This is a genomic window from Bradyrhizobium sp. McL0616 (assembly GCF_049993385.1).
Taxonomy (GTDB): Bacteria; Pseudomonadota; Alphaproteobacteria; order Rhizobiales; family Xanthobacteraceae; genus Bradyrhizobium.
In genome coordinates, this window is sequence record NZ_CP188255.1 from 6,667,481 (window position 1) to 6,725,151 (window position 57,671).

The 57,671-nt window shown below is 61.0% G+C and carries 43 protein-coding genes and 6 pseudogenes (2 of these 49 running past the window's edge); 30 read left to right on the plus strand and 19 right to left on the minus strand.

Annotated elements, in window-relative coordinates:
* From ACPPVR_RS32040 to ACPPVR_RS32105, 14 genes and pseudogenes are all read left to right on the plus strand, one after another.
* Window positions 1-600: the 3' portion of a hypothetical protein gene (locus tag ACPPVR_RS32040; protein WP_426610528.1), read on the plus strand. 138 nt of this gene lie to the left of the window's left edge; 600 of the gene's 738 nt are visible here — the last part of the coding sequence; the start codon falls outside the window, past its left edge; its stop codon occupies window positions 598-600.
* 13 nt (window positions 601-613) lie between these two features.
* On the plus strand, window positions 614-889 hold the full coding sequence (locus tag ACPPVR_RS32045) for a hypothetical protein (protein ID WP_426610529.1): 276 nt from the start codon (window positions 614-616) through the stop codon (window positions 887-889).
* A 9-nt stretch (window positions 890-898) separates the two neighbouring features.
* Window positions 899-2,107, plus strand: coding sequence for a hypothetical protein (locus ACPPVR_RS32050; RefSeq protein WP_426610530.1), 1,209 nt, complete (start codon window positions 899-901; stop codon window positions 2,105-2,107).
* The gene (locus tag ACPPVR_RS32055) at window positions 2,104-2,646 is read left to right on the plus strand and encodes a phage baseplate assembly protein V (protein WP_426610531.1); all 543 of its coding nucleotides are present in this window, start codon (window positions 2,104-2,106) and stop codon (window positions 2,644-2,646) included. The genes ACPPVR_RS32050 and ACPPVR_RS32055 overlap by 4 nt, the downstream gene beginning before the upstream one ends.
* A 2-nt stretch (window positions 2,647-2,648) precedes the next feature.
* Window positions 2,649-2,975 carry a hypothetical protein gene (locus ACPPVR_RS32060; RefSeq protein WP_426610532.1) on the plus strand — a complete coding sequence of 109 codons (327 nt, stop codon included), beginning with the start codon at window positions 2,649-2,651 and terminating at the stop codon, window positions 2,973-2,975.
* A gap of 3 nt (window positions 2,976-2,978) precedes the next feature.
* The gene (locus ACPPVR_RS32065; RefSeq protein WP_426610533.1) at window positions 2,979-3,356 is read left to right on the plus strand and encodes a GPW/gp25 family protein; all 378 of its coding nucleotides are present in this window, start codon (window positions 2,979-2,981) and stop codon (window positions 3,354-3,356) included.
* Between the two features lies 1 nt (window position 3,357).
* Window positions 3,358-5,817, plus strand: coding sequence for a hypothetical protein (locus ACPPVR_RS32070; RefSeq protein ID WP_426610534.1), 2,460 nt, complete (start codon window positions 3,358-3,360; stop codon window positions 5,815-5,817).
* Entirely contained in the window at window positions 5,814-8,354 is a 2,541-nt protein-coding gene (locus ACPPVR_RS32075; RefSeq protein WP_426610535.1) for a hypothetical protein, read from the plus strand. Before ACPPVR_RS32070 ends, ACPPVR_RS32075 begins: the two co-directional genes overlap by 4 nt.
* Window positions 8,351-10,867 carry a hypothetical protein gene (locus ACPPVR_RS32080; protein WP_426610536.1) on the plus strand — a complete coding sequence of 839 codons (2,517 nt, stop codon included), beginning with the start codon at window positions 8,351-8,353 and terminating at the stop codon, window positions 10,865-10,867. The genes ACPPVR_RS32075 and ACPPVR_RS32080 overlap by 4 nt, the downstream gene beginning before the upstream one ends.
* Window positions 10,868-10,887: 20 nt before the next feature.
* Window positions 10,888-14,082 (plus strand): DUF6519 domain-containing protein, encoded by a 3,195-nt coding sequence (locus tag ACPPVR_RS32085; RefSeq protein ID WP_426610537.1) that lies wholly within the window; start codon window positions 10,888-10,890, stop codon window positions 14,080-14,082.
* A gap of 6 nt (window positions 14,083-14,088) precedes the next feature.
* Complete coding sequence (locus tag ACPPVR_RS32090) at window positions 14,089-15,303, plus strand: DUF4255 domain-containing protein (RefSeq protein ID WP_426610538.1); 1,215 nt, start codon at window positions 14,089-14,091, stop codon at window positions 15,301-15,303.
* A 16-nt stretch (window positions 15,304-15,319) separates the two neighbouring features.
* Window positions 15,320-17,266 (plus strand): ATP-binding protein, encoded by a 1,947-nt coding sequence (locus ACPPVR_RS32095; protein WP_426610539.1) that lies wholly within the window; start codon window positions 15,320-15,322, stop codon window positions 17,264-17,266.
* Entirely contained in the window at window positions 17,257-20,223 is a 2,967-nt protein-coding gene (locus ACPPVR_RS32100) for a methyltransferase domain-containing protein (RefSeq protein ID WP_426610540.1), read from the plus strand. The genes ACPPVR_RS32095 and ACPPVR_RS32100 overlap by 10 nt, the downstream gene beginning before the upstream one ends.
* A gap of 559 nt (window positions 20,224-20,782) precedes the next feature.
* Window positions 20,783-21,280 (plus strand): annotated as a pseudogene (locus ACPPVR_RS32105) (IS110 family transposase); the annotation flags it as partial.
* On the opposite strand, the gene ACPPVR_RS32110 reads toward ACPPVR_RS32105, so the two are convergent.
* The 3 genes and pseudogenes from ACPPVR_RS32110 to ACPPVR_RS32120 all read right to left on the minus strand — a co-directional run.
* On the minus strand, window positions 21,185-21,703 hold the full coding sequence (locus ACPPVR_RS32110; RefSeq protein ID WP_426616340.1) for a hypothetical protein: 519 nt from the start codon (window positions 21,701-21,703) through the stop codon (window positions 21,185-21,187). The pseudogene ACPPVR_RS32105 and the gene ACPPVR_RS32110 sit on opposite strands and share 96 nt — an antisense overlap.
* A 422-nt stretch (window positions 21,704-22,125) precedes the next feature.
* Window positions 22,126-24,723 carry a DUF4157 domain-containing protein gene (locus ACPPVR_RS32115; RefSeq protein WP_426610541.1) on the minus strand — a complete coding sequence of 866 codons (2,598 nt, stop codon included), beginning with the start codon at window positions 24,721-24,723 and terminating at the stop codon, window positions 22,126-22,128.
* A gap of 175 nt (window positions 24,724-24,898) precedes the next feature.
* Window positions 24,899-25,548 (minus strand): annotated as a pseudogene (locus ACPPVR_RS32120) (IS3 family transposase); the annotation flags it as partial.
* Between ACPPVR_RS32120 and ACPPVR_RS32125 the strand changes: the two are divergent.
* On the plus strand, window positions 25,534-25,836 hold the full coding sequence (locus ACPPVR_RS32125; protein WP_426610542.1) for a hypothetical protein: 303 nt from the start codon (window positions 25,534-25,536) through the stop codon (window positions 25,834-25,836). The pseudogene ACPPVR_RS32120 and the gene ACPPVR_RS32125 sit on opposite strands and share 15 nt — an antisense overlap.
* 1,119 nt (window positions 25,837-26,955) lie before the next feature.
* Here ACPPVR_RS32125 and ACPPVR_RS32130 read toward each other — a convergent pair.
* Window positions 26,956-27,738 carry a sulfite exporter TauE/SafE family protein gene (locus ACPPVR_RS32130; RefSeq protein ID WP_426610543.1) on the minus strand — a complete coding sequence of 261 codons (783 nt, stop codon included), beginning with the start codon at window positions 27,736-27,738 and terminating at the stop codon, window positions 26,956-26,958.
* Between the two features lie 500 nt (window positions 27,739-28,238).
* On the opposite strand from ACPPVR_RS32130, the pseudogene ACPPVR_RS32135 reads away from it, so the two are divergent.
* Window positions 28,239-29,384 (plus strand): annotated as a pseudogene (locus ACPPVR_RS32135) (IS30 family transposase).
* A gap of 150 nt (window positions 29,385-29,534) precedes the next feature.
* Here ACPPVR_RS32135 and ACPPVR_RS32140 read toward each other — a convergent pair.
* Complete coding sequence (locus tag ACPPVR_RS32140) at window positions 29,535-29,804, minus strand: hypothetical protein (protein ID WP_426610544.1); 270 nt, start codon at window positions 29,802-29,804, stop codon at window positions 29,535-29,537.
* Window positions 29,805-30,022: 218 nt separating this feature from the next.
* Window positions 30,023-30,403 carry a hypothetical protein gene (locus ACPPVR_RS32145; RefSeq protein ID WP_426610545.1) on the minus strand — a complete coding sequence of 127 codons (381 nt, stop codon included), beginning with the start codon at window positions 30,401-30,403 and terminating at the stop codon, window positions 30,023-30,025.
* Window positions 30,404-30,780: 377 nt separating this feature from the next.
* On the opposite strand from ACPPVR_RS32145, the gene ACPPVR_RS32150 reads away from it, so the two are divergent.
* The 3 genes and pseudogenes from ACPPVR_RS32150 to ACPPVR_RS32160 all read left to right on the plus strand — a co-directional run.
* Window positions 30,781-31,200, plus strand: a complete 420-nt coding sequence (locus tag ACPPVR_RS32150) for a hypothetical protein (protein ID WP_426610546.1) — start codon at window positions 30,781-30,783, stop codon at window positions 31,198-31,200.
* 20 nt (window positions 31,201-31,220) lie between these two features.
* Window positions 31,221-32,180 (plus strand): invasion associated locus B family protein, encoded by a 960-nt coding sequence (locus ACPPVR_RS32155; RefSeq protein WP_426610547.1) that lies wholly within the window; start codon window positions 31,221-31,223, stop codon window positions 32,178-32,180.
* A gap of 108 nt (window positions 32,181-32,288) precedes the next feature.
* A pseudogene (locus ACPPVR_RS32160) lies at window positions 32,289-32,657 on the plus strand (IS110 family transposase); the annotation flags it as partial.
* Window positions 32,658-33,006: 349 nt separating this feature from the next.
* On the opposite strand, the gene ACPPVR_RS32165 reads toward ACPPVR_RS32160, so the two are convergent.
* From ACPPVR_RS32165 to ACPPVR_RS32180, 4 genes are all read right to left on the minus strand, one after another.
* Complete coding sequence (locus ACPPVR_RS32165) at window positions 33,007-34,071, minus strand: SDR family oxidoreductase (protein WP_426616226.1); 1,065 nt, start codon at window positions 34,069-34,071, stop codon at window positions 33,007-33,009.
* Between the two features lie 295 nt (window positions 34,072-34,366).
* Entirely contained in the window at window positions 34,367-34,897 is a 531-nt protein-coding gene (locus tag ACPPVR_RS32170) for a DUF2380 domain-containing protein (protein ID WP_426610548.1), read from the minus strand.
* A gap of 211 nt (window positions 34,898-35,108) precedes the next feature.
* The gene (locus ACPPVR_RS32175) at window positions 35,109-36,014 is read right to left on the minus strand and encodes an ABC transporter substrate-binding protein (protein WP_426610549.1); all 906 of its coding nucleotides are present in this window, start codon (window positions 36,012-36,014) and stop codon (window positions 35,109-35,111) included.
* A gap of 441 nt (window positions 36,015-36,455) precedes the next feature.
* Window positions 36,456-36,635, minus strand: a complete 180-nt coding sequence (locus tag ACPPVR_RS32180; RefSeq protein WP_426610550.1) for a hypothetical protein — start codon at window positions 36,633-36,635, stop codon at window positions 36,456-36,458.
* Window positions 36,636-37,076: 441 nt separating this feature from the next.
* On the opposite strand from ACPPVR_RS32180, the gene ACPPVR_RS32185 reads away from it, so the two are divergent.
* Complete coding sequence (locus ACPPVR_RS32185) at window positions 37,077-37,757, plus strand: Crp/Fnr family transcriptional regulator (RefSeq protein WP_426610551.1); 681 nt, start codon at window positions 37,077-37,079, stop codon at window positions 37,755-37,757.
* Window positions 37,758-38,962: 1,205 nt separating this feature from the next.
* Here ACPPVR_RS32185 and ACPPVR_RS32190 read toward each other — a convergent pair.
* Together ACPPVR_RS32190 and ACPPVR_RS32195 are read right to left on the minus strand one after the other, a co-directional pair.
* Entirely contained in the window at window positions 38,963-39,427 is a 465-nt protein-coding gene (locus ACPPVR_RS32190) for a cupin domain-containing protein (protein ID WP_426610552.1), read from the minus strand.
* Window positions 39,428-39,803: 376 nt separating this feature from the next.
* Window positions 39,804-40,190, minus strand: a complete 387-nt coding sequence (locus ACPPVR_RS32195; protein WP_426610553.1) for an EF-hand domain-containing protein — start codon at window positions 40,188-40,190, stop codon at window positions 39,804-39,806.
* A gap of 386 nt (window positions 40,191-40,576) precedes the next feature.
* On the opposite strand from ACPPVR_RS32195, the gene ACPPVR_RS32200 reads away from it, so the two are divergent.
* Window positions 40,577-41,743 carry a serine hydrolase gene (locus tag ACPPVR_RS32200; protein ID WP_426610554.1) on the plus strand — a complete coding sequence of 389 codons (1,167 nt, stop codon included), beginning with the start codon at window positions 40,577-40,579 and terminating at the stop codon, window positions 41,741-41,743.
* Window positions 41,744-42,130: 387 nt separating this feature from the next.
* Here ACPPVR_RS32200 and bfr read toward each other — a convergent pair.
* Window positions 42,131-42,612, minus strand: a pseudogene (gene bfr / locus ACPPVR_RS32205) (bacterioferritin).
* A 194-nt stretch (window positions 42,613-42,806) separates the two neighbouring features.
* Between bfr and ACPPVR_RS32210 the strand changes: the two are divergent.
* From ACPPVR_RS32210 to ACPPVR_RS32220, 3 genes are all read left to right on the plus strand, one after another.
* Complete coding sequence (locus ACPPVR_RS32210) at window positions 42,807-43,175, plus strand: VOC family protein (RefSeq protein WP_426610555.1); 369 nt, start codon at window positions 42,807-42,809, stop codon at window positions 43,173-43,175.
* 82 nt (window positions 43,176-43,257) lie between these two features.
* Window positions 43,258-44,010, plus strand: a complete 753-nt coding sequence (locus ACPPVR_RS32215; RefSeq protein ID WP_426610556.1) for a cupin domain-containing protein — start codon at window positions 43,258-43,260, stop codon at window positions 44,008-44,010.
* A 112-nt stretch (window positions 44,011-44,122) separates the two neighbouring features.
* The gene (locus ACPPVR_RS32220; protein WP_426610557.1) at window positions 44,123-45,043 is read left to right on the plus strand and encodes a complex I NDUFA9 subunit family protein; all 921 of its coding nucleotides are present in this window, start codon (window positions 44,123-44,125) and stop codon (window positions 45,041-45,043) included.
* 888 nt (window positions 45,044-45,931) lie between these two features.
* Here ACPPVR_RS32220 and ACPPVR_RS32225 read toward each other — a convergent pair.
* Window positions 45,932-46,495: a hemerythrin domain-containing protein gene (locus ACPPVR_RS32225; protein WP_426610558.1), complete on the minus strand. Its 564-nt coding sequence runs from the start codon at window positions 46,493-46,495 to the stop codon at window positions 45,932-45,934.
* Between the two features lie 2,490 nt (window positions 46,496-48,985).
* On the opposite strand from ACPPVR_RS32225, the gene ACPPVR_RS32230 reads away from it, so the two are divergent.
* A complete protein-coding gene (locus ACPPVR_RS32230) occupies window positions 48,986-49,198 on the plus strand; it encodes a hypothetical protein (protein ID WP_426610559.1) in 213 nt (70 codons plus the stop codon).
* Window positions 49,199-49,241: 43 nt separating this feature from the next.
* Here ACPPVR_RS32230 and ACPPVR_RS32235 read toward each other — a convergent pair whose 3' ends face one another.
* On the minus strand, window positions 49,242-49,634 hold the full coding sequence (locus tag ACPPVR_RS32235; RefSeq protein ID WP_426610560.1) for a hypothetical protein: 393 nt from the start codon (window positions 49,632-49,634) through the stop codon (window positions 49,242-49,244).
* A gap of 115 nt (window positions 49,635-49,749) precedes the next feature.
* Window positions 49,750-49,959, minus strand: a complete 210-nt coding sequence (locus ACPPVR_RS32240) for a hypothetical protein (RefSeq protein WP_027535505.1) — start codon at window positions 49,957-49,959, stop codon at window positions 49,750-49,752.
* A gap of 182 nt (window positions 49,960-50,141) precedes the next feature.
* Between ACPPVR_RS32240 and ACPPVR_RS32245 the strand changes: the two genes are divergently transcribed.
* Window positions 50,142-50,564 (plus strand): hypothetical protein, encoded by a 423-nt coding sequence (locus ACPPVR_RS32245; protein WP_426610561.1) that lies wholly within the window; start codon window positions 50,142-50,144, stop codon window positions 50,562-50,564.
* A 71-nt stretch (window positions 50,565-50,635) separates the two neighbouring features.
* Here the strand turns inward: ACPPVR_RS32245 and ACPPVR_RS32250 are convergent, their stop codons facing one another.
* Window positions 50,636-51,538, minus strand: coding sequence for a LysR family transcriptional regulator (locus ACPPVR_RS32250; protein ID WP_426610562.1), 903 nt, complete (start codon window positions 51,536-51,538; stop codon window positions 50,636-50,638).
* 130 nt (window positions 51,539-51,668) lie between these two features.
* On the opposite strand from ACPPVR_RS32250, the gene ACPPVR_RS32255 reads away from it, so the two are divergent.
* The 3 genes from ACPPVR_RS32255 to ACPPVR_RS32265 all read left to right on the plus strand — a co-directional run bounded on the left by ACPPVR_RS32255 (window position 51,669) and on the right by ACPPVR_RS32265 (window position 54,164).
* Window positions 51,669-52,166 (plus strand): SgcJ/EcaC family oxidoreductase, encoded by a 498-nt coding sequence (locus ACPPVR_RS32255; RefSeq protein ID WP_426610563.1) that lies wholly within the window; start codon window positions 51,669-51,671, stop codon window positions 52,164-52,166.
* Between the two features lie 320 nt (window positions 52,167-52,486).
* The gene (locus tag ACPPVR_RS32260) at window positions 52,487-52,855 is read left to right on the plus strand and encodes a response regulator (protein WP_426610564.1); all 369 of its coding nucleotides are present in this window, start codon (window positions 52,487-52,489) and stop codon (window positions 52,853-52,855) included.
* Window positions 52,856-53,744: 889 nt separating this feature from the next.
* Window positions 53,745-54,164 carry a GFA family protein gene (locus tag ACPPVR_RS32265; RefSeq protein WP_426610565.1) on the plus strand — a complete coding sequence of 140 codons (420 nt, stop codon included), beginning with the start codon at window positions 53,745-53,747 and terminating at the stop codon, window positions 54,162-54,164.
* Window positions 54,165-54,390: 226 nt separating this feature from the next.
* Here ACPPVR_RS32265 and ACPPVR_RS32270 read toward each other — a convergent pair whose 3' ends face one another.
* Window positions 54,391-55,683 (minus strand): vanadium-dependent haloperoxidase, encoded by a 1,293-nt coding sequence (locus ACPPVR_RS32270; protein ID WP_426610566.1) that lies wholly within the window; start codon window positions 55,681-55,683, stop codon window positions 54,391-54,393.
* A gap of 180 nt (window positions 55,684-55,863) precedes the next feature.
* Between ACPPVR_RS32270 and ACPPVR_RS32275 the strand changes: the two genes are divergently transcribed.
* On the plus strand, window positions 55,864-57,390 hold the full coding sequence (locus ACPPVR_RS32275; protein WP_426610567.1) for a winged helix-turn-helix domain-containing tetratricopeptide repeat protein: 1,527 nt from the start codon (window positions 55,864-55,866) through the stop codon (window positions 57,388-57,390).
* Between the two features lie 151 nt (window positions 57,391-57,541).
* Here ACPPVR_RS32275 and ACPPVR_RS32280 read toward each other — a convergent pair.
* A pseudogene (locus ACPPVR_RS32280) lies at window positions 57,542-57,671 on the minus strand (IS1182 family transposase); it runs 1,309 nt beyond the window's last position.

Below are 57,671 nucleotides of genomic sequence, written 5' to 3' on the forward strand. Positions count from 1 at the left end.
ACGGGCGCCACTGGCACAGATCCGCGGATGAACTTCAGCCCGCTCGCTACATCCGGCGTGCCGAGCGAAAGGTTCTCCTTCACTTTAATTCTGGATTCCGACGAACAGCTTGCCGATGTCAGCCTGAACCCGATCCCCGCCAGCCAGGCGAAACTTTTCGGCGTCTACCCTCAGCTATCGGCGCTCGAGATGCTGCAGTTCCCAGTTACGAGCGCCGTGTCCGTCCTGGTCGGCCAAGGCTCTGCTGCTGCCGATGCGGCCGGGCTGGGGCAATCGGCCCCCCAGTGCATGACGGTGCCGGTCTCGGAGGTGCCGGTAGTACTGTTCGTCTGGGGCCTGCAGAGGATCGTGCCCGTGCGAGTGACAGGCCTCACGGTGAAGGAGACCCTCTACGACGTCCTGCTCAATCCGACCCACGCCGAGGTCGAAATCAGCCTGACCGTCCTGACCCCTGACGAACTCGCCGCCGTCATTGGTCCGATGAAGAAGATCGCCAGCATGGCCTATAGCTACAACCAGGGGCTCAGGCAGGCGCGAGCGGCCGAAAACCTCGCACAGCCCGCGGCCAGCATCCTTGGAATGCTGCCGATATCGCTCTAGGGAGCGTCCGCCGATGTTTTTCCCAGGAAGTCGCTACATCGCCACGCCGCAGTACATCCTAACGCTTAAGGATGGGTCGGTCGTCCCCGTGGTGAAGGCGCCGACGCCAGGCGCGCCGGTCGTACTTGGCTACTACCGCCGCCAGACCGGCGACCGGCTCGACCAGATTGCGGGCCGGTTCTTGGGCAACGCCACCCAGTTCTGGCGGATCTGCGATGCCGACTGCGCCATGGTCCCCGACGCCCTCGCCGCGCGCCCCCTGGTCGGCGTGCCGCTGAATGCAACATGAGGTGGTTAGATGGCCAGCTGCTATCGTCTCATGCTGGGCAACAAACCGGCGGACGCGACGCTGATGCAGCTGCTCGCTTTGACCGAGGTTGAGGAGAGCATGGACATGCCCTCCGCGATCCAACTCACCGTGCCGCTCTCACGCAGCAGCAGCGGCGACCTGACCTACGCCTCCGATCCGAGGTTCAGCCCGCTGGCGCCGGTCTCGGTCGTCGCCTCGACCAAGGGAAGCGGGGCGCAGGGCGTGACGACGGGCGCGACCGGCGCCGCTGCCTCTGCAACCGGCGGCTCGGCCCCGGCCGCCGACGAATGCATCTTCGACGGCTACATCCTCTCGCAGAAGCTCCACCTCGAGACCGGCATCACCAACTCCACGATCACTGTTTGGGGCCAGGATGTCAGCTGGCTGATGAACCTCAAGGAGACGGTTCGCGAGTGGGTCAATGTAACCGAGGCCCAGGTAGCGGCGCAGATCTTCGACCACTACGGCGTCACGCCCTCCGATCAGAACATGGACGAAAACTGGCCAACCTACACTGAAGACAACCATAGTCTGATGCAGCATGGGTCGGACATTGCCTTCCTCAGGATGTTGGCGCGACGAAGCGGCAAACTCGTGCGTATCGCTTGTGCAGACAGGCCGGGCATCAGGACCGGTTACTTCGCCGCGCCCAATCTCAAAGGCAATGCTGTTGTCAATCTTGCCATGAACGACGATACCAACTGGACGGTCAACGCGCTGGATCTCGACTGGGACGCCACGCGTCCCACCGCCGTCATGGCGCGCTCCGCACTTTTCAGCGATAAAGATCCGAACGTTGCGAACGGCGATACCAGCGCCTCCGGGCTGGCGGCGCTCTCAACCCAGTCGCTTTCCGCCTTCACCGGCAAAGACATGACCGTGAGGCTGGCGACCGCCGTCGACAGTGTCGGCGCCCTCACTCAGCGCGCGCGAGGTGTACTGCGCGAGGCCGGTTGGTTCGCCAGATGCGAGGGTGAGGCAGACCTGGAGCGGCTCGGCGTCGTGCTGCGCGCCGGCATGCTGGTCAACCTCGTCGGTGTCGGCGCCCTACACTCCGGCAAGTGGATCGTCTGGACCGTCCGCCATCGGCTGACGCAGGAGAAACACACGATGCGCTTCACCCTGTTACGCAACGCGGTCGGAGCACTGCCGTTGGGCGCCGCCAGCGGAGCCTCGAGCCTGGCGGGGGTCGCATGAGCGATACCAGAATCTTATCAACCGCTGGTCCCCAGGAAGGGGCGTTGGTCGACGTGCTGGAGCGGCTGCGCAACCGTTTCTTCGGCAAGTACCGCGGCATCGTCGACCGGGTCGACCCCAGTACGATGCGGATCAAGGCCAAGGTCCCGGCGGTACTGGGTGACCAGGTCTCGGGTTGGGCGAGGGCGTGCACGCCTTACGCCGGCAACGGCTTCGGCTTCGCCTTTCTGCCAGACGCAGGCTCCGGGGTCTGGATCGAGTTCGAGGGCGGCGACGCCTCTCTCCCGATTTGGTCGGGCTGCTACTGGCACGACGGCGAGGCACCGCCCGACGCCACCGCTACGGTGATGGCGCTCGTCACCAAGGCCAAGCAAAAGATCCTATTCGACGTCGACCAGGGCTCGATCACGATCGAGGACCAGAACGGCAACACGATCACGATCGACGATAGTGGCGTCACCTTGAGCCGCGGCGGCCAGAGCGTCGCGGTCAGTGACGGCAGCGTGAGCGTAAATGACGGCGCGCTGAAGGTGACCTGAGCATGGGCGATTTCCTGACCACCGCGAGCGTGATGATGTGTCCGCACGGCGGCCAGGTGCAGCCCGTGTCGGCCAACACTCGGGTGTCGGCGGATGGCGCGCCGATGTTGCGAAATTCGGACACTTTTGTGATCGCCGGGTGTCCGTTCAACGTCGCCGGCACGCCACACCCGTGCGTCACAGTCCAATGGGTCACCACCGCTCTGAGGAGCACCGTCGGCGACCCGACCCTGACGACCGACAGCCTCGGCCTCTGTCAAGCCGCCGACCAGGCCGTGCAGGGCCCGGTGCAGATCGCCTCCACTCAGACCTCCGTTAGCGGAGAGTAGCCCATGCCGCGCACCGACTACGCCTTCCCGTTCCGGATTGACCAGGCCTCACGCCAGGGCGCCCAGTCGCCCTACGCCAAGCATGTCGACGAGATGATTCGCCAGATCCTGCTGACGACGCCCGGCGAGCGGGCCGATCTGCCGGAGTTCGGCTGCGGGCTTCGACAGCTGCTGTTCGCCCCCAATTCAGACGCGCTGGAAACCACCACCCAGGTGATGATCCAGCACAGCCTGACTCAGTGGCTCGGCAATCAGATCACCTTACAGCAGGTCAGTGTCACCCCGGGCGCCGACGGCGACTATTCGCAGGTGCAAGTCGAGGTCGCCTATCTGCTGACGGAGACTCAGGGCTCGCAGGTCACCCAGATCACGGTGGCCTGAGATGGTCCGCGACCGCAGAGCCCAGCTGATTCAGTCGACCACGACGAACGGCATCGATTTCGTGGCGATTGGCAACACGGCGCAGACGATACTGCAGGTGCATTTCCTGAACGCCGTGCCCGTGCAAGGTTCGCTGACCGGGCGGATCACGATCACTGGCGGAGAAACCATCCCGACCGTGAACGTGCTGCCGATCACGCCGGCCGACTGGGGCTGGGACGACGGCCATGCGGTGCTGACCCTCCGTGTCGTCACGCCCGGTGACTTCTCGCAGTATCTGTTGACCATCCCAAGCTTGGCGCTGGACAGTTTCTTCACCGCTGTCTCGTTTTCGTTCAAGGCCGGCTGCCCGTCAGACCTCGATTGCAAGCCCCAGCCGCCGGACTGCCCCCCGCCCGCCGGAGATGCTCCGCCGATCGATTACTTGGCCAAGGACTTCCTCAGCTTCCGTCAGGCGCTGCTCGACTTTTCGACCCTGCGTTATCCGTCCTGGAAGGAACGGTCTGAGGCCGACTTCGGGGTCATGTTCTTGGAGGCGCTGAGCGCAATCGCCGACGACTTCAGCTACCTGCAGGATCGCGTCGCCGGCGAAGCCAGCCTGATCACGGCGACGCAGCGCCGCTCGGTCCGCCGTCACGCCAAGCTGGTGGACTACGACCCCAGCCCAGCGCTGGGCGCGACCACGATGCTGCAGTTTGACGTCGCGCCTGCGGTCGCACAGATTCCGCACGGCGTCGTTGTGGTCGCCCCCACTGCGGACGGAACGCCGATTACCTTTGAGACCGGCTTTGGCCTGCGTGACACATCTGCCCCGCCGCCAGCCAGCTCGCTCTGGAACCGGCAGCAGAACATCGGCGCCTATTGGTTCGACGACTCCGTCCAGTGCCTCGAAGCCGGCGCGACCTCGATGTTCGTACAGGGCCGCGGCTATGGCTTTGTCGCGGGCCAGGCGCTGCTGATCGAGACGAAAGGCCCTGATCCTACCGATCCGCCGGTCCGGCAGATCGTGCATCTCATCGAGGACGGCACCGAACTCTGCGATCCGCTGTTCCCGCAGGCGTCCATTGGCGGCGGCCCTCCGTTCATGACCTGCCCGACCTCCCCGCCTGAGGCACTGGAGCCGACTGCGGTGACCCGGCTCGACTGGAAGCCGACGGACGAACTGACTACGGCGCGCGACCTCGCGGTCACGACGGTGATCGGCAATCTTGCCCAGGCGACGCAAGGGCGGACCGTGATCGAGACCTTCATGATCGAAGATCCCTCGGCGCTGCCGGCGAAAGCGCCCTACGCATTCGAGCGCACCGGCGCGCGAACGCTGACCGCGCCCGGCGTCTGCGGCGATGCGCCGCCGATACGGCTCTATACCCTCGCAAACGCCCCGCTGACCTGGTTCGCCCAGCCGGCGCTCGATCCCTCCGGCCTGCCGGTCGCCGAAATCCTGATTTCGCAGGCCTCGCCCTCGGGCGGCCCCCCGATCTCCTGGAATTGGGTTAGGAGCCTGCTCAGCGCAGGGCCGTTCGACGAAGGCTTCACCGTCGAGCCCGCGCTTTATCGTCCGATCGCCCGCAATTCCGACCAAAGTCTGCAGTTCGACTACGACAGCGACGCGGGCGACACGGTCCGCTTCGGCGACAGCGTCTTCGGCTCCAACCCAGATTCCGGCGCGGTCTTCACATCCACCTATCGGTTCGGGGCAGGCGCGCTCGGCAACGTCGCCGCGGGCGCGATCTCGCAGATCGACCCCTCAACGCCGTCAGCGTCCGACTATCTCGCAGTGATGAACCCTTTCGCCGCAAGGGAGGGGGCGGATGCTCAGAGCCTGAAGTCGGTGCAACGGCTCGCGCCCCAGGCGTTCCGGGCGGTGAAGCGCCGCGCGGTGCTCGCGCAGGACTACGCGGATGCCGCCGAGACCCTGCCCTGGGTGAAGAGCGCGGGGGCGACATTCCGCTGGACCGGCAGCTGGCTCACCACCTTCACCGCCGCTGAGCCGAAGGCGACCGAGCAGATCCCGATTGCCGAGCGCAGCGAGCTGATCGAGCTCCTCAACCGCTACCGAATGGCAGGGACCGAGAGCTACGCGCCGGACCCGCAGTACGTTTCGATCGACCTGATGATCGAGATTTGTGCCGAGCCGACCGCATACGCCGCCAGCGTCGAGCAAGCGGTGCTCGCCCTGCTCTCCTCCGCCGGCCCGAGGCCGGCTGGGGCCTTCTTCGCCACGAACCGGTTCGTCTTCGGCCAGCCGCTCGAGCGCAGCCAGCTGGAGGCGACGGTCCAGTCGGCGCCTGGCGTCGCGGGCGTCACCTGCATCCAGTATCGTCGCCGTGACCTTTTCACCGGTTTTGTGGAGATGGGCGACACCGTTCCGGTTGGCGTCAGCCGGATCCTGCGCTGCGACAACAACCCCAACCGGCCTGGCGCGGGCGCGCTGGCTGTGGTCGTGCGAGGCGGACGATGACCTGCCTCGCCCACCAGGACTCAGGCCCTTGCCCCTGCAGCCAGCCGCAGTTCCCGACCGTGGTCTGCAACCCACCCGATCTGCCTGCAATCGACTACCGCGTCGGCGATTATCTATTGTTCCGCGACAAGCTATTGCGGCCGTCGCCGGGCGAGATCCAGCTCACCGCCTGGCAGCCGGGCGCCCAGGGCGACCTCGCGGTGCAGATGATCGAGTGGTGGGCCTACCTCGCCGACATTCTCAGCTTCTACAACGAGCGGATCGCCAATGAGGCCTACCTCGGCACGGCGATCCTGCCCGAGAGCGTGAACCATCTGGTCCAGCTGCTGGGCTATCGTCCGCGGCCAGCGCTGGGGTCGAAGGTGACCTTGGCGGGCCTGTTGGCGTCGGGTGCGCGGGCTCCGGTCGCTCTGCCCAAGGGCATGCAATTGCAGAGCAAACCCGCTCCGGGCGCAGCGCCGCAGGTTTTCGAGCTGGATGCAGCGACCCAGCTACAATCGCCAGACATCATCTCTGCCAAAGTCGTTCCAAAGAACCACTTCCTGCTAACCAACCCCGGCGCGCCAGCGGCCGCCAACTCGCTCTGGCTCGATCGCAAGGTCGGGGGCATCAAGGTCGGAGACAGCCTTCTTTTGATCAACGCCAACGCGGTGAGCGCCTCGCCGAGTATCGCCGATTACGCCTGGATCAGTGTCACGGCGCTGCAGTCTACGACCAGCCCGCTCGGCGATCCGGTGACAGCGCTGAATTTCACGCCAATCGCCTCGACCCTTGTCGCGAACGCAAAGGCTTCCGACTACGTCCTGTTGCGCAGCGGCCAATCCTCGCCGCTATGGGGCTTCCCGACCACGACCGCCAGCCTGACGGTCAGAACCCTGGCCATCAGCCGCCGCGCCCCGCCGATCACAACCACCACCGTCCACCTCGCCGGACTTGCGCGAATCCTGACGCCGGGCGGTCTCTTCCTGCTCGACGCGACCGCGGGAAGCGGCCTCGCGCCAGTGCCCAGCCTAGTGCAGACCTATTCCGAGCAGTTCTGGTACGCCAACTGCGGCGCGAGCGCTGACGCTAGCGCGCTGCCGACGAGCAACACGCCGCCGCCGATCGGCATCCCGATCTCGACGCTGACTACCGACGCCGTCCCCCCCGCCTGGGAGGACAACGGGCCGAGCATCACCGTCCGCTACGCCTTCGCCCGCGTCGGCGGCCTGACCCCGGTGCTGCAGCACGCAGACGTCGCCTATCCGGGCGGCGGAACGACGCTTGCGCCCGCGATTGCCGATCAGAGCTTCCCGGACGCCGAAACCACAGTGTTGGTCGAGGACGGCGGCGGCGATGCATCCCTCGCCTTCATCACACCGACCGCTGACGGCGCCGCGCTGACATTGTCGCCGGCGCAGCCGACGCTGGCCCTGACCTCTCCTATCGATCTGATGTTCGACCTCCTGGCGTTTTCGCGCGGCCAGACCGTGCCGGCGGAGGTGCTGGGCAGCGGCAATCCGGTCGTGACCGCCCAGGATTTCACGCTGAAGAACGCGCCAGTGACCTATTTCGCTGACCCGGCATCGATTTCCGGCGACGGCTTCAGCTCCACGGTCCAGGTCTCCGTCAACAACGTGCTTTGGCGCGAGGTGCAAAGCTTCTACGGCCAGTCTCGCAACGCCCAGGTGTTCGTGCTTCACGAGGACGACAGCGGCAAGACGCACGCGACCTTCGGCGACGGCCTCAACGGCGCGCAGCTGCCGACCGGGACAAACAACATCGTGGCGACCTATCGCTATGGGGCGGGCGCAGCGGCGCCAGCGGGCGAGACCCTGACCGTGATCCAGAGCCCACAGCCAGGCCTGATGGCGTTGCGCAATCCGCTGCAGCCGACCGGTGGCGCTGACGCCGACGATCCGGCGCGGCTCAAGACCCTCGCGCCGCGGTCGATGCTGACCTTCGGCCGCGCGGTTTCCAAGGACGATTATGTCGCGATCGCGCTCACCGCTGGTGCCGACCAGGCTTCGGCGGCCTATGCGTTCGATCCGATCTCGCAACGGCCGAAGGTGACGCTCTGGGTCGCTGGCGACGCGAACGCCGGCGCCGGCGCCAAGCAGGCCGTACTTGCGGCCGCGATCCCGGGCCAGGGCCTGGATGTCGAAATCGCGACGCCGGTCGAGATGACGCTATCGCTGACGTTCCTCTGCGATTCCACGCTGGACGCGCCGGCAATCAAGACCGCGCTGACGGCCGCGCTCACCGACCCGGACACCGGCCTCTTCGGTGCGCGGGCGATCGGTATCGGTCAGGTGGTCTACGACAGCCAGATCTTGGCCGCTTGCCTCAATGTCGCCGGCGTGCAGGCGGTGCACGATCTGAGCTTCGCGAACGATGCGATCCTGGTCAGCATAGGGCGCCGGCCGCTGCGCCGCCTTCGCTTCCCGATCCCACGACCCGCGAACACGTGTAGCGGTCGCAGCTACAATCCGGGCGCGGGCAAGTTCTTCACAGTCAGCTCGTTGTCGCTCAATCCAGCCGTCACGGGGGTCGCATGAGCAACGCGGCCCACGACCATTACGACGTCTACTACGCCGACAAGCTCTGGACGCTGCTGCCTGCGGTCTATCGCGCCGAGGACACGACCGAGTTCGGCGCCAAGGGGCCGCTGCGCGAGCTGGCCGACCGCATCGGCGGAACCGCCGCCGAGCTTCGCCGCGGCATGGACCGGCTCTGGGAAGACCAGTCGATTGAGACCTGCGATGACTGGGTGATCCCCTATATCGCCGAGCTGGTCGACACGCGCCTGATCCTGGGCCTGGACGCGCGCGGCCAGCGGCTCGATGTCGCCAACACGATCGACTACCGCCGCCGCAAGGGCACGCTGAGCGTGCTGGAGCAGATCGCCTCGGACATCAGCGGCTGGGACGCCAAGGCGATCGAGTTCTTCCGTCGCCTGGCTCGCACCCGTCACGGGCTCGACCCGGCGATCGGCCCGGCCGCGACGGCGACATCCGACCTCGGCCAGCTTCAACGCGCCGAGGGCCTGATCGGTCCAGTGACCCGCACCCCGATCGGCGGCTTCGCCGACCTTCGCAACGTCGACGGCGCGCGCCAGAGTCGCACCGCGTTCGACGAGTTCTTCCACACCGCCGACACCCGCGCCGGCCAGGGGCTCTATGGTTGGCAGAACATCCCGCATCTCGGCGTCTTCGTCTGGCGGCTGCTCAGCCTCGCAGTTGGTCCTGTGACCCCGGTCGCGGTGCAGAACTGCCCCAACTGGTGGTGCTTCGATCCGACCGGCCGCGACATCCCGCTCTTCGCAGCGCCGCGCACCGCGGCCGCGTTCGGCGACAGCTGGGTCCCACCGGTCGAGGGTCAGTTGCCTGGTCCGATCTCGCAGGCGCTGCTCAACGCCGACCTCACGAACGGCGCGGCGGGGTTGCGACTCTATCCGAACGCGCTCTGCGTCTTCGAGCAGCTCGGCATCTCACCGCCGGACATCGAACCGATCGAGCCGACGCTGCCGCTCAAGGCGTCCGCGTTGCAGCTTCGGCCCGAACGCGGCCGGTTGTTCTACTCGACATCACCGCCGGCCGAGGCGCTGGTCACGACCTACCACTATGGCTTCCCATCGTTGATCGGCGCTGGACCCTATGACCGGCGCGGTCAGGCGTTCGCGCCATCGACGCCTCCACCAGCCCTAGCTTTCACGGGCGGCGGCGCAGAACTGACCGCCGTCCTTCCCCGCGCTGGTACGATCATGGTGACCGACTCCCTGACCTACGACGGCGTCTCCGATTTGACAGTCACCGGCGCGCTGACCATAGCGTCGGGCAACAACCAGCGCCCACTGATCCGGCTCGGCGCGGCCAAGCCTTGGATCATCACCGGCGGCAGCGCCAACGCCGTCCTCAACTTGGACGGCCTCTTCATCTCCGGGCAGGATATCGTGCTGACGGGCCAATTTGCGTCAGTCACTATCACCTGCAGCACGCTGGACCCGGGCAACGCCGCGACTGCCTCTGTATCAGATGCGCCGACGAGTTCGCCGCTGTTGCCGCTCTTCCAGGTTTCGGCGGATGGCCGTGACCTGCGCCCTACTCACCTCTGGATCACCGGCGAGATCAACACCCTGACCATCGACCGCTGCGTGCTGGGGCCGGTGCGCACCGTGACTCCGGGCGCGGTCGAGACAATGACGATCTCCAATTCGACGTTGCAGGCCATCCGCACAAGCGACCTCGGCGCGATCGTGGCCGACGAAGTCAAGGACTCCATCCGACTGCTGCGGGTGCTGCAACTGGGGCTCGATCCAGTTTCGCAACGACTGCGCACGCTCGATCCGTCGATCGCGACCCTGCTGGGTCCGCCGGCGAACCCGCCCCTCAGCGCGCCGCCGCCGCCGCCCGGTGCAGAGGGAGCGCTGCTGACGAAGCTCAATACCTTGATCGCCGGCCTCTCGCTCTACGACGCGGCAACATTCGCGGGAGTCTCGCTCTCTGCTGCAACCCAACGGAATCTGGCCGCCGCGCGATCGGGGCAAGCCGCCCCAGCGCTGAACCGTCTCCTGCTCGAGGACGCCTTCCCGTTGGAGCTGGCCGATACGGCGCTCGCATTCGGCGACGGCACGCTGATCCTCTCCCGCTGCACGGTGCTCGGCCGCGCCCAAGCCCACCGCCTTAGCGCCAGCGAGTGCATTCTGCACGAGCTCTGCGTGACGGACGATCTGCAGGACGGTTGTACTCGTTTCTCGGCCTGGGCGACCGGCAGTCGAATTCCGCGGCCATACGAGTGCGTGCAGATCCGTCAGCTTGCCCCACTCTTCACCAGTACCGATTTCGGCCAACCTGCCTACGCCCAGTTGCGAGCCATGGCCGACGCGCAGATCATCTCGCCGACGACGCCGAGCACCACACCGCTGAACACTATCTCCGCCGGCGCGGCCGATGGCTCCGAGATGGGCGCCTTCGCCCGCGACAAGAACCCGATCCGTGCCCAAGCCCTGCTGCTCAAACTGCAGGAGTTCATGCCTGCCAATCTGACCCCCGTAATTGTCGATGTCACCTGAGGGATCGAGGAGCAACAACAATGCCCAGCGACCGTAGCCGACTCTCAGATCGCCCGAGACGCCTGTATTCCGGAATTGTCGCCCAACAGGGCCGCGTCCTCCTGGATCGCGACGTCAACGAGCTGGAGGACATCGTCCTCTCGCGCCTGGCCACCGACGTTCGCGAGATCGTCGGGCCAAGCGGCACGCCGGACGATGGGTTCCGGATCAGCCCACCCAACACCACGCCGAGCCCCGGCTTCTTCAGCCCGCCTGAGCCGGCAACCAGCAGCCCGCCGGAGGTACTGGGCGGCGGTGACGATTTTCTGATCGGCGCCGGTTCAATGTACCTCGGCGGCCATCGCGTCGAGTTCCCGTCGAGGCAGGACGACCAGGCAGTCAGCTACAGCTATCTCGACCAGCCGGATTGGCCGCTGCCAGTCCAGATAGCCGGCGACCTCGCCCATGAGCTCATCTATCTCGACGCGGTCCTTCAGGAAGTCAGCGCAGTCGAGGACCCTGACCTGCTCGAGGTCGCCCTCGGGGGGCCGGACACATCGCAGCGGCTGAGATTCATTCCCCGGGTCAAGCGCGAGACGGTCGACGCCTCCGACTGCGCCACGGCGTGGGAGCAGGCGATCGGCAAATGGACCGCGCTGGGCCTCACCTTCGATCCGGCAACGATGCGGCTCTCGCCGGCCGCAAAGCTGCAGGTGACCTTCACCGAGGACGCCAGCACGGGCGACCCCTGCGATCCGACCGCGACCGGCGGCTATCTTGGTGCCGACAACCAGCTTATCCGGGCCCAGGTTTCGGCGCCCGATGGCACGCCGCCGACGTTAGTGTGGGGCTATGACAACGCCAGTTTCATTTACCGCATCACTTCGGTCAGCCCCGACGCGACGACGCTGACCCTGGCAAGTGATCCGCCCGACGCCGTCCACACACCACAGGCCGGACAGATCGTTGAGATCTTGACGACGGGCTCGGTGATTGCGGCCGAGCCGGATGAAACCGACCCAGCCGGCGTCAAGCGTATCGTGCGGGTGGCGGCTGAGGCCGTCGGCGAGTTCCACGGTCTCGCGCAACCCTACGGGCCAATTACCCAGGGCGATCCCACCAGCTACATCGTGCTGTCCGATCCGGTCGGGGCGGCGATTGCGGCCAGCGCCCTGCCGCTCTTTTTGCGGGTTTGGCAGGCCCAGCTGCCGCTGACCATCGACGCGCCGCTCACCCTGTTCGATCCGAACACCCAGATCAGCACCGGGCTCGAGGTCACGCTCTCTGGAGCGAAGGCGCTGGCCGACGGCGCCTATTGGGAGATCGCCGCCCGGCCCTCCACGCCCCAGGCGGTCTATCCCGAAGACCTTCTCACGGCGCCTCGCGCCGCTGATGGGCCCTTCCGTCTTGTTTGTCCGCTCGCGGTGATCGACTGGACTGCAAAGGGCGGCCCGAGCATCACTGACTGCCGCAACACCTTCGACAACCTCGTGAACCTCAGCCGACGCCGGCCGGGCTGCTGCGTGGTTTCGATCTCGCCGCGAGACGTGACAGCGACAGCCGACTTGCAGGCCCTGATCGACCGGGCGGCGGCGACGGCCGAGCGCGTGACGGTGTGTCTGGCGCCTGGGATCTACCCGCTGGCGATGCCGCTGCGGCTTGGTGCTGCCCACGCCGGGATCATCATCGAATCCTGTGGCGGCCCGGCGATCCTGCAGGTCGATACGGCCGCGGACGCCAAGGCTTTCATCGCTGGACTCGTGACGGTTGCTGGCGTGGCGGGCGTCTCGCTGGTCGGGTTGACGCTTAATCCGCCGCCTGCCCCGGCGACCGCGACGTTCAGCCGGCTACTGGTCGACCAACTCGCCAACGCGACGGATCGTGCCCAAGCGGCTTCGCTGCTACTCAATCCGCACATCGCCTTTGGCGTCCACGCCTTCGACGCGCCGGCTCTGACGGTAGAGCGTTGCACGATCGTCTTCGTCGGGGACGACACCCTCGCAAAGGACGACGTGCTGGGCGCCGCGATCTTCCTGCAGGGCGACTGCCGGGGTTTCCGCGCGCTGGACAACATGTTCGGCTCCACGCTCGCCCCGACCTACACCGCGATCACCACGACAACGGTCCAGGGCAAGTTTCCACTGAAGATCGCAGCGACGCTCCTGGCGACCACAGCTGCGATTCCTGCTGCGGAGACGGGCAGCAGGATAGTTTCTCCCGCCGCCGCCAGCACGGCTCCGGCTGCTGCAGCTCCGACCCCAACAGCGCCAGTTGAAGTGGCGACGCCCAGTGGTCTCGACATCGGCGTCAATGTCCTGAATGGCCAAAACCTGGTCTCGGTGTTGACCAATCGCGCCGCCGCGACGTTCGCCCAACAGCGCACGCCGATTCGCGCCACGGTCGGTGTCCTCGGCCTGGCGACGATCAAGTTCGCCACCCCGGTCGAGGGAACAGTCATTCAGAATTTGTCGATCGCCTGCGCCCTCGGCGACGCCGAAATACGCGGCAACCAAATGAACGATCTGACGTTCGGAACCCTTCTTGTGGCCGGCTTCGCCTCGTTGCGCATCCAGGAAAACAATCTGACAGGCGGCGTCGCGGGTTTCTGGATGGTGCTGCCCAGCGCGAGGAACCCGCAGGACGTGGACGCAGGCGAGTTCTTTGACACCATCGAAAACTTCGAAGAGTTCAAGCTCCTAACCGCCTTCGCAAGCCTGCTCTCGCCGCCGGCGGCCGAGGCGGCGAACGAATTGCCTGCTTTCACTGGCGAGGCGGCGGTCTTCATCAGCGGCAATCACATCTCGACGGGCCCAAACCTCGCCGCGACCCTGCCCAAGGGCCAACCCAGCGAAGATGCAAGCGTCGGCCACAACGCCCTGCTGCTCTGGCTCGCGACCAGCAACGAGGCGGCGGCGAAGGGTGCGGACCTTTCGGCGATCGTGAACAATAACCGCATGGTCAACTTCGACACGACCGCGCCGACCGCACTTCTGGTGCTGCCGCAGCTGCAGTCCTGCACGGTCACCGGCAACATCTTCGTCAACCGCCCAGCCCTCGCGACAGTCGACACACCAGCGGCGAGCCTCTGGGTCTTGATGGATAATTCTCTGAAGATCCCTGACCCAATCGCCATCACTGGCAATGTCCTGCGCGGCCAGTCGAACACGACCCGTTTCGTCCGCCCCGGCGCGACCGAGCGGGCAGGCTGGTCCAGCTACAACGCCGATCCCTCCTGAGGCACGATGAGCAACGCACTCGCCATCGCCGCGGTGACCGAGACCCTGGTCCAGCTTCTTCAGGACAACATCGGCGCGTCGGGCGTGACCGGTGCGCGCGTGACGGGTCTGGCACCGGACGGGACCGCGCCAATGCCGAACCCCGGCGTCAACGTCTTCCTCTACCAGGTCACGCCGAATGCGGCCTATCGCAACGCCGACCTGCCGACCCGCGGGCCTGACGGATCGCTGAAGAAGCGACCTCAGATCGCGCTCGACCTGCACTATCTCTTCACCTTTTACGGGGACGACAGTGCGCTCGAGCAGCAACGAATGCTGGCTTCGGTCGCCCTGACCCTGCACGCCAAGGCGACCCTGCCACGCAGTCTGATCACGTCGGTGCAGGCCGCGACGCCCTTCCTGCACGCTTCGAACCTGGACACCCAGGCCGAGCTGATCCGCTTCACCCCGATCGTCTACACGCTTGAGGAACTTTCCAAGCTGTGGTCGTTCCTGCTCAAGATCGATTACGTACTCTCGACGGCCTATGCCGCCAGCGTCGTCCTGATCGAGACGGACGACGCCGTGCCCAGTCCGGCGCTGCCGGTCCTGTCGTTTGACGTCACCGCCCAGCCCTTCGCCCTGCCGGTGATCAAGAGCATCGTCAGCGCGGCCGATCCGGCCGACCCGATCACCGACGGCACGACGATCGTCCTTGCAGGAGCCAACCTTGCAGCCACCGCGCCGGCGACAAGCCAGGTGCGCGTCAGCGGCGTTATCCTCACGCCGAGCACGGCTTCTCAAGACAGCCTAACGGTAGCCCTGCCGGCCGGCGATTTTCCCGCTGGCATCCAGGCAGCCCAGATCGTCCAGTCGCTCTCGCTCGGCTCGCCACCAGTCCCGCATCCAGGCACAGGCGTCATCTCAGGCGTCGCGTCGTTCGTGCTGGCGCCCACGATCACGCCCGGCAGCATCAGCGCCGGAGCCGGTCCGGTGATCTCATTCACCGTCACGCCACGGGTGCAGGCCAAGCAACGTGTGGTGCTGCAGCTCACCTCGCAGGCGACATCGGCGACGCACCTTTTCGACGGTGGAGCGCTCGCCGCTGCCAATTCGAACATCAGCGTGCCAACGCCCGGCCTGGGGCCCGGAACTTACTTCGTCCGCGTACTGATCGACGGCGCGCTCAGCCCGCTGACGCCGCCCACGGGCACACCGACCGGCCCACTGGTCACGGTCTGAAGCAGGAGCGCAGCGAATGCCCGACGTGTCAATTGATCAGCGTGAAGGGGGCAACGCCGACCTGAGGCGCCGCCTCGAAATGATAAAGCGGCGCCTGCGCAGCGAACCTGTCGGCGAAAAGCCTGACCCCTCGGAAACCCCCATCGCCCTAGACCGGCTGAGCCGGGCGTTCGGTCTCTCCGCATTCGAGACGGACCTGCTGCTGCTATGTGCTGGCATGGAGCTCGATTCCGAATTGAGGATGCTCTGCGCCCAGGCCCAGAACGACCCAGCCAGCCCATTCCCGACGTTTGGGCTCGCGCTCACCGTCCTGGCGGAGGCTCACTGGTCCGCCTTGTCGCCGGAAGCGCCCCTTCGCCGCTGGCGGCTCATTGACGTCGCGGCCGGCCCGATCCTCACCCGCGCAGCGCTGAAGATCGACGAACGCGTGGTGCACTTTCTGGTCGGCGTCAGCCAACTCGACGAACGATTGACGAGCCTGCTCGATCCCTTGGCCACGTCCACCGTGAACGATCTTGCTCCGTCTCACCGACTGCTCGCCGAGCAGATCACCGATAGCTGGGCTGAAGCCGACCGCAGCCGCGACTTGCCGATCGTGCAACTGAGCGGCCCCACTGCCGACGCCCTGCCGATCGCCGCAGCCGCCGCCGAGGCCTTGGGCCTGCGTGCGGCCATGCTGCCAGCTGACCGCCTGCCTCACGCCGCAGAGGATCTCGACCAACTGCTGCGCCTCTGGGAGCGCGAAGCCATTCTATCGGGGCTCGGCGTGCTACTGCTCGACGTTTCTGACACACAAGCGGCCGAGAGCGACGCGGGCCGCGTGCGCGACGAAGCCGTCTCCCGCCTGTTGGAGCGGATCAGCAGCCCCGTGATCCTGCGCGAGCGCGAGCCGCGCCGCATCACGACCCGCCCCGCCATTGTGCTGAGCGTCGGCCACCCTACCGGGCCCGAGCAGCTGGCGCTTTGGCGTGAAAGCCTGGGCGATCTCGATCTGGATGACGCAGCCGTCGCGGCAACAGCCAACCAATTCACCTTCGGCGCTTCGACGATCCGTACCATCGCAACCCAGCTGCGCGCGCACGCCGCGGCGAAGCCGGACGAGGATCTTAGCGCCGACCTCTGGACCTTCTGCCGCCGGCGCCTGCGCAGCGCGCTCGACGGGCTCGCCCAACGCATCGACTCGAACCTGACCTGGGACGATCTCGTCCTCCCCGAGCCGCAGAAGGAGACCCTGCGCTCGATCGCCGCCCAACTTCGTCAGCGCACGACCGTCTACAACCAATGGGGCTTCGCGGCGAAGTCTCAGCGGGGCCTTGGCCTTGGTGCCCTGTTCTACGGGCCGAGCGGTGTCGGCAAGACCATGGCGGCTGAGGTGCTGGCGAGCGAGATCCAGCTCGATCTCTACCACATCGACCTCTCGCGCGTGGTCAGCAAGTACATCGGCGAGACCGAGAAGAACCTGGGGCGCGTGTTCGACGCAGCCGAGGAGAACGGTGCGATCCTGCTCTTCGACGAAGCCGACAGCCTGTTCGGCGCGCGCAGCGAGGTGAGGGACAGCCACGACCGTTACGCCAACATCGAGGTCAGCTATCTGTTGCAGCGGATGGAGGCCTATCGCGGCCTAGCGATCCTGACCACCAACATGCGCACAGCTCTGGACCCCTCGTTCCTCCGCCGCCTGCGCTTCACTGTCGCCTTCCCCTTCCCCGACGCTGAGCAGCGTGCTGAGATCTGGCGTCACGTCTTCCCGAAGGATGCGCCGACGAAGGGTCTGCAGCCCGAACGCCTCGCGGAGCTGCGCATCCCCGGCGGCAATATTCGCAACATCGCTCTCAACGCCGCCTTTCTTGCCGCCGACGCCGGCGAGCCGGTGCAGATGAGCCATCTGCTGGCGGCCGCGCGCACCGAATACGCCAAGATGGACCGTCGCCTGACCCCCGTGGAGTCAGCGGCATGGGAGTAGCTGGCGACGCGTACCGCAATCAACCACTGATCACTGCTGAAGGGACGGGATTACTGTTCCCGGGAGTAGCAGGCGCTGCTTACGGCCTAGATCGCCAATCCATGCGGACCGTTCTACCCCGCACGCTCGAGGGCTTCCGCGATTTTCACCACGGCGACACGATCGTAGTCTGCGGCTGCGGCAAGTCGCTCGCCGACTTCGCGGATCACGAACAATATATAACGATCGGGGTGAACGACGTCGGACGCCTTTTTCAGCCCACTTATCTCGTGGTGCTCAACCCACGAACGCAATTTGCCGGAGACCGCTTCGACTATGTCGCGCGCTCGCGTGCCCGAGCGATGTTTACGCAACTAAATCTCGGCATAGATCATCCCCACATCGTACGATTCAATCTGGGAAAACAGAATGGCGTGTCGCTCGACACTCCTAACGCTCTGCCGTACGCTCGCAACTCTCCCTATGTCGCCATATGTCTTGCTGCCCTCATGGGGGCAAAGCGGATCGGCCTAATCGGCGTCGATTTCACCGACGATCATTTTTTCGGGCGGACCGGCCAGCATCCGTTGGCGAGCCAGCTCACCGCTATCGATCAGCAGTATCGGCACCTTGAACGAGCATTGCGGACGCGCGACGTGAGCGTCGTCAACTTGAGCAGCCGGAGTCGCCTCTCAGCGTTTCCCAAGGCACCCTTGGCTGATGTGAAGGAGCCGGAAAGAATGATGGACCCCCGCAATTGCGCGCAACCTGGAGAGAAACCACCGATCCTAGTTACCGGAATGTTCGGGATCGGCGATAACCTGCATCAGCGGGCGCCGATCCGGGACTTGATGCTGTCCCATGACGTCTGGCTCGAGACATGCCACATCGCGCTCTATCACGATCTAGTAGCGCAAGGTCTCAAGCTGCTGCCGCGACCGACGCGACTAAGGGCCCAGGCGCGGACAATCGCGACGGAGCGAACGCGCTATGCGTTCGCGTCGACGCCGCCGCCGCCCCACGTCGAACGGCGCAAGATTTCGTACAACAAGTCGGAAATCGACAAATTTGGCTCGATCCTGGGGGCCATGTACGGCGGCCTGAGCCTCCCAATGCCGGCCGCGCCCGATTTCCGGCTTCCCATTCCGCCAGCCTGGCAGTCCGATGCGCGCCGGCTGATTGAAAGCTGGCCACGGACGTCCAAGCCGCTGATGGTGCTCCGCCAGATCACCCTCCGGAAGGAATGGGACGGTGCAAACCGCAACCCGGATCCGATCGCCTACGGGGGGCTGGTCAAGGACATCCGCGATCGCTTCTTTGTCGTTTCGATCGCCGATCTCGCACCGAGCCTTGAGTGGGTCGTCGGACGGGAACTGCCAGCTGACGTAAGGCTGCACGCTGGCGAGCTCGACTTCGAAACAATGGCCGCGCTGTTCGCCGAAGCGGCGCTCGTCGTCTCACCGGCGGGCTTCGCGCCAGTACTGGCTCAAGCGGTCGGAACACCGGGCATAACCATCTATGGCGGGCGCGAGAGCTTCCGGACCACGCAGGCCGCCGGCGCGCATCTCGCGCCATCGTTGGGTATCGATCCAATCAATCCGTGCGACTGCCACTCGAACGCGCACCGGTGCGACAAGACGCTCGATCTAGTGGCGGCGCGCAGTAGACTCGCAGACTTCGTGAGGGACACCGATACGGCTAAGCCGCGAACGCTGATCTTCGCCACCACCTACGTCGATTGCGAGGATCGCGCTAAGCTGACGGATCATTGGCTGACGCTGACCAGCCGGCTCAACCCGGACTGCGACCTTATGCTGGTCGACTCGGCGTCACCCTGGCCAGAGTTGATCGACGAGAAACGGCAAGGCCACTTCGAAACCTATGCGCCCGGTGCGTCCGGCCGTCGGATGCTGCATCGGTTCGCGGACAATGTCGGCCATCTCTCGCGCGGCGGCCGCGACGGTTGGGGTCGCGCTTTCTGCTTCGGGCTGCAGGCGGCGATCGACGGTGGTTACGACTACGTAGCGCACATCGAAGGTGACAGTCTGTTTCGGCTACCGATGACGCCAATTGTACATCGCATGCGGGAGGAGAACGTTGAAGTCGCTTCGGTCCCCGTGAAAGGGATGAAGCGGGACATGCCGGGCTGGGTTGAGACCGGGCTGATGGTCTTCAGCACACGCTATCTAGTCGAATCGGATTTCATAGCGAAGTATGACTGGCCGCACCGGAAGGAGAGCCCGACGCCCGAGTTCGTAGTGGCGCGGCTGATCGGCAATCGGATCAAGCTGATGCCATGGCGCGCGTGGCGTGGCGACAGGAACGACATCAACCACAAGAACGTGCTCGATCTCCATCTCGATTGGATCACCCATTGCCACAACGACGTATGGGTCTATGACCGATTTGTCGCAGCCCTGGTGCCGGACCGGCCTGATCCGCTCGGAACGGCCAAGCTGAATTTCGGTTGCGGCACCAACCGAATTCCGGGCTGGCAGAATTTGGACGATGGCGTTGAGATCACTAAAAGGCTGCCGTTCGTGGACAATTACGCCGATTTCGTTTTCGCCGAGCACGTAGTCGAACACGTCGACTACTATCAGGCAATCGACTTTCTGCGCGAGTGCCGCCGTGTGCTGAAACCTGGCGGGATCGTCCGAATTTCGGTGCCGTCGATCGAGAACGTGATCAAGCGTGGCGATCCGCCTTATTTCAAGTTCACAACGAAATGGCAACCTGATGCGACCGCCCGCGGTGCGATATATGCGTTGCTCTATAAGCATGGGCACAAGGCAGCGTGGACTGATTCGTTGCTCGAGGCGACGCTGTTCTTCGCCGGCTTTGCAAACGTGACGCGATGCGAGCCGGGCGCGTCGGCACATCCCGAGTTGCGCGGCGTCGAAGGCCATCACCACGTCATCGGCGAACGTTTCAACTGGATCGAATCGTCGATCTTCGAGGGGGAATGCGAAAAGTGATCCTGGCGACGGGCGCCCGCGCCTGTCGGCCGCCTTTTTGGGTCGGATCTGAGCCGGTGTGAAATACCTTGAGATCCACCGGGTGGCGGTCTGCTCGTTTCCGCGATTCCGCGATTCCGCAATCAACCGCTGATCGATCTCGTGCGCAAACGTCCGCTGCTGGCGTTGTTGCGGCGTCTCCCCGAAGGTGATCTCCACCGGGTAGGTCATCAACGTATAGATGGGGTAATCGGCCGGCCAGCTTGTGGATAGCTGAAGATTTTGGAGTGCTGCGCTTCAGGCTGATGGTGAAACGAGGTCCCTTGTTATGACGGCCTCAAGCATCAGAAGGAGAAGCGCAGTATGGACCATTTTGCTGGATTGGACGTATCGGTTAGAACTTCGCGCACCACCGCATCGCAACTCTCTCTGCCGGCATCGATCCACTCCTCAGCCAAAGCCAAAGAAACGGACCTACACACAGCCAGCGGAGCTCTCCGACATCCCCGCCACCCCGGGCGGTATCATCCCGGAATGGTGGGCGAGGATTAATCGGAATGCCGGGCGACAATTAATCGGAATAGGTGGGCGGCTTGCCCCGGAATCAGCAGTATCGGTCAAGGAGGCCAGCATCTGCATTGTGGATGACACCGGCAGGATCGTGCGGGAAGTGAAGGTGGCAAGCGAACCTGAGGCCCTGCTGAAGGTTCTTGGGAACTCGATCTACTGCTTCAAGCGGATTCGATTGGAAGCGGGGCCGCTATCGCAATGGCTATTCAGCGCTCTCGCCGAAGCCGAGTTACCAGTGCTCTGTGTCGAGACGCGGCACATGCAGGCGGTGCTGATGGCGCAGATCAACAAGACCGATCGTAACGATGCACGCGGCATCGCTCAGATGATACGGGTGGGGCTTTACCGACCGGTGGATGTGAAGACGCTACGCAGTCAGAAACTGCGGATGCTGCTGACCCATCGCAAGCTTTTACAGTCCAAGGCGATTGCCATCGAGAATGATCTGCGCGGTACTTTGCGCAACTTCGGCCTCAAGGTCGGAATGGTCGGAATGGTGAGGTTTGAGGCCACTCAGCTCCCGGTCATACGGGTCGCTCTCCGAGCCCTCCTCGGTCTTCCACGTCTCCATGATCACGAGCTCGACGTTGGCATAGACGTTGAGCTCGGGGGGATCCTTGGTGATCTTTTCGGCTTCGGAGGCATGAGCCTTGAACGCCGCCTGAATGTCCGGGTCGTTCTTCTGCAGCAGCGTCATAACATGCGCGGCCGCCGCCCCCTCTGAACCTGCACCGCCTCTTTCATAGGTCAGCCAGGCGTAACTGAGCTCGATCAACGTCTTCAATGTATCGATGAGGGCCAGCACCTCCAGTCCGGTCACAAGGCCTGCGAGCACCCGCTTGAGGCCGCCCGTGCCCGCGAGCAGCGCGGTTTCATCGACGATCACGCTCTCGGTGACATCGCCCGCGACCGTCGGCACGCTCTTGTCCACTGCGATGATCTCGCCGGAGGTGACTGTCGATCTCCCCACATCCCGCGGCGGTGTCCCGCCTCCACGGTAGCGTTGCGCCGGATCGATATCGACCGTGGTGGTGGTTGAATGCTTGGGTGGGTAGTACTCCCGGACTGCGTCACCGACTCGGGTTGCGGCGCCGTGACCCCACCAGCGGCGGCTCTCACGGGCTTGGGTGTACCCCCTGACTGGGGCGTGCGCTTTGCCTTCTTTGCCTTACCTTTTAAATTCGATCGAACAGTTTGCGATCGAACGTGCGCGCTGGCACGACCGCCGGGGCTTCTCAACGACATACTTCGGTGTGAGCTGGGTCTCTGGTTTGGTCAACGTAGTCCAGCGCCGCATCCTTCAAAACGGGATTTTATGAGATGTGAGATGGCTCCCGCTAACGCAGGTCCTGGCTAACACCGCCGACTTACCAGCGGTCTAACAACATCAACCAGCGGCTTGATCAACCAATCCCGCATCGCAACGCGTGCTACGGGATGTGCAGAGAGCCATTTCGCAACGGGCGGCGAATGGCGGTAATACATACGCGCGAAGCTTCGTCCCACCGACGAGTTCGCCAGGACTTGATCGCGAAAGGCTCGCAGCACGTCTAGATCTTCTCCGTCCGAAGAGCCGTAACAAGCTGTTGCGATAAAGCAGGCCTTCGCTTCCGCGCAGGTCTGCTGATCTTCTGTCTTGCCAAACTCCTTCTCGAGTTCGGCTGCCTTCGGTGCGGGCAAGGAAAAACTGACGGTCTGCTCCCATATTTCGTTCTTGAACAATGTGGACTTCTCTCCCGTATCCGTCAGTGGTGTAGCGGAGCTCGCCTGCGCGCCATCGGTGACTTCGACCTCCCCAAGCTGCGTATCGTGAAGCATCAAATCGGAGACCGACTTTGGCTTCGAGTGTCTGCCGATGTTTTCAAACTCCACTCTCATTGTAAGCCGCACGTAGATCTGCTTACCCGCTTTCTCCAGTGCTTTGAGTTTGTCGATCCAGCACGCATGCAGAATGCGCCCGGCGTGATCCTTCATGTAAACGTCCGCGGCCTTCAATAACTGCTGTTGGATTTCCTGGCGCCTCTTCTTCTCATAGCGCTCGAGCATCTTCTTCAGCTTTTCGCGGGATTCGGAAAGCGCTCCATAAAGATAGAGCCCCGCAACCATGCCCAGAAGCATTGCTAGTCCGCCTGCTAGTCCGCCTGCGCGAGACCCGAGCACAGCCTCGCCCGCCGTCGCTTCTTCAGCGGCCGCGCCTTCCAGCAAACCTTCCGTCTCCGGCCCAAAAACTTCGGGGCCGACCGCTTCCGGTGGCAGCCGCCCAGCTCCTTCCAAGTTCGGTCCGCCGAGCTCTGGCTCCAGTGCCTTCCCGGACGTCGGCGCCAGCGCTCCTTCGCCGCCGCCAGACGCTGCTCTTCCTGGGGACTTCGGCGATGCCGAAGCTCCGGTGCCACCAGGTAGCGCGGCTGTGGCGCGACTCGCAGCGACAGCCGCACTCTCGGTTCCCCTGAGGACGATCAGGCCACTACTTTGAAGGCTTTTGATTTCGAAGGTGACCTCCGGGTATTTCAGGCTGAGCTTCTTCAGCACGCCAGCCGCGGTATCGAGGTTGACGACGCCCTGCGCGCAGGTAGCGCAGGGCTCCTGCTCGATGAGCATCCACACCGTGCGGCCCTTGAGCTGTTCACGTGGCACCTCAGTGATCGCTTTTTCGAGTTGGTCCGCGATGTGCTGCTCCGCATGAGCGTGTGTATGCGGCAAGTCCAGGACATCCGTGGCGGGAGGGAAACTGGATTCCGGGTTGTATCCGGGACCATCAGCGCGCTTCGACTGGCCGGTGAACACGCGGTTCTCCAGGCCGGGGATGTCGGTGCGTGCCGCTCCGACAGTCCCGCCCTCCACGTCGATATCCGGTGTGACGGCGCTGGGCTCGCGGCGACGGATGCCGGTCGCGGTACGATTCGCCGTGATATCCTTCGCCAGCGTCTCCTGCACGCCGGCTTTCGAGAAATTGCCCTGTCCCGCCGCCGCCTTAGGGGGAACCACCTTCTTCGCATAGACATCCTGGGCAATCTGGTCGGAGCCTTTGGCGTACTTTGCAAGCTGACCAGGAGTCATGGCTTCGTATCGTGCGTAGAGCGCCTCGGCAGCACCCTTGTCGCCCTCCCTGACCAGCTTGCGCAGCTGATCGATGGTGAGGCCGACGTATTTGTCGGGCGCGCGCCGCAAGATGGCCGGGCGAGCCGCCGGACCGCCCCCGCTTTGCTGAATGACATGCGCCAGCTCATGCGCCAGCAGGCGTCGGCCGGAAGTCGTCCCCGGCGCATATTCACCGGCGGCGAAGCTGATCCGTTTCCCCACCGTGTAGGCGCGCGCGCCGACCGCTGCCGCCGACCGTGCCGCCGTGGCGTCAGCGCTCACCCGTACGTCGCCTAGATCACGGCCGAAGCGACGCTCGAAGTAGGCGCGCGCGGTCGGGTCAAGCGATTCACCGGCCGCGCGCAGCACGTCCTCAACCAAGGCCGGCGCATCTCCGCCCCCGGCGTGCAGCGCAGCTTCTTTCCGGTGTAGCGCGTCTTCCTGCTCACAGGCAGCGCATTTGCAACTGACCTGCGGCTGGGCAGAGGTCATCGCGGCCCCAGGGTCAGGCATACGCATCACTTGGTCGGCGACGCGGTCCGCCTCATGTTCCAGCGGATCATTTACGAAGCCGACTTTCAGCTTTCTCTGGATTGGGCCGGGAAGGCGACGCGCCGGAACGGGCGACGCTTGCTCCGATCCGCCCGCCAGCTCCGGCGGACACAGCGGAATCCTGGAGAAGCTCCACGCCGCGCCGGGCGACCCGCTGTCGGGGAAGTAGGGGCCGGTCTGGACCGGAGCCGCACGTCGGCTGGTTTGCGCTTGTTCGATGTCCCGATCGTGACCATAGGCCGTCGCGCATCGGAACGCCGATATGTCACCCGACTGTGCGGCGGTCTTTGCTTGAGGCTTTACGATGAGCGGTGCGAACATCCTCGCTACTCCGCCAAAATCGGCCGGGCCGGAACCTCAACCGGGATTACCTATGTAAATCATCGCCCATCCGGGCGATCGTGTCGATGACCGCCTAAAGCCCGCAAGCGCGTGAAAATCCTCCGGCACAACTTTCCGGTAGCGCCAAGTGACCTGCTCCCCAATTTGCCCTCGTTTATAAGTAGAGTCCGTTCTGGGTTTGGCCCCTGTTGGGGCGGGTTGCGAACTCGGTCGGTGTGAGCCCGTTGAGGCTCGTGTGCGGTCGGTTGGTGTTGTAGTCGATCCTCCATTCCTCGATGATCTGGCGGGCCTCGTTGAGATTGGCGAACAGGTGCTCGTTCAGGCACTCGTCACGCAGGCGGCCGTTGAAGCTTTCGACAAAGCCGTTCTGCATCGGCTTGCCGGGCGCGATGTAATGCCACTCGATCCCGAGTTCTTCCTGCCAGGCCAACATCGCATTTGAAGTAAACTCGGTGCCGTTGTCGCTGACGATCATGCGGGGACAGCCGCGGCTTTCAATGATCTGGCCAAGTTCGCGCACCACACGCAAGGCGGTGAGCGAGGTGTCGACGACCAGGCCGAGGCACTCCCGGGTGAAGTCATCGACCAGGGTCAGGACGCGGAAGCGCCGGCCGCTGGAGAGCGTGTCCATCACGAAGTCGAGCGACCAGCGCAGGTTCTGATCCTGCGGGATCGATATCGGCGCCCGGGTGCCAGTGCCCGTTTACGGCCACCACGCTTGCGCACGGTCAGACGCTCCTCCTTGTAGAGCCGGTACAGCTTCTTCCGATTGATCCGGACCCCTTCACGGTGGACGAGCGTGTGCGCAACGGCGGCATCAAGGATTGGGCGTTCATGCGCTCATTCAATGCGGCCGCCCGCGCGCAGTCCCGCAATGCCCTCGGCCAAGCCTATCTGTTGGTCGGCAAGAACAACGTCACTCGGATCGATGTGCCCGAGAGCGACAAGCCAATCCCGATGGATGACGTGCAGCGCTCAGTCCGAGAACTGCCGATGGTGGCGCGCAGTCTCGTGGAAGGCGCCGGGCATCACATCGAGCAGGTGTTTTTCGATGGCGAAGTCGAAAAATTCATCCGTTGCCCGCTGACATAGGCGTCTGATCAGGTGGCCTACCACGAGGCTGGTCATCCTTGCGTCGCTCTGGGCTTCGAGACTAACGCGATGATGCTTTGAACCAAGTTCGCTCCCGGGTTGTGGTGGGACTATTCCCGATCCGTGTCGCCGGGATTCGAAGGTGGGCCCAGCATTGAGTGGCCAGGTCGGGCGGCAGTAGTGATCGAACCAGTCTCCGCCGATAGTCTCCGCAAAACGGGAATATTCGCGGACAAGGCCGGAGACTTTCCGCGGTTTCCGCCCCAAGGTCGGCGAACTGAGAGTCCGGAGACGAAATCGAAGGCGCGAAAAGCCGGGAGTTCCGGCCCATTCTCGCGTTTCTTGGGGAGGCCCTCCGAACACAGGACTGCCTGGCTGGCGAGGCAGTGCTGATCGAACCCGTCTCCAAGCAAATTCCCTGCTAACAGGGAATTTAACAGGGAAATTCGCGATTTCGGAGGTCTGCGAGGCGGTTTCGGAGCTGTTAACCGCTGTGCTGCAGCCACCTCCCGCGTATTTCCCTGTCCGGATTAACAGGGAAAATAATTCGAGTAGGAGGGAAATTTCTAGACGTAACAGGGATTAGTGGAGGGTGTTCGGCGTTATGTCGACGTCCGCTTTTGCTTCATTCTCTGCCGAAACGCCGTGTCCGCCATAGGTCCGGTGTGCCTCCGAAACCAGACATGACCTGATGCGGTCGAAACTTCGGTTTCGGGCCAGAGGCGGAAGTTGTTGCTTGGGATGAATAAAAGCGGCCCGCCAATTGAGGCGGCCTTACTTCATGAAGAGCGCGATCCCGACGACGACGGCGGGGAGCATGCCAAGGGCATGCTCTGTAGATCACTTCGCTTTTCATGCGCGGCACCAAGTACAACTAAGCGACCAATAGCCTACCCGTCATGGTCGAGCGGGCGGGTATATTTTCGCTATCAGAAACCGGCAAAATTGGGAGCCGACTGAGGCGGCCTAATCCTTGTTCGTGATCACGGCCCACGCGCCGACGACCGTCGCGATGACACCAACCAGTTGGACCAAGGGCCAATGACCAAAACGCAGAGTATGGATTTTGGGGTTCAACAGGCGGCATTCCAAGTGAAAAGGGGGCGAAGTGGGGCGATCTTACTCGTGTTGCCAAACCTTCACCGCTGAAATAACCAAGATCGCAGCCAGTCCCGGCAGCAGAATTGAAGTCGGCACGATGCCCAGAAGCAAGCCGCCGATGAACGTCCCAACCATTGATCCCGCTGCCATAGCAAGCGTGAACCGCCAATTGGCGCGCAGCACTGAAAAGCTTTGATCGCGGCTGTAGCGCGCGAAGCCTACGAGCATCGTCGGAAGGCTCACCGCAAGCGAAAGGCTGCCCGCCAGCTTCACGTCGGCACCGAACAACAAGATCAGAGTGGGGATTAGAAACTCCCCCCCGGCAACACCCAGCAGCGACGCCACGACGCCGATAACGAAGCCTGCGGCCACGCCCGCGACGATCAGGTACGCGCCGGTGAGCAGCGGTACGGTTCCTGCTGCGGTGTCATCCGCGAACAGCAGCACGCCAGCGATCAGGAGCAGCAAAACGGCAATGATCTTGTAGAGCGTTTCGGACTTGAGGCGCGTCGCCCAGGATGCACCCGCATATGCGCCAACAAGGCTGCCAGCCAACAGGTTGACGATGATCGGCCAATGCCCGCCAATTTCGGCAAACGGCACGGTGCGAGCACGGAACGGGAGCGCGGTGGCTACCACGATCAAGCTGGTCGCCTTGTTCAGGATCACGGCCTCAAGGCCACGAAATTTGAACAGACCAATCAGCAGCGGAAGCCGAAATTCTGCCCCGCCGAGGCCGATAAGGCCACCTAGACTGCCAATAGCAGCACCAGCGCCGAACGCTGCGGATTTGTTTCTCACGGTTTCACGACGGAAAGGCGCGCATAACGGCGCTCGGAAATATCTGCCCGTGATCCGTCGTGGCGGGGAGTTTCACACCTGCTTACGGCAGGGCGTGGGGCCGGGAAGACCCTATTCCAAAATCTGGGGCACTGGCAACACAACCATCGGACGCACGGATGTCCGTTGAGGGCCGATTGTGTTGCAAAAGTCGAAAATCGAACAGCCGTGAAAATCTCGCGAAAGTTGGTATCGAGGGCTCTCCGCTGCTGCATCGGTTTTCAGTGCCATTACGGGGATCCGAGATCGATTTTGGATCAGTCGATATGGTCCCTCACGTCACCGCGCGCAAAACGCATCAGCGGTTCTAAGAATTTCTGTTCGACGCCCCAAAAAGACTTTTGCAACAATATCGACCCGGAGCGGACATCGCGGCGGCGCTGGCTGACGTCGCCATTTGACGGCGGGTTCAACCGGTTTGTCGCAACATTCTAATCTTTTAGCAAAGATGGAGTGTGGAGATGAAGCGACGACCTCGCATTTTTTACTCGGCAGCTCAACGGTCTGATATCTGGGATCGCTGGCAGGCTGGTGAGGCGATGAGTTCGATCGGACGCCGGTTTGACCGGGAGTCTTCTTCTGTCTTTTCAGTGATCTCGCCGACCGGCGGCATCCGTCCACCGGATCGGCACCGTGCCAAAGAGACGCTGAGTCTTTCTGAACGGGAGGAGATCTCTCGACGGCTCAGTATGCGCCGCTCGCTACGGTCGATTGCGCGCCACTTAGGAAGATCTGCATCGACCATCAGCCGCGAGGTCAGTCGTAATGGAGGAGCGGACCGCTACCGGGCTGCGGGGTCCGATCAGGCCGCTTGGGATCGGGCGCGGCGCCCCAAGCCTTGCAAGCTGGCTTGCCGTCCGTTCTTGAGGCGGACAGTATCGATCGGGCTGCGGCGGCAATGGTCGCCGCAGCAAATTGCCGGCTGGCTCAAGCGCACATAACCGGGGGAGCCCCAAAAGCGGGTGTCACACGAGACGATCTATCGCAGCCTGTTCATTCAGGCGCGCGGCGTGCTGAAAAAGGAGCTTCTTGAGCACCTGAGAGCGCGACGCACGATCCGCCGCTCCAGGCACGCCAGCCTGAAACGAAACGGGCTCGGCCAGATCAAGAATGCCGTATCCATCAGCGAACGACCACCGTCTGTTGAAGATCGTGCGGTCCCAGGCCATTGGGAGGGCGACCTGATCGGCGGCTCCAGGAACATTGTCGAGCGCCATTCGCGCTATGTGATGCTAGTCAAGGTTGCGAATAAGGACACCGAAAGCGTTGTCTCGGCGCTGATCCAGCAATCGCAGCGACTGCCTAGCGAACTTTACCGCTCGCTGACCTGGGACAGAGGCAAGGAGCTTGCCGACCATCAGCGCCTGACATTGGCCACTGAGGTAGAGGTCTATTTTTGTGACCCTCGTTGTCCCTGGCAGCGCGGATCAAACGAAAACACCAATAGATTGCTACGCCAATATCTTCCGCGTGGCACCGATCTGTCCTTGCATAGCCAGGCCAAGCTCAGCGCCATCGCAAGGCAACTCAATGAAAGGCCGCGAAAGACCTTGCTCTACCAGAGCCCAGCTGAGAAGTTCGCAGAATGTGTTGCCGCGATCAGTTGAACCCGCCACCCATAGCAGTCGTTCAGGCCATTTCGCGTGACCACGTGAAGACTGCTCATCCATCGCGGTTCCAGTTCGCAGCAAAAGCCCCGCGAGGCTTGCCTTCGCGGGGCTCGTACTATCCGGGGTCATGAAAGGCGAGGGCCAAACCTAGTAGCAAGGTCCATAGGGGTAATACCCGCAGCGCGGTCTAGCGACGACGGCTCCCCCTACGACGGCTCCCCCCACTACCGCTCGCCGTGTCGTTCGACGTGCGACGCCAGCAACACTCACGGGGGTCAACGGGCGCCCCACACGCGCTTGCGCGCTGTCAACGGACAGTAAGAGGCCGTCATTTTTTGACCATCCAACTGAACCGCAAACTCCACACGCGACAATGGCGGCAACTAACAAAGCTCGTTTCAGGTCGATTTGTCTCATAACAATCTCCTCCCTATGAGGAAGCAGCTGTGCCTGAGCTATCCCTACGATTACTTGATCTGTGTCAACGCTCCCGAAGCTTGAGCGTACCGCCCAATGTCTGTCGTTGAGGGCAAAGCGGAAGTAATCCGAGTCTGTAGCGACTTCCGTTTTTGACCCCAACCCGACTCCCGGTATCGGTAGGTAATTAACTGCCGAAAGATCGGAAGTTTCCGCGATCATTTATTGCCGGTCTCAGCTTTCGCCAACGCCGCCTTGCACACATCCCCGAGATCGCCCATGTGCGATTTCATACATTCCCGGATTCCACTGCCACTCGACTTCGCGTTCGCACACAGCTTCTTGCGGTCGTCCGCACAAGCCCCAACGATGGTGACAACTAGCTCCACCTCCGCTCGACAGGCGCCGGAAAGCTCCGTCTGGCGCGACTTTATGCATTCCTGGAGGCGACCCCGCCCCGCTTGCTCTGGACACAGGATCTCGACCTGACCTGCGCACGTCTTCGCAACGCCGTTTTGCCGCGCCGTTGCGAGAGACGATCCCAGCAACAGCAAGCCCGAGGCGACAACGATTACGATTTTCAAATTTGTCGATGACATTGTTGGCTTCCTGTTGTGGCATAGGGCGCTTTTCAGCGGGGAGGCATCTACCCTGGCCTGGCCTTCGTAGCGCACGCCAAGCCGATATCGAGTTTGGCAGGTGCCCGGTAACAATATCCCCTAAACCCGTTGGGTGATGTGCGGCAGTGGCCGTCAAGGGACGTGTCGAGCGTGCCAACCGACGACCGCGTTTAGGAGTAGAGGAAATGCTCCAAAAAGACGGTGGTTTCCGGTTGTGACCCAAAAGCGGTCTATCAACGCGACTATCTTTGGCTCCGCTGCACTTCGGCGCTTGATCTATGTCAAAGGGCTTTAGTCTCGGCTACTTAGCTTCCAATGGTATCTGCAGCGTTGCTTCCTAAGAACGGAGTAAGAAGATGCCGAAGCGCCTTCTGGTCCTTCTGATCTTGCTGGCATGTCTGCCCGTCCATTCCCCGGCTGTTGCGGAAGACGTTGCTGCGTCGCAAAAAATCCAAGAGGAAATCTGGGCGCTACCCTTTCCACTACCGGTGCTTGCTGTCGTGGTAAGGCCAGTCGGCGACGGACCGTTCCCCCTTGTTATTATGAACCATGGAATTTCGCTGGGTACCCAAGAGCGAACAATGTTTCCGCTCATCGAATATCGGGCCGCCGCAGAGTGGTTCGCGAAGCAGGGTTATGTAGTCATTTCCCTGTTAGATATGGAGCGAGCAGCCTTGATGACAAAGATCAAGGGCTCTTTGGAGCTGTGTTTGCGCACGTGGGCAGCTGCGACAACCCGAACTTTCGTGGCCCCGGCCTCGCCATCGCCACTCTGAATGAGTGGGTCATCGACTACATGAGCAAGAAGAAGATCGTTCAGCCCGGCAAGGTCGTTGTCGTGGGGCAGTCCGGCGGCGGATGGGGATCGATCGCTCTTGCGAGCCTCAACCCATCATCAGTTCAGGCCATCGTGACCTTCGCGGCGGGCCGCGGAGGAAGAGTAGACGGCAAGCCTAACAACAATTGTGCTCCCGACAAGCTCGTCGCCGCTACAGGCGAATTCGGTCGGACTGCGCGAGTGCCGATGCTGTGGATATACGCGGAGAACGACACCTATTTTGGGCCAGAGCTGACAAAGAAGATGCACGACGCTTTCGTAACGGCGGGAGGAAATGCGGAGTATCGCATGCTTCCAGCGTTCGGAAGCGACGGCCATTTCATGATCGATTCACCTGATGCGGTGCCGATCTGGTCTCCGCTGGTAAGCCAGTTTCTTGAGAAGCATTCAGCAACCAGCAGCGCCGAACAGCGAGCAAACGTCAGCGCTTCTGCCGAGATGCTTCAAGTCAAGCCTCCGCGGGTGCGCATCCCTCAGAGAATTCAATACTCGCCTTGGCGAAAGCTTTGCTTTGACTCGTCCGATGGGACGACGATCTGTCGGACCACATCTACCGGAACCGATGATCTCGATCAGGTAGTGGCGCGCGTCGATCTGATTCAACGCGCCGATGGTCCCGCCCGCCTGCAACTGTTCGTCCCACAAGGAGCGAACCTGCAGCATGGAGTCAAGGTAACGATAGATCAGAAGCAGCCAACCCAAATCCCGTTCAATTGGTGTCTTACCAACATCTGCATCGCGGCCGGCCCCGTGGGGACGAGCCTGATAGCGGAGCTAGAATCGGGCAAGAATTTAGAGCTCGAACTTACCGATCTGAACTCTTCGACGGTTGCGTTGACTCTACCGCTCGATCAATTCGCCACTGTGCACAAGGGCATGCCAGCGCAAACATTTGACTTCGGCCTGGATGAGGAGTGAGGGGGAAATGGGCGTCCGCTCGTGATGCTGTGGACGGCTCCTCCACCGGCACGAGAGTGCCAAGGAGTGGGCGCCGTTTGAGGCTCCCACGATTCGGAGGAGCTAGCTATGCAGTCAATTTCGACGATTGGACTGGATATCGCGAAGTCGGTCTTTCAAGTGCACGGCGTTGATGCGGCCAGCCAAGTGGTCCTGCGCCGGCAGTTGAAGCGCGGGCAGGTCCTGGCATTTTTCCAAAAACTGCCACCATGCCTGGTGGGGATCGAGGCTTGCGCGTCGTCGCACCATTGGTCCCGCGAACTGCAGGCGCTCGGGCATACGGTACGATTGATGCCTCCGGCCTATGTGAAGCCCTACGTCAAGCGGCAAAAGAACGATGCCACGGACGGGGAGGCGATTTGCGAGGCGGTCGCGAGACCCAACATGCGGTTCGTGCCGACCAAGACGGTCGAGCAACAGAGCTGTCTGATGCTTCACGGGTGCCAAGGCCGAAAATAAACAGATCGCCGCCGGATTTCGGCGGGTGCGGATCACCTGCGCGGCTTGCTAACCGTGGGCGCTCTACCCGGGACACCGCATGCCTCAGCAAGGTGGAAATGTCGATATTGGGTCAAAAGCTGCCGCTTCGAACATGCCGCGATTGGTCGGCTAAGGGTCAAAATGCGAAGAACTCGGAGTGAGCAAATCGAATCCGCTCCGCCCCACTAAGCTGACCTCAATGAGAGGTGTCGCCACTTCGCATTCGGGCCAGGAGCGGACCTCGCTTGTTCTCGAAAATCGGGAACCGGCCTCTGTTCATCCTTCACGTCTCGCCGCGGCCGAACGTTCAGGGAATGATGCGCGCCATGCGCAAGCGGCCGAAGAGATCGAAAAAACTGTCGTCCGTTGCCTGATAATCGAGAAAGCCGAGCTTGCGGCTCTTGCTCATATCGGTCACGACTTCGATCGGGCGGCCAAGATCGGCATCGGTGTGCCATGCAGACGCGAGGACGCTGAGGTCTCCTTCCACCAGATCATGCTTGCGAGCGATGTCGGCCCAGAGCGAGGCTGCATCCGCAAGCTGATGCTCCAGCGGCGTGACTTCACTTGGAAAAGGCGCAGGCTGCAATCCGAACCAATTGGCGAGCCGCGTCCACATCCAGCTCCATCGGAAGACATCGCCATTCACGACGTTGAACGCCTGGTTTCGTGCAGCTTCTGTCGTCGCGGCCCACTCCAGGTGTCGCGCCAGCAATCTCGCATCCGTCATATCCGTCAAACTGTTCCACTGCGTCCAGGAGCCTGGAAATAGAAATGGTCGCCCCGTCTCCCGGCAGATCGTGGCGTAGGCTCCAAGCGTCGTTCCCATGTTCATGGTGTTTCCGATCGCATAGCCGATGATCGTATGCGGGCGGTGAACGCTCCAGCTAAAGCCGTCGCGCGTGGCCGCGACGAACAGCTCGTCCTCCTGCGCGTAGTAGAAATTCTCGATATCGAGCCGAGGCTGCACCTCGCGGAATGGCGTCGCGGGCAACTTGCCTTTGCCGTAGGACTCGAACGGCCCGAGATAATGTTTGAGTCCCGTGACCAACGCCACATGCGAGACCGAACGCGCGCCAGAGAGTGCCTGCAGCACATTGCGCACCATCGCGGCGTTAACGCGGACATTTTCCGACTCGGTCAGCTGGCGCAACCATGTGGCGAGAAACACGTGGGTGGGACAAAGGCCAGCCAGAGCTGTGCGAAGCGAGGCCGGATCCTGGAGGTCGGCGGCGACGGCACGGACGCCCTCGATATCGGCAGGCGGGCGCCTTGCGAGCCCAAGCACCTGCCAGCCGTGAGCGCGGAGGTGGCGGGCGAAATTACTCCCGACGATGCCGCTGGCTCCGACCACAAGCGCCGTATTCGTCATTACTGTGCCCTTCGGTGACTTGAGGGAGGTAGGAACTGAAGAAAAAGAAAACAGACGTTTCGGCCGGTCATCACCACTTCTTGAAGCGGGAATGGCCTGATGGAGCACTCGCCTTGTGCTGAGAAAAGCGGTCCCTTCGAAGCGGCAACTTCCGCAACGAGTCAAAACGCGAAGTGGCGACCAGCTCGCGGCCCGTCAGCTTATCTCTCAGAAGCAGACGTCGGCCGACACGATGCGCAGGTCCGCGACGGGCCACAACCGGACTCACGAGGCCATGCACATTCGTGCGCGCAGCCTATTGATGGAATCTGCTTTCAAGCAGCCGGTCTCGGACCTCCTCCGATACAAAGCGCTCCGCCCGCTGCCATGCCTCATCATTGTCGCCGCGGAACTGGAAGTACTTCCGGAACAGGACGCGCTGGGATGTTGCATCGATGGCAGCAGTCCCCGCTACCTGCACCAGCGTGCTCACCTTGTGAACGGTGCCGATGATCAGGACCTGCGTACCCGCCTGTGACGCCGCGCGCAGCCGGTCGCGCAACGCCGGTCCGTCGGTCGGACAATTTGATGCGCATGAGGACGGCACAAGCTCAAAACGGCGGTCTGCCGTGACGTCGTCCCGCAGCGCGGTCATGAAAGCCTGCAATCGCTTTTCATGCGTGGCCGTCTGATCGGTGGGCTCGTTCGACGTGTCGAGATAAATGAAATCATCGACGGAGACAGTCAAAGCGTGGTCGGCGGCCGCGGCGGATGCATCTGAGATGAGGCTGGATCCCAGGAAAAGACCGACCGTGGTAACAACGTGCAAGACGGAGCCGTGGCGCATGGCGATGCCTCGATCTCCCCCTACGGAGGCCATCTTAGAAGATCGATTCTTTCCGCCTCCTGTCGGAGGACTTAATTCTTTGTAATGCGTCGATTTGGCCCGCTGCCAGTCACTTCTGGTCTACTTCTAAATCCGGACATGCCGCTGCATGGCTCCAAGTGAAGATGGGCCAATTGCAGATGCTGCCGGCACAGCCGCAGCTCAGTCTCCTCTACTCAATGACCTCGTCCGCTATCGCGAGCACTGAAGCAGGCACGGTGAGTTCTAGCTGCTTCGCGGTCTTGAGGTTGAGAACGAAGTGGTACTTCGTCGGCGTCTGCACCGGAAGGTCGGCGGGTTTCTCGCCCTTGAGGATGCGATCCACATACGCTGCCGCGCGACGATAGTTGTCACCAAATTCGGAGCCGTAGGACATCAGCCCGCCCTCAGCCGCGAACGCGCGCTCGAAATAGATTGCCGGAAGCTTGTACTTGCCAGCTAATTCTACGAACAGCTTGCGTCGCGCGAGCGCCGATGCGCTCCCCGTCACGATGAGACCAGCGTCTTCGTTCCGAGCGAGTGAGCTGATGACCCCTTCAATCTCGCTCGCATCTTCCACACCAACCGGGGTTAATCCGATGCCGAGGGAGGTCGCGATAGATTGAATAGCGCCGAGCTGACCTATGCCCGTCGCGATAGTGGAATCTCGCACCACCACCACTCGCCTCAAGGCCGGGACGGTTTGCTTGAGAAGGTCAAGCCATTTACCGACCACACCGTAGTCAAACGAAGTGAACCCGGTGGCATTGCCGCCCGGCCGGGCCAGGCGTTCGACAAATCCAGCCCCGACTGGATCAGCGACGTTCACAAAGACAATGGGTAATGTGTGGGTTGCTTGTAGCATTGGCCCCGTGGCTGTGGCGCTAACAGCGACGAGCACGTCGGGCCTAAGCGCCACTAGGTCAGTTGCCGCTCTCTGTACCTCGGCGCTGCCGCCGTTCGACCAGTGAATGTCAATGCTGAGGTTGCGGCCATCGATCCATCCCAATTGCCGCAATCCATCACGTAGTCCCGCAATACCTGCCAGACCGCGGTGATCGCCCTCGCTGAGGGGTACGAGCACGCCGATATGACGCATTGCGCGTGACGATTGCTGGGCGTGCAGCAGCCACGGCCACGCGAGTACACTACCTATCACAACTCGGACAAGTTCCCGCCTTCGCATGGTCTCTCCCATGCTTTGTTGCAATGGTGGATCATACTCCGGTCGCGATGCTCCGGCGAGCCGCTTTGGCCGATTTTCGGTCGCCGACCTTCTTTGCCAGCGGGTACAGCTTCATCACCCTGACGGCGGTGAAGGCTCGCCCTGGTAACCAGGCGGGCGATGGCGGTGGCGATGGTGTATCCGACGCCGCGCCGGGGTGGTTACCGTGGCCCGAAGGGGCCAATTGTCAGCGTTGGAGTCCGCTTTGCGCGGGACACCAGACATTAGTGGGCTAGCTGGTCTTGGACTGCTCAGGGCCAACAGGCGACATACAAGGCTTCGCTTGGCAGGAAGAAGGCTGTCGGATGCGCGGCCTTAGGAACCTTGTTCCGGCAAGGAGAGCAAAGTCGCCCAAGAGTGCATCGTCTCTTTCTGCCTCTCCAAATCGGCGATCAGCGCCCTTATCCGCTCCTCGGTGAGCGGATCGAACCGCTGATTCAGAAATAAGCGATAGTGCGAGATCTTCTCTTCGAGTTTGTCGCACTGATCGCACATGGGTGGCCTCGATCTGGCATGTCGTCGTTAGGCCCTTGTGGGTCTAACGCCTCAATTCCGCAAAGTAAGAGGCGGGACCCGAAGAGGATTTGTCCGGGTCCCTGCCATTCTCGGAACAGCGTCCATCCCCCTCGGACCGCTCGGTAAGCTGGCGTCTCCTGACCGGCAACCCGCCGCCAACGAAAAAGCCCGGCGACCGGCCGGGCCCCTATCGCGAGAATGTTCAGGTGATGAAATGCGTGCAGCATTAGGGCACAGAAGGGTCGCGCAGGATGTTCTTTATTGAACACCCCGGTTGATTTTCTTGCGGTCGAGCCCGTGGCGGTCTGGCTTGTCGAAGCGTCTTGTCAGGACCGGATGGCTGTCGACTGAATCAGGGATTTCCCCGGCGTACGGCCCGCGTTAGAATATCAGTTCACCGAGCAGGAGGTGCTATGCGTCGTGGCTAAGGCGAAGAAGCAACCATTCAACGTAAAGGTCTTCCTCAACACGGTTGACGGCGGAAGGACCGTGGCGACGTACCCCAAGGATCAGAAGGTCTTTTCGCAGGGCGACCCCGCGGATTCGGTCTTCTTCATCCAAAGGGGCAGGGTCAAGGTTTATGTCGTATCGGACGAGGGCAAGGAGGCGGTCGTCGCCCTTCAAGGGAATGGGGACTTCTTTGGCGAAGGCTGCTTGACCGGCCAGCCGCTGCGGTTGGCATCGGTATCGGCGATTACAGAGAGCGTCATCTTGCGGCTCGATAAGGCTGCAATGGTGAGAATCCTGCAGACCGAACCGAAGTTCTCCGAGATGTTCATGTCGTTCTTGTTGGCGAGGAACGCCCGCGTCGAGGAGGACCTGGTAGACCAACTCTTCAATTCGAGCGAGAAGCGTCTTGCAAGATTGCTCCTTCTGATGGCGAACTTTGGCAAGGAGGGCAAGCCGATGCCTGTCATAGCGAAGATAAGCCAAGAGACGCTCGCAGAGATGGTCGGTACCACGAGGTCGCGGGTGAGCACCTTCATGAACAAGTTCCGCAAGCTGGGGTTTATCCAGTACAACGGAAAGTTGGAGGTCCATAACTCTCTGCTGAACGTGGTCTTGCACGACAATCCACATCTCAGGAACCGGAACGACTGATTTGAGGGGGACGCAAGCCGGGCTCCTTCCGGCGCGATACTTAGCACTGCTGAAAGCCGTCGACTTCCGGGTCATTCGCGTCGGTTTGGCCCCCGGCGGCAAACTTCGGGTCTGCCTCTACAAGCCGACATGTCGCTTCATCGCGTCAACGGAAGCGATGGGCCACAAGGTGACATTGGCGATAAAGCCGAATATCTGCGAAGCAACTCGCTAGTAGCTAGGTGGCCACGCTCACAAAGCCACGCTCACAACGCCCCAAGTCGAAATGTTGCTTGGTGGCGTTGAGTTAGCGCCAGACAGAGCAATCCCGATGGTCGCACAAATTGCACATCTTTGCTGTTGGGCCCGAGCATAATTGCTTACCTTGAGATGGCCTCACCGTTCCGCGCTGGCCTGTTTTGACATGACCCCTAGGGGCCTAGTTTAAAAACGGCAGTGGCCTAATTTGATTTTGGCGAGGGGTAGATCTGGATGCCGACGGTTCGAGGTAGAAGATAACGGACCGTCATCCCCGCACCATTGGCTCGCTCGAGAAGCAACGTATCGCCCGTCATAAATTCTGCTTCCATGGCGTCGCAGCAGGAAGTCGTCCCGGAACCACCATTGACGATAGAGCGACAGAGTTCCGCCGAGTTGACCAGAAGGTCTATCAGACCGCCTGTGGCCGCACGAGCCAACTGGGCTCGTAGTTCGTGTCGGAAGTGATCGGTCGAAACCATTTGCGGCGCCCCAGCAATGATTAGGCGCGCAATTCGCACCAATAGCTAGTCAATTCGCTTCGTAGCCTTCGGGACTATTCCCCAGCGGCGCAAACGCGTCATCATCCCGTGGGATCGACAGGACTCGGAACAGATGTAAATGTCTGTTGAGGGTCAAACTGCGACTTCAACGCTGCTTCAGGGCCGGTCCGGTCTACACACCGGATAGCGGACGCGGCCATGGTTCGCGTGAAGTTCAGCAGCGGGCCAACAGAGGAAGTGTCGTCGAGTGTAAACGGGGACGAGCGTGGGGCCGAAGCGCTCACCTTTTTTCTATTTCGAAGCTGGAGCATAATCCAGCTAGCCCCTGCGCGGAGTCTTCCCCCGTGAGGTTGGTCAGGCCCGGCACCGGTTTACGGACGGCGTCCGGGCCGCTCCAATGGGATCATCGTTAGAGCAGAAACGGCCGAGCGTGTTAGCTCTTTTGGGAAAATGATCGAGTCGAGCCTACTGGTATTTTGTACCATATTTGAGACTGATCGCGTTGATTTGCTCCCGCGTCAATTCCCTTCGCGGCTCGCCGGGTCGATTGCAGGTTTCGCGGAAGAACGCATCCAAGCCGGTGGGCGTGACGATCCAAAGGAGCAGCAGCTCACTGTCCGGGTTCGCGAACCCGTGCCACGAGTTTTTCGGGATGAATATCGTCGAACCCTTCTCGAAGGGATGACGCACGTCGTTGAGTATAAATGTTCCGCTTCCGCCTAAAACGTAGAAAGCTTCGTCCGAGTCAAAGTGTATGTGGATCGGAATGCCAGCCCCCATCGGCACCTCCTGAGTGCCGCAGGCCAAATTCTTGGAGCCTTTGATGGGATCAACCTTAATGATGATACTGCCAGGATTACGGTAGTGAATGAGATGTTCGCCCTCGGCTACGCCCATCACGTATCCATGCGCTTCAGTTTGAGCTTTCACTTCACCCTCCAGTAACGTGCGAGACGCCAATACCTAGCCATACCGACCAAGGAAAGATCGCCCGCCTTTTTCGGGGAATGTGAGCATAGCTCTTTGATGGGCCAAATGTCTCAGTTGGGTCAATCGCGTCGGTTCGGCCATCTGCCAGCCACTTCCGGTCTACCCCAAACTCCGGAAGTGTCGCTGCACCGCACTGAGTGAAGCGATGGGCCAGCAGGCGACATGGAAGGTGGGCCGCCTAGTCACAACTCGGGCATGCCGGCCTTTCGCAAGCCGGCGAACATCCGCTTGTCGTGGGCAGTTCGGGCTATTCGTTGGGCGAGTAGCGTACACGAGGTAGCTGTTCTGCTTGCTCGTCAGGTTGCGCGGAAACCGATCACCTAGTCCCGTGGATGAACGCTTGCATCTCCTCCATTGTAACCTTGCCGTCTTTATTGCTGTCCATTGCCTTGAAAATTCGTTCGTGAGCTGCCTGAAACTCCGCCAGTGAGATGGTCCCATCGCCGTCGGCGTCCATGAGGGCGAACATCATACGCATCATAAAGGGTGGTCCCATCCGGCCTCCACCCATCATGCTGTGCTCCATCATATGGCCCATCATGCCTCCGTGGCCCATCGTGCCCGCGCCTTCCTCGCCCATGGGATGCGATTGCATTTGTTGCTGATCTGGTTGGGGTGTCATTTGGTTCTGTGCAAAGGCACCAACGGTGCCGTACGCCAGAATGAGAACAGATGTCGTGAGACCCAAGATGCGACTGTACATTTGAAACCTCCTCAGATGCGTCACCACCGTCCGATAAATCCCGCCCCAAGCGATATTGATCCTATCACTTTTCGCCAAGGCTGCCGCTAAGCTAAACGACCATTGAGATCGGTAGCCCTCGGCCCGCCCTGGGTCGCGAGCGTCGCCCTTTCGAATGGCGGCTGCCCGCCAACTTCCGCTATGCCACCAGTAGCGACCGAGGTCGTGTGGCGGTGCAATATGTCGCTAAGGGCGGCCAAACCCAGACATAGCGCCGACACGGGACTTAGGACGCTCTTCACCACGCATTTATAATCAACCTCTACGGTTCTATTATAATAAAGACAACCGAAACGAAAGGCGCTAAAGTTTGCTTGCGATCCAGCGTGTAATGGGGAGAGGCGCTCATGGCTTTATCGGACCCAAGCTCGGCGATCCAAAGCATCATAGACGCTGCTGTCAGCGATTACATGGCGATGGCAGTATACGTCTTCACGGATTTTGACGGCTCCGGCGTTCCCTCCGCAAAGTTCTTCTCTCCCTCTAAGATTGAGGTTTGGGACTCAAGCCATAAATTCGTGAGCGCTGCGAACCTGCCAAATACTCTGTTCGAAATCGGATCCATTTCAAAAGTTTTCACATCCAGAATTTTTTACAGTCTTCAAGGCACATATGATGGAAATACGGTTGGGTCCTGCATGCCCTCGATTTCCCTGCCAGCAGTAATCAGCGGGATTCCGGTTGCCGACATCGTCACTTATGCTTCGGGGTTTCCGCAGGACAATGGCGAGCCTCCCGATCCGCGTGGACAATTCTGCCCGGCCAGTAACTTGCAGACCTTCGCCGAGCTCGTCGATTGGTTCAACAGTGGACAGAACTCGGCTTGGATCTGCCCGGCGGGCCAGTGCTACACGTATTCAAACCTTGCCTGGTCCCTCCTGGCTATCGTCGGCCTCAACCCGCAGAACCCCTACGTCGACGTCTATAATGCGTACAACGGGCAACTCGCGGAGCTGTGCGCGGATCTGGGCATGGGCAACACCGCGTTGTTCAATACGAGCCAAGTTCCCAGCATGGCGTGTGGATATGACGGGACGACGGCTTTCACCGTAAACCAGAGCTATCTGCCGTGCCCACCGATGGAGTTCGGGAGCGGATCAATCGTGAGTAGCGCCTCGGACATGCTTCAATGGCTGCTCTACAACATGGGCCAACTGCAGCCTTCACCAACGGAATTCGCCATCCTGCAGACGCAGCAGCAGACCGGCTCGGCCCGCGGCAAATGCGGTACGATGGGCACCTGCAGCGCGCAGGCGCAGGGCCCCACGGTCGGAATTGGATGGTTCTTTCCGAATATCGCCGGCGCCGCGGGACGTGTCCTGTCGAAAGATGGCGGCGTACCGGGCTTCAGCTCGTGGATGGGGTTTGAGAGCTGGGTTCAGAACGGCGCAAACGCTCCGTCGTGCAATGGCGTAGTGGTTCTGTCCGCCGGCTGCCTCGCGTCGCCAGTGGGACAGAAAATTATGTCCACTCTTCTGAACGCCGAGGTCGAGGCTGGTTTGTCGTCGAGTTGACCCAAGTCCGGGCTCGTCCTTTCGACGACAGTGTGACGGACAATCCTGCGAAGGGCCTGATCGTCTATGATTTCGATGATCCGGCCCTGCTCTCAAGTCGAACTGAATTCGCCCTGCCGTGTTAGGGTAAATGCCAGCCGGAGGTAATCGACCTAGACGGATTGTTGCAACTCATCCATGACGCGCCGTGCTTCCCGTCGCAGGGTCAAAATGCGAAGTGGCGGCCATCTCGCGGCCCGTAAGCTTATTTCTCAGCAGCAGACGACGGTCGGCACGATGCGGAGGTCCGAGACGGGCCAACAATGGACATTCCTCATCTGGCTCGCGAGAGCTATCGATGGTTGGCCGAGTCTGGCTTGGCTGCTCGCACGTATCGACCTCAACACCTCAGCCTTCGCCAAGTTCTCCGATATGATATTGGGCATAGAGCTCGGGGCCGATCTTCGTGACGAGATCGATCTGGGTTTCCAGAAAGTCGATATGCTCTTCCTCATCGTGCATCAGGGTCTCAAACAGGCTTCTGTCCAGTAATCTTTGACCGAATGGCAATGGGTCGCGGCTTCAGCGTAGAGGGAGTGCGCTGACAACTCAGCCTTCAAGTCGCTATCGAGCACCGCCTTCACGGTTTTCCCTATATGAAGGGACTCCAGCGTCTGCATATTGGGAAATCCATCGAGAAAGATAATGCGTTCGATGAGCTTGTCAGCATGCTGCATCTCTTCAATGGATTCCTTGCGCCATGTCTTGGCGATCGCCTTGTAGCCCCAATTGTCGAGCAACCGGTAATGCAGCCAGTACTGGTTCACCGCGGTGAGCTCGTGGCGCAGCGCTTTGTTGAGGTATTCGATAACGTTTTTATCGCTCTTCATACTCTGCACCTTTCGCGGGGTGCGACTTTGGGGTGATTTATCCACGCCCTAGCTTACCACACACGGCAGGCTCAAAATCGCGAAAGCGGACGCGGCCGCCTCGCACCGGCTCGCCATTCAGCGGGGTCCCTGCTTTTCGCAGGGAGAAGGATCGACTACAAACGGCGCAGGGAAAAAACAGGAGAGTTCTGTCCATGATCGAGGGGATCAGTGCGGTCACACTGGGCACCCACGAAATGCGACGAGCTGTCCGGTTCTACCGCGCGCTGGGGTTCGAGGTCCTGCATGGCGGCGAGGAGTCGTCATTCACAAGCTTTCGAGCCGGGACGAGCTATCTCAACCTCATCGCCCAACGTGCCGAGCGGCGCTGGTCCTGGTGGGGGCGGGTAATCTTCTACGTTGCCGATGTTGACGCACTTTACGACCGTGCGCTCGTAGCGGGATTCCAGCCAGCTACCGCGCCCCGCGACGCCGAATGGGGTGAGCGCTTCTTCCACCTGATCGACCCCGACGGCCACGAACTCAGTTTCGCTCGGCCTTTGCGCTCGGATTCCGTCCAATAGCAGCCCAAAGCGACCTGCCATTCCAAGAGGCGCTGGGAGAGCGTATGGTGCTCCGATTATCCGCTGAACCTGGGAGGCATTCATGCAGTTCAGGACAACCGGACTACTGTTGCTCGGCGCGATGGCGCTTCCCGCCTCCGGGACCGCGCAAACCACCCCGGCTCCACCGGCAATCACACGAACGGTGATCGCCGCAACCAAACTGCCGACCGTCACGGACGTGCCGCTCTATTTCAAAGCGGTGACCGTCACCCTTCACCCGGACGAGATGAGCGGCATCTCGGCAGCCAACGGCATCCTCTACCAGATGTCAGGTTCGACCCAGGTCGCGCTCGATGGCGGGGCCAAAAGGCTCAACGCTGGAGAGGGGCTGTTCATCGCCCGCGGAAAGACCGCTGCGCTAAGGGCTGGCGGCAACGGGCCATCTATTTTCCTCCACTTCTTGCTCGCGCCCGCCGGTGACCTGGACCGGTCTGCCCAAACGGCCCCTACCGCCGTGAGAGAGTTATATCGTACAGCGGATCCGATCCCCGACCTGAAGCCAGGCGGTTATGATCTCAATCTCACGCGAATCACGTTTCCGGCGGGGATGCCTTCCAACCCGCCACACCATCGGTCAGGCGCGGCTCTATACTTCATCATCTCCGGCACCGGGGCCAACACGGTCGACGGCAAGACGGAAGCAAGGGGACCGGGTTCCTTGATCTATGAACCGTACGCCCTCGTGCACCAATGGGGAAACCCAGGCAACGAGCCGTTGATATTCCTGGCCTTCAACATCAATCCGGAAGGTGTGGCAGCCGTGCTTCCGAGCGCGCCTGCAAAGAATCAATAGCGACTTTGTTGAGGAAGCTGAGGGACTCGCTGAGACAGAAAGGCCATCACCCTGACATCAGCTTCGGCTGGGGCTATGCTACGGTGTCTCTGAGCACCGAGAAAATCAAGGGATGGCAACGAACGGTCGCACCGTCACCGTGTTCGGCGGAACCGGCTTTCTCGGCCGCCGCATCGTTCGGCATCTGCGCTCTCGCGGATTTCCCGTTCGGATCGCGTCAAGGCATCCGGATCAGGGGCACAGGCTGTTTGGTCGTGATGATCCGAAACTTCAATCCGTAGGGGCCAACATTCACGACGAGCGATCAGTCGCGGATGCGCTTGCCGGCGCCTACGGCGTTGTAAATGCGGTTAGCCTTTACGTCGAGCACGGACAGGAGACTTTTCATTCCGTTCACGTCGAGTCCGCCCAACGGGTAGCGGCTCAAGCGCACCGTACTGGAGTCGATCGGCTCATTCACATCTCAGGAATCGGCGCCGATGCCGCTTCGCAATCACGGTACATCCGAAAGCGCGGCGAAGGCGACCTGGCGGTCCGGGCCGCGTTCATCGAGGCACTTTTCATCCGCCCGGCCGTGATGTTCGGACCGGATGACGCATTTCTCACGACCATCCTCAAGCTCCTCCGCCAGCTTCCAGTCTATCCGATGTTCGGCCGCGGCGTGACCAGATTGCAGCCGGCCTATGTGGAAGATGTGGCGGAGGCGATTGCCCGGGTCATGCAGCGAGCAGAGACGCCTTCAAAGATCTTCGAGTTCGGCGGTCCTCGCGTCTACACTTACGAGGAGTTTCTCAGAGCCGTTGCGCATCAGGCTGGACTTGCGCCCCGACTGATTCCAATCCCGCTTGCCGTTTGGCATGCACTTGCGTGGGCGTCCGAAATGTTGCCGAGTCCGCTCCTCACGCGCAATCAAGTGGAACTGATGCAAATCGACACCGTGTCATCGCCGGAGATGCCCGGATTTGGTGAACTTGGGATTTCGCCGCACTCGGTCGAGACAATACTCCAGGAGATGCTGTCAAATTGCGGATGAGGAGGCTCCTCGGTCAATCCGCTTCAACGGACGACGGTGTCGCGCGCTACATCCGCCTGTATTCAGCCACCTGATGTCCGAGTTGGGTCAAAATGCGAAGTGGCGACCAGCTCGCGGACCGTCAGCTTATCTCTCAGAAGCAGACAACGGTCGGAGCGGTGCAGAGGTCTGAGATGGGCCGATATTGTTGCAAAAGTCTTTTTGGGGTGGTGAACGAAAATTCTTAGGGCCGCTGACGCTTCTTACGCGCGACGATGTGAGGGACCGTATGGCTTCATCCAAAGTCGACCCCGAACCTTCGTAGTGGCGTTCAAAGGCAATGCAGCTGCGGAGAGGTCCAGAAATCGACTTCGGCGAGATTTCTAGGGTTGTTCAATTTTCGACTTTTGCAACACAATCGACCCAACTGAGACATTGGCGGGAGCTTCTGTCTCGCGTTTTGCGTTTAGGACCACGGCGGCTCTTCGCCCGCCCCGGCTGCCTCGTGGTTGATCGTGACACCCGCCGAACGCAACCCGGTCAGCAATACAGTTCTTACAGAGGCGGGATCAAATCCAATATCCTTGGCGTTTGGTGGATGTGCCTCGCTGTCCTTTCAATCGGAGCGCCAAGTGCAATTGCTCGCAAAGGTGCTGAACGACGAGATTGACTTGATCGTCAGTCATTATTGGCTTCTCCTGCTACCTTTTATATCAACTAGGTAGGACACTTGAAAATTGGGCGGTACGCGATTGGACCGCCCCAAGATCCAACCCCACGTTCATGGGCGGGCGGCCCCGCCCAATCGTTCGTTCGTGGCACACCGGAAGTTACTAGCGGCGACCAGAACGACGCTTCTGCCCACTTTCGGACAATCCAGTCCGATCAGCGCAATGCGGATGAGCTCGACTAATGTCGTTCGGCTTCGGCTTCTTGTTCCAACTGCAAGACGCGCTCGCGTAGCGCGTCGAACGTCTCTTCGGCTGCCTCGCTGAACAGCGGATCCTCAGGATTGGTCATAGCCGAAGCGATCTCCGTCCAATCTTGAGGCTCGAGAGCCTTTAGGGCGGCAGGAAAGAAATCGCGATCTTCCATCATGATGTGGCGCCGCTCGTACTCGGTGAAATCACGAACGGTGGCATGCACTTCTTGCCGAAGGAGTTCGCGATCCGCGAGAACACTGTCGACCGCATGAGCGACGCGGCGCAAACGTTCGGCCCCTCTTTGGTGTTCGCAAGCGAGATCACCGACCTTCGCAGCCGCACCGGGATCGCGAATTTTCAGCTTAGCGAAGACCAGGTCTTCCTGAGGGTGGTGGTAAACCTCCGGGTAAAGTTCGAAGTAGCTAATGACCGCGCCAATAACCTTATAGTCGGGGCGGTCGCCCCGGTCGAAAACCTGAAGTTCCCGCTCAAGGATGGCGAGCAGCTTCTCAATATTGCGATGCTCTTGGCTTAAGCGCTCAATAATCATTGCTGCGATCCACAAGGTGACCGATGGAGAGGCTTAGAAAGCTTAGCCCCAAGTCGCCTCAGCTCTTTGCGCTTAATCAAGCTCCGGGGCAATGATGCGCCCTCCGCCTGTTCTACGTCGCCGATTTTGCTACTGGCGCGTCATGAACGGGAGGTGGCTTTGACCCACCGCGTCATTTCATTGCGATGCGGAATTGGGTCCTTACCAGGGCTATGACGGACATTGGCCAGGCGGCGACACAGCGTATGCTGTAGGAGCGGTGTGAGATGCGAGAGGACGACGATGACCGGTTCTGCTCGATCCGCGAGCCAATCGCCCGCCGGAAAGGGAGAGCAATTTCCGAGATTAGGCCCGTAAACCGGACAATCCCAGACTGAACAAAACCGCCGCCCATGAGCTGTAGCGGAAGTCGCGCCTTTTGACTAACGGTCACTGTTATGTCGCAAGGATTGCACCAAACCGGTAGAGGCAGCGATACGCTGGTCAGCTAGCGCGGTTCAATTTGACGGGTCCAGCGACAAGCAAGGTCACCTAGGTCTTACCCGGCACCGCTTCAGCTTCGATAGCCGCTACGAGGTCGGGCGCAAGGTGCGCGGACAGGCGCTGAATGATGTTCGGTAGCTACAGGATTTCTTGCTCACGCAAGGCGTCAATCTTGTTGTGCGGCAGTTCGATCTCGAGTTCAGCCGTCACGTTGATCCGATAGTCGTGTTCTGCGTGCCTGCGGTCAATCTCGGACTGGCGTTACTTCGGCGGGTGCAAATCGCCTTGAAGCCAGCGTCCTAGGCCTTTGGACTTCGTCGGGTCTTCAAACGCAGCAAAGGTCGTAAGCACCTGATTGCAGACGGCGCATTCAAACGTTTGCAAGTCGACGCCCCGGGCCCGTGCTGGCTCGATGCTAACGAGCATCATCTGGGCCTTGCACTTCGGACAGGCGGGGCGCCCGGCATGAACCGCCGGGTCGGGCGGCGTAGGACAGCTCGCGCCCTCGTTGTCAGATCTCCTCGGTTTCAGCCTCCGGCTGGCTGCGGGTAGGCGTCTCAGAGCCACAGGCGATTGAGGGGGCCCGTCCGGGCTAAACGAGCGCGAGCCGCCGGGCTTCCCCAGCGCGGCTCGGGCGTTGCGTAGCGATGTGTTGCGACGCGCAGCGTCGCGTGGGGGAAAGTTGCGATGCGCCGAGGCGCGTCGCGTTGCCTACCGTGATGTCGATAAGTCCTACGCGTCTCATCGACTAAGCTAAGATGGCTGTCGTTAGGCGACCTTCAAGACAGCGCTGCTGCCGTAGTCGCGGTTTGTTTCGACCGCGCCGAAAAAGTCGCGACTGCTGGAATGGATACAAAAAATATCGGTCGGTTTGCCGCCGACTACGGTACTTGCGCATGGTGCCGATCAGCCATAGCACGTGTTAAGGCGTGATATGCCCAGCGAAAGCAGCGGGAGACCGAGATGTCAGAAGAGCCCTTATTGTCATAACAAGCGCCATCAAAACCGCTTTCATTGATCATCCCGGTTCTGGGCACGGCACGACCAAGTCACGAAGATCGGGCAATTGATTCCAGCAGCTGAACAGGCAACCTGTTGGCCGGGACTAGCGCTTCTGCGCTAGGCGCTGCTTCCACAGGGAATTGCACCGCATAATTCTTGCGTTTGCGGTGCGGACTGCATCCGCCCTTGCTTGCTGGTCTTTCGGTAGTGGCGTCCTCTGTGACTCGCCGGCACCATAGCTGCTGGGTTGGCCCTGTCTGGCTATGCTCGATAGGCGCTCATTGGGCCAGTGGATGGATTTGCGGTTAGGCATGAGGGACAACTCGTTGCTCTCGAGTTCGTTCAACGGATCTCCGACGGGACTGCCAGGCGAAAACCGCAAGCTCACTAGTGCTCGTCCAGAGAGTATCCCCACGCTGCCTGGATCGTGGCCGGTCTCCAAAATGCCCACCACGGCTTCCTTGCCTTGCTCGGATATGACCACAATCTTGACCCGGCCTTTTGAATATAGAGACCGTATCCGCCACGTCGCCCTGCGAAAAGACAATCTCATCCTTGCGAAATTCAAGGATGGTCTTCCCTTCGCCCACCTTGGCGAGAAATCCTTGGGATCAAGTATGCTTGATTGGTATTGTTTGGCATGTCCGCCTTCATCCCGCTGTGGGACGCCTACTTTTGCATTCACGCGCCGACGTCCGAAGTAAAAGTGCCCAGCACCGAGTTCCGATAACATCGAACAAGCGGGAACCAGCTTTTCGGTGCAACCATTGGTGACGCGCAACATTGACTCACTGCTGTCTAATCCAATCCAGAATAACGCAAATTGGGATTTATTATCACGGCTGCAGGAGCTTTTCCTTCCCGGGCGCCTTTCCATGGCTTACAGCGACTACACCAAGAACTCGTTTGAAGACACCAGGTCGTTTGTCGAGAAGCTTTCAGGCGTTTCCATCGCTTTGTTGCGTACTCGGCCCCGCTTCTTGCTCCAACAATGGGGAGAATTTGATGTCACGTTTCGTCGTCCATTTCGTGAAGGACGTGCTCGGTGAGAATGGTCGAGAACAAGAAATTTGCCAGTGCACTGTTGAGGTTGACGCTGTCAGCAAAACTGAGGCGACCCAGTTAGCCAAGCAGAAATTCTGCGAAACTCAGGGACTATCTGACTGGTCGGACCACGCTGATCGAATGCAGGTGAAAGAAGGCGATTTCCCGTCGTGAAATCAGGCAGACGTTGTCGGCATATGTCCAGTGCTTGGGAGGGTTATCTGTGCGGAAACAATCTAATCAGCTGGCAGTGCCCGCTGATAACAGTACCGTCGCGTTTATGCGCCTTAAGCGTGCCGTCGACGCGGTTGATGAAACCTTGCCAGACAGCGGTCGGGTCGAACAGATGTAGCCAAATGTTGCCGAGCGTAAGCGCCGTCTCAAAGAACAAGTGCGTATCCGTGACGTCGACGGCCAAATTGCTTCCGAATGTCCGAGAGTGCATCGTCCCCTCGTCCAGATTAACGGTGACCTGTTCCCCGTTTATGTAGACCGAGTTGCGCTCGCCACCCGTAAGGCCCCGCGCCCAGCATTTCAGATCGATCGTCTCGGCATGTGCAGCCGTTGCAGCTAGCAGCACAGCGACGACGATGGTTGCTTTCAGCTTCACAGTTATCTCGTCGCTTTGTGACGGCCCTGCCGGGGGGGCGGACACGGCAGGACATTCGATGACTTTGCCGAAATTTCGGTGTCGCCTTCGAAGGATGTGCAGAGGACTCAGTCGTTCAGAGATGAGCACGCGGTAATAGCCATCCCATGATCTTCTGATACGCATCGCGACGACTGCGGACGAATGCGTTCTCGTTCTGCTGAGCGGCGGTCCTGGCGAACTCAGAAATGCCCTCCATAGACTGCCGTTTATCCTTCGGAAGCTTCGCCCATTGGCGAATGATCTTCCGGCGGGCTTCGCGTTGCTTTTCCCTTACGTCAGGCATCGGGACGCTCCTTGAAGAGGATTATTCCAGTCGACCTAGTATTGTTTGGGCTCACTAGAAGTTCAACGTCCAATCAAGAACTCTTAGCCCCTCTAATCGTGCAGCGCTATACACGGGGCTAGTCTCATATTGGCTTTGCAGGCCCGCCGCCCTAGAATTGCGGCGATCGCAGGACGAGCGAAATGCAGTATGTTTGCGACGCGCCGAAGGGTAAGACCTGGTTCCGTATCGAGACCGAAGGTGAAGCGGCGCATGAGTCGCGCCTGATGAACCACACAGTCGAGAAATATTTCCACAACGAGCGGGAAAAGGCAGTCCAGTCCTGGCGTCCCGAGCGGCCCAACGCGATCGAGCGCGACATCGGCCTCGAGGCCCATGTACGGCGAGAGATGCCGGTTTTCCTCACGTTGCGCGACAGGGAGGGCAATGCACTGGCTACAGCGATGCTGCCACCGGGTGGCAAGGATCGCGGCAGGTTCCAGATCATCATCGTTGCCGCATCCAATGCCGATCCTTATCCCCAACAGGACGCGGCCATCGCTGCGCTGGGAGCGCATTTCGGTCTCACACTCGATCGCCACCGCTGCTTCCCTTACGGCCGCTAAGAAGCCTGGCAAGTATCGCGCTGGATTGGAGCGACGTCGGCTCATGGCCAAAACCGGAAGTCGCAGCGCGCTCATTTCTTCATTTCGCCGCGCATCAGGACTGACTTTAGTTCCCTGAGGCAAAACTCGAAAACAGCATTGACCCGCGGTATTCTGCGAACGTCCCGGTGTGCAAGAAGGAACATTGGATAGTCTAATTCCGGCAATGGACCGAGCACACTGACAAGCGCTTCGTCCTCCGCCGCATACACTGCCGGCAAGGGAGCGATACCGGCGCCAGACTTGATTGCCAAGTGTACGCTGGGAATATTACTGCATCGCACCGCGACCCTTGCGGCTGGCGCGTGCATCTTCATCCACCGCGCCGCCGGTAATGCCTCTATCTCATCAACCAGTTCGACAATGCTGAAGCCATTGATGTCGACAGGCGTGGCCGGCCGGCCTTGGCGTTCGACAAATGAATGGCTGGCGTAAATTCCCCAAGGGACCTCTGCAATTTTTCGTCCAACCAGCGCAGGGTCATCGTCAAGAATTCCGCCTCGGATTGCGATGTCCGCCTCGCCCTTGGAAAGATCGAGTTTGCGCTGCTCCATGATCAACTCGACTGTGATGCCGGGATTCTCCAAATGAAAGGTATCAAGGAAGCCCGATTTGATGATGCGCTGACCCACCGTCACGTGGCTCGTGAGCTTGACCAGCCCAGCCACGCGCTTGTCGAGCGACGCCGATTTGCGTTGCAGCGTATTGACGGTCGTTTCAACTTGCTCAGCGTGGGCCAATAGCTGTTGGCCGTGCGTTGTCAGCCGGTATCCCCCCGCCTGTCGTTCAGCAAGCGAGCAATCTAGAGCCACTTCGAGGGCCCGTAGACGGCGCTGAACGGTCGACTGATTAACGCCCAAGGCTTTTGCGGCGATCCCGATGCTACCACCGCGCGCGACCGCCAGAAAATAGCGAAGGTCGTTCCAATCGAACATCTGCCTATCCGCATTTTTGCCGAACCGACGCGCAGACCCGCGGCTCCCGTGCGACCACATCCCATGCTACACCGCATCTGCGTCGACTGAAGGCAAAACGTACTGATATTTGTCCAACGAAGGAGCGGAAATGAAACAAATCAATGCTCTTGTCGCGGTCGGTTTGGTCACCTTTGGGACAGCATCAATGTCGGGTGCACAGCAAACCGGCGGCAACGAAGATGAAATGGCCATTCGCAAAGTCATTGTAGAAATGACCGACGGTTTCAACAATCACGACGGAAACGCTGCTGCGCGAATGTACACGCCGGACGCCCGATTTGTCAGCGTCCGCGGTGACATGATGAACGGCCAAGCCGGAATCGAGAAGGGATTGTCGGCCATACTCTCGGGCAGGGCGAAGAACGCAACGCAGCGAACGATGGATGTCGCGGTTAGATTCATACGGCCCGATGTTGCGCTCGCGAATGTCACCAATGAGCTGAGCGGCTTGGTTGCTCCAGACGGACATGCATTGCCCTCGCATCAGGAGCTAAGTCTGCGCGTCTTCGTCAAGGACGCCGGGGTATGGCAGGTTGCAGCGTTCCACAATACGCTGGTTGCACCTTTCGCGCCTCCTCCTAGATGAGAGCTCTGTGATCGACTACGCTTCTGGGCGCACATGTCGGTACGTCCGTTTCGGGTCCAAATCGGAAGTCCCCTTCGGTCACTGATGCGTCCGCTGTACCCCGAACAACGGACATGGACAGGCTTACAGCGTTCCGCCATTTGTGGTCACCAGCGGAAGAGCCACAGCATTCGCAGCTCGCACCGCGATCCTGAGAACACGTCAGACACTCAAGGAGCGCGCGGGGCCGGACACTCATTGGCATCCATTTGCCGTTTGAGGGAACAATACTTTTTGCCCGCGCATTGACCGCAATTGGCAACAAGTTTCAGTAGAGTTCCATGAGTAGGCCGCCCGTCATTCTCATCGTCGAAGACGAGCCGCTTGTTCGCTTGGGCGCGGTAGACACCATCAGTGAAGCTGGCTTCGAAGTCATCGAAGCGCGCAACGCCGATGAAGCAATCGCCGTCCTTGAGCGGCGCACTGACATCCATCTTATCTTCACGGACATTCACATGCCCGGCTCAATGGACGGCTTGAAGCTCGCCCATTTCGTCCGCGGACGATGGCCGCCTATCAAGATCATTGCCACGTCAGGCCACGCCAGGATCGCGGAGGATGACATGCCCGAGGGTGGGCGCTTTCTGCCGAAGCCCTATTCTAAGCACGAAGTAATCGGCGCGATCCGGGAGTTAGTCGGCGTCGCCTAGATTGCATCTACTTGCTTTGGTCAGGGCAGATAATCCTCACAGCTGCCCCGCGCGGACTGAAGCGCGCTGCACAACCGCAGGAGCCACAGGAAGCACGAGCCCTGAGAGCACGTCGGACGCTCAAGCAAGGCGCGGGGCCTGCGGCAGCCCCATGATGGCCCGTTCCCGCGCAATAGCGCACCCATCGAGCGCTGGAATGTTTGCGAGTCACTGCTCGCTGCAAAACGAAAGACAAGAATGTGACTTACGCTCTCCAAGAAGACGCGCGCACATTGATCGTGTCCAAATGGTGCAATCATTTAGAAACCCTTCGGCGCCGCAGCACGTCAGTGACCGTGTCCTAGAGCTGACTATGACGTATAAGATGCGCATCCACAGGGCGATAAAGCGTGACGTTCACAATTGTTGGATCGAAGAACGGTCAGATCGCTTCGACAGTCCGCATAAGCCCGACTGCGGCGATCGAGAAAGCGCGCGCGATGGAGGCTTCTGGATGGCAGGTTCACATCAATGATACCGCAGGTCGCCAGGTTGCAATTTCGGATTTGAGCTCTACTCGTTTGCCGCCGCGTCCCGAGTAGCCCTTGTGCGCACGCTCCTCGGCTCATACTGACGCGGTGAGAACGTTTGAGTCGGGTGTCACCGTTGCATCCGGTGCCCGCGCAAATTGTAGCTTGAGCTCACAAGGCTATCAGCGGGCCTCCTGAGAGTAATCTGAACGACACCTGCTCCTCCCTCGACAGCGGAAATTCATCTGAGTGGTCGGCAGGTCTCAGAAGGGCCAGATGCGGACATCCCACACTTTCGGGTAGTGCCTCAGTTTGGAATTTGGTATGTCGAAGTACTTCGCGGTAAGCTTTGCTTGCTCAGAATCAATCGGAGCATTTCGATGGCTGGCGCTCGATGCAGTTGCGGTGCTGTCACGCTTTCGCTTCCAGAAGAGCCATCCAAGATAGTCGTTGCTTGTCACTGCATCGACTGCCAACGCCGAACCGGCGCGCCGTTCGGTGTAGGCGCCTATTACCCCGCTGATGTTGCCACCATCTCAGGAACCTCAAAAGAGTTCACGCACGACGCCGCAAGCGGCGGGAAAATCCATAACTATTTCTGTCCGCAGTGCGGCTCAACAGTCTACTGGAAACTCAGCAATCTGCCCGCGCTGATCGGCGTTGCAGTCGGCGCGATGGCAAATCCAAAATACCCAGCCCCTGCCATATCAGTTGAAGAGCAAACGAAACATGACTGGGTTCATATTGATGGTGCCGTTGAGCATTTCCAGCAAAACTACCTCCCAAAAAAATCAAACTGAGCCACCACCCACTTTCGCCTCAACTGAGTGTGGGTCAATCGCGTCACTTTGACAAGCGCGCCGCGAACTTCCACTCTTCCCCGATCAGCGGACATCGCCGATCAGGTGCGTCAGGTCCGAAAAGTGCCAAACCCAGACATTGGTCTGTATTGAATGGGGCCGCCTATACCGGGCGGCCTCATTCAGAGGTGTGGGCCCATATCGTGTGGCACGCACCGTTTCGGTTTCAGGGCTTCTGCTGCGCAGAAGCTTCGGCTCCGCGCAATTGCGTTGCCACCGTCAGTTCGCCGATCTTCTGTCCCATCTCTTTTCCAATTTCGGTCGAAAAGCGATAGTGGAAGCCGGCGTAGATGCGGGCGTTGGAAACCTCGTCGCTGTAGTCCTGCAGCCGCGACCATTTGCGGGTGACGCCGGCCGCAGTCGGACTGACAAGGGTAATCTCACCGATCTCATTGCCGGCGATGCTTTGCAGAACGGTGGAGATCGCAGCTGCCACGATACAATGCGCGCAGGGATATTCCGGATGCATCGGGGTCGTGCCCAGCGGCTGCCATGACGCTTCGCGCGGGGTCGCCGGATTGGACGTGAGGTCCGCATTGCGGATTGCCGTCACCGGGCGCCAGAGATTGTATGTATATTTACCATCGAATACCGCGATGAAGGCATCCATCCCCGCAATCGAGGTCAGGGCGTACAAGCGCGCGCAATCCACGAGATCCATCTTCCTGGCCGACGCGACCTGCCGGACGATCGGGTTATAGGTCCGGGGGCCGGTGAAGAACCAGAAGCGAGCCATCGTCGTCTGCTCGGCCGTGCGCCTGGTGCTGACGCTGCTTCCGACCTCCCTGATCTCGTTCAGGTCCCGAGTCCAGACTTCCGAGTTGAGCGCCGGAGGCGGCGCCGGACGGAATTGCGCGCCGGTCTGCATGGCAAACGGCGTTATTCTGGCGCTTGTCGATTCGATCGGCATCGCCGTCGGCACATAGACGCCCGGCGCCGTCACCGGACGATAGCCTTCCGGGACATTGCTGCCATCATTGGCACGAAGAGCAAGGATTCCGGCCGCCGCTTGTTTTCCTAGTTCAATCCCCTTGGCCTTCGCTTCAGATTCGGTAATTCTGGATAGCGAAGCCGCAAGCGTTGCGTCGAGGTCGGTCTTCTGGTCGGGGTAAAGCGCCGAGAGGATACCATAAGCGGCAGCAGAAGCGGCGGAATCGCGGGAGGTCGCGCTGTCTGCTGTGAGCTTGAGCTTGAGCTTGTAGGGCGCGTATCGCTTGTCAATGGCATTGATCGCTTCGAACATCGCGACGTGAAGCATCGCCTGGCCGCGAGCGTTTGCGGCGTTCGGAAGCTGCTTTTCGATGCCAATGGCATCCGCCTTGGCGTTCCAGTCCATGATAACGTCGCCGCGAGCGGGGGTGGCGATGAGCGCAATGGCAACGGCGCTGGCAAGCAATGCTGCAACGGGAGCTGTTGATCTCATTTTCATGGCCGAGTTCCTCCTGGGCGCAACGCTCATATCCGGGCGCGATAGCTGACACATCCGGGACGTGGCGTCGTGAAGAAGCGATGAAATTCCGGTGAAATGCTCTAGTGTATCAGCGGGACTAGCCAACCAAGGCCAATCACCCTGTCAGATTCATCGCGAACCAGCAGCTATCGTTTTGGGCGATTCCTCGTCGATCGCCGGACGGCTTGCTTGCGCCGCCATGGTATCGCGCTGTCATTGCGCCCGAAATCCTTCGACGTTCTGACATATCTCGTGCAGAACCCGGGCCGACTCATTCCGAAAGCGGAACTGATCGACAAGGTTTGGCAGGATGTCGCCGTCACCGAGAATTCGCTGGTCCAGTGCATCAAGGAGATCCGCCAGGCGCTGCAGGATGACACCCAGACCGATATCCAGACCGTTTCCAAGCGCGGCTATCTATTCGCGCCCGCCGTGGTCGAGGCCGATAGTCAAACGGCGAATTCTTCCGAGATCGCGGCTCCTGGTTCGACGGCGACTGACAAGGCTGGCTTCCTGCCGCTACCCAGTCGCCCCTCCATTGCGGTGCTACCGTTCGATAACATGAGCGGCGACCCGGCTCAGGAGTACTTCGCCGACGGCATGTCCGAGGACCTGATCACCGGACTGTCCCGCATTCGTTGGCTGTTCGTCATCGCCCGCAACTCGACCTTCGTCTACAAGAACCGCGCGGTCGATGTCAGGCAGGTGGCGCGCGAACTCGGTGTGCGCTATGTGCTGGAAGGCAGCATCCGCCGGGCCGGCAGGCAGTTGCGCGTCAGCGCCCAGCTCATCGACGCCGTAACCGGAGGCCATCATTGGGCCGAACAATATGACCGCGAACTGGGCGATATCTTCGCCGTGCAGGATGAGATTACCAGCAGCGTCGTCGCTGCGATCGAGCCTCACCTCCTGGCAGCAGAAGGCGTTCGCGCTTTTTCGCGCTCCCCAGATCATCTGGGCGCCTGGGAGTACGTGGCGCGCGCACGGACGCATGTCTGGCGTCTGACGCGATCGGATAATGCAGCTGCGATGGACGCGCTCAAACGAGCCGTCGAGGCTTATCCGGACTACGCCCCGGCGCGAAGCCTGTTGGGGTTTTGCCTGGTGTTTGCCGCACACAATGGCTGGATCGACCGGGATCAGGGCCTGCTCGCTGGTCGTGAGCACATCGTGCGGGCCGTCGCCCTAGACGATTGCGATCCGTGGGGGCAGATCGCGTTCGGTTATTCTTCCATGATGGAAAGACGCACCGAAGAGTCGCTCGCGGCGTTCCGGCGCGCGGTGACCCTCAATCCGAGTTCGGCCGCGGCGCATTGCTATCTCAGCCATGGCTTGGCTTTTGCAGGGCTGGATAGCCAGGCGATCACCCACGGCGAAGTCGCCATCAGATTGAGCCCCCTCGATCCGGAAATGGCGATGTTTCTCGGAGGCATCGCGGTCACCCACTATCTCGCCGGCCGGTATGGAGAAGCGCTCCTCTACGCCGAGGAACTTTTGCGCTTGCGTCCCGGCTTTCAGGGCGCCCAACGCATGCGCTGCGCGAGTCTCGCTCAGACAGGGCAGGTTGAAGAAGCCAAGCAATTTCTTGCCGAGATACGGTTGGAGCACCCCCAATTGTCGATTGACTGGATCAGAAAATGCGTTCCGTATCAGACACCGGAACTGATGGAACGCTTCTTGGACGGCATGCGAAAGGCGGGGTTGTCAGAGGAATGAGCCCGCTGAGATTTCCTGAGATTCAAATATATCCGGCAGCATTCGCGTTTACGCCGAGGGGTGGCGAGGTGATGCGATGTCCGAAATGGGTCTTGGCCGTGTAAAAACGCCCTAACAGGGTCGTCAGTCTGAAGCCAAAACTGGGCCGGCCTCAGGCCGCGACCGCGGCGATCAGCGGCCTAATCCCGAGGATATTCATTGCTCGGGTCAGATTGTAGGCCAGAACCGAGAGCGCCATCTCGGAGGCTACCCTTGGCAGAGTTTTGGTCAGGAAGTGCGTC

Coding starts and splice junctions, on each gene's coding strand:
- ACPPVR_RS32065 (WP_426610533.1), top strand. CDS start 2,979: ATGCCGCGCACCGACTACGCCTTCCCGTTCCGGATTGACCAGGCCTCA.
- ACPPVR_RS32085 (WP_426610537.1), top strand. CDS start 10,888: ATGCCCAGCGACCGTAGCCGACTCTCAGATCGCCCGAGACGCCTGTAT.
- ACPPVR_RS32210 (WP_426610555.1), top strand. CDS start 42,807: ATGATCGAGGGGATCAGTGCGGTCACACTGGGCACCCACGAAATGCGA.
- ACPPVR_RS32215 (WP_426610556.1), top strand. CDS start 43,258: ATGCAGTTCAGGACAACCGGACTACTGTTGCTCGGCGCGATGGCGCTT.
- ACPPVR_RS32155 (WP_426610547.1), top strand. CDS start 31,221: ATGAGCAAGAAGAAGATCGTTCAGCCCGGCAAGGTCGTTGTCGTGGGG.
- ACPPVR_RS32230 (WP_426610559.1), top strand. CDS start 48,986: ATGTCACGTTTCGTCGTCCATTTCGTGAAGGACGTGCTCGGTGAGAAT.
- ACPPVR_RS32250 (WP_426610562.1), bottom strand. CDS start 51,538: ATGTTCGATTGGAACGACCTTCGCTATTTTCTGGCGGTCGCGCGCGGT.
- ACPPVR_RS32200 (WP_426610554.1), top strand. CDS start 40,577: ATGGCTTTATCGGACCCAAGCTCGGCGATCCAAAGCATCATAGACGCT.
- ACPPVR_RS32170 (WP_426610548.1), bottom strand. CDS start 34,897: ATGCGCCACGGCTCCGTCTTGCACGTTGTTACCACGGTCGGTCTTTTC.
- ACPPVR_RS32165 (WP_426616226.1), bottom strand. CDS start 34,071: ATGACGAATACGGCGCTTGTGGTCGGAGCCAGCGGCATCGTCGGGAGT.
- ACPPVR_RS32140 (WP_426610544.1), bottom strand. CDS start 29,804: ATGAGACAAATCGACCTGAAACGAGCTTTGTTAGTTGCCGCCATTGTC.
- ACPPVR_RS32265 (WP_426610565.1), top strand. CDS start 53,745: ATGGCTGGCGCTCGATGCAGTTGCGGTGCTGTCACGCTTTCGCTTCCA.
- ACPPVR_RS32145 (WP_426610545.1), bottom strand. CDS start 30,403: ATGTCATCGACAAATTTGAAAATCGTAATCGTTGTCGCCTCGGGCTTG.
- ACPPVR_RS32270 (WP_426610566.1), bottom strand. CDS start 55,683: ATGAGCGTTGCGCCCAGGAGGAACTCGGCCATGAAAATGAGATCAACA.
- ACPPVR_RS32255 (WP_426610563.1), top strand. CDS start 51,669: ATGAAACAAATCAATGCTCTTGTCGCGGTCGGTTTGGTCACCTTTGGG.
- ACPPVR_RS32095 (WP_426610539.1), top strand. CDS start 15,320: ATGCCCGACGTGTCAATTGATCAGCGTGAAGGGGGCAACGCCGACCTG.
- ACPPVR_RS32225 (WP_426610558.1), bottom strand. CDS start 46,495: ATGATTATTGAGCGCTTAAGCCAAGAGCATCGCAATATTGAGAAGCTG.
- ACPPVR_RS32175 (WP_426610549.1), bottom strand. CDS start 36,014: ATGCGTCATATCGGCGTGCTCGTACCCCTCAGCGAGGGCGATCACCGC.
- ACPPVR_RS32180 (WP_426610550.1), bottom strand. CDS start 36,635: ATGTGCGATCAGTGCGACAAACTCGAAGAGAAGATCTCGCACTATCGC.
- ACPPVR_RS32075 (WP_426610535.1), top strand. CDS start 5,814: ATGACCTGCCTCGCCCACCAGGACTCAGGCCCTTGCCCCTGCAGCCAG.
- ACPPVR_RS32245 (WP_426610561.1), top strand. CDS start 50,142: ATGCAGTATGTTTGCGACGCGCCGAAGGGTAAGACCTGGTTCCGTATC.
- ACPPVR_RS32055 (WP_426610531.1), top strand. CDS start 2,104: ATGAGCGATACCAGAATCTTATCAACCGCTGGTCCCCAGGAAGGGGCG.
- ACPPVR_RS32220 (WP_426610557.1), top strand. CDS start 44,123: ATGGCAACGAACGGTCGCACCGTCACCGTGTTCGGCGGAACCGGCTTT.
- ACPPVR_RS32045 (WP_426610529.1), top strand. CDS start 614: ATGTTTTTCCCAGGAAGTCGCTACATCGCCACGCCGCAGTACATCCTA.
- ACPPVR_RS32070 (WP_426610534.1), top strand. CDS start 3,358: ATGGTCCGCGACCGCAGAGCCCAGCTGATTCAGTCGACCACGACGAAC.
- ACPPVR_RS32090 (WP_426610538.1), top strand. CDS start 14,089: ATGAGCAACGCACTCGCCATCGCCGCGGTGACCGAGACCCTGGTCCAG.
- ACPPVR_RS32150 (WP_426610546.1), top strand. CDS start 30,781: ATGCCGAAGCGCCTTCTGGTCCTTCTGATCTTGCTGGCATGTCTGCCC.
- ACPPVR_RS32060 (WP_426610532.1), top strand. CDS start 2,649: ATGGGCGATTTCCTGACCACCGCGAGCGTGATGATGTGTCCGCACGGC.
- ACPPVR_RS32115 (WP_426610541.1), bottom strand. CDS start 24,723: ATGTTCGCACCGCTCATCGTAAAGCCTCAAGCAAAGACCGCCGCACAG.
- ACPPVR_RS32080 (WP_426610536.1), top strand. CDS start 8,351: ATGAGCAACGCGGCCCACGACCATTACGACGTCTACTACGCCGACAAG.
- ACPPVR_RS32195 (WP_426610553.1), bottom strand. CDS start 40,190: ATGTACAGTCGCATCTTGGGTCTCACGACATCTGTTCTCATTCTGGCG.
- ACPPVR_RS32240 (WP_027535505.1), bottom strand. CDS start 49,959: ATGCCTGACGTAAGGGAAAAGCAACGCGAAGCCCGCCGGAAGATCATT.
- ACPPVR_RS32260 (WP_426610564.1), top strand. CDS start 52,487: ATGAGTAGGCCGCCCGTCATTCTCATCGTCGAAGACGAGCCGCTTGTT.
- ACPPVR_RS32050 (WP_426610530.1), top strand. CDS start 899: ATGGCCAGCTGCTATCGTCTCATGCTGGGCAACAAACCGGCGGACGCG.
- ACPPVR_RS32100 (WP_426610540.1), top strand. CDS start 17,257: ATGGGAGTAGCTGGCGACGCGTACCGCAATCAACCACTGATCACTGCT.